We start from the raw sequence: 56,804 nt of genomic DNA on the forward strand, positions 1-56,804 counted from the left end.
CATGTGAGAGTAGGTCATCGTCAGACTCCTAATACCAAAAACCCCAGCTTCCTCGAGGCTGGGGTTTTTTATTGCCCGGAGAAAAGTTGCTGACGCGGTCAGGGCAACCAGATTTCGAAGACACCCCCACCAAGACTGCCGCCATTGTGCAACTTGATGGAACCGGTTCGCTCGCCCTCACAGTGAAGGCGAGCGATGGACGATGCGAAAAATAAGCCCAGGCTGGTACTGCCGTTGTCGAAGTCCAGCGATCTGAAATTCAGCGTCCCCGAGTGCTGCATGCTCTCCGGATAGCCTTCGCCGTCGTCCTCAACACCAATGACGAGATAGCCGTTCCGTTCCTCTGCCGTCAGTCGAATCCTGCTTCGCGTGTACCGTAGCGCGTTGTTGATGGTGTTGTTCAGCACGCCGGTCAGCAAGTCCACATCGAAGAAGCCATTAATATCCTGAGCTTCAATGTGACACTCGATGCCGAGGCCGTTAAGAAGGGGCGTGTGGCGGGCAAGATGCGCCGATAGAAAGTCCGGAACGAAATGCTCTTCGATGTGGGCCGACAGTTTTTCCTCACCGAGCCGGTAGATGCCGAGTAACTGCACCAGATCGTTATGCATACGTTCTGCTTCGTACTGCAGGGTATTGAAGCGGGATGAGTCATTCGGGGCTTTGTCGTAATCCGCTCGTAACTCGTCGAGAGAGTTCAGTAGCATCCCCAGAGAGTTTTTCATGTCGTGGACGGCCGATGCCAGGACCATTGAAAAATCGATGCTCTGGTCGCCCGGTCGGGCCGGTTTTTTTGACGCTTGTGAGTCGGTCATGCTGTAAGTCCCTCCAGTTTTCGGCACAGCGCCACATACCTTCGATGCTGCCGGTGTTGCTCGGGAAGCCCCTCAAGCCGGTTGAGGCACTCCCTGCACTGTTTCAGGAGTTCGGTGTTGTTGGAATCGGCTTCATGTTCCTTCATCAGCACCTGAACCAGATTCAGGTTCAGGGCAGCGTGGTCCGGAACCACGGCCAGTGCCCGGGAGAAAGCCTCAGCCGCGGTCCGGAGTTGGCCGGACTCAAAGGCTTTTATACCGTCCCGGTTGAGAGTACGAGCCTGAAGTTTCTGGCGAAATCCCACGGGTTCGTCAAGAAGGTTCTCAATCCGCTGCACAACGTCCGCATCGTCAGAAAAGCGCTCGGCAAGCTGTGCCAGCAGGGCCTTGGCGTCCTTGTCACGTTCGACCCGGAAAAGCGTCTTGGCAAAATCGAGACCGGTTTCGGCATCCAGCGTATCTGTGCTTTCAATAGCCTGCTCAATCCCGGCGAGAAGTTTTTCAGCGTCCTGCTGGTTCCCCTGGCCGGCGTGCACCCGGCACTGGATGAGCCTGCTCCGTAGGCCAATGTTGTCCCGGTCCGAAAATCGTTTCTCCATCCGGTTCAACACGGCAATGGCCTCGTGAGCACGATCTGCCCCTTCCGGTTCTCGATCACCCTCACTGAGCTCTGAGAGGCTCTGGCCGAGGGCCAGGTGATGTTCGGCACAGTCGTGGATGGAATGGGTGCCGAGCGACACAGTACGTCGCCAGGCCTCGGCTGCGGTTTCCATGTCCTGGTTGGCTTCGGCCAGTTCCGCCAACTGTCGCTGGCGCAAGAGTGCTTTTGGGGAATGGTCAACGGCCTGTTCGAGTACCCGTTGGGCCTCTGTTACCTTGCCTTGACGTTCGAGGCCGTCGGCCAGCAGATCGTAGGCTTCCATGTAGTCCGGGTGCTTGGTGATGAGTTGTCTGAGGCTGTCGACCGCCTGGTCGTAGCTCTGGTTGGCCAGCAGTACCTTGCTGCGCCCGAGCCGAGCCCAGGACAGCTCCCGCTGGTTGAGCACCTCGTCATAGATCTTCGCGGCATGCGCCAGGTCGCCAAGACGGAAGTAAAGGTCGCCCAACGTCTTCATCAACCAGGTTCTATAGCGCGGCTGTTTGGGTAAGGTCTGCAGGCACAGGGAGATGGCCTCGGGATAATTTTCCCGGTCGATCTCACGATTTATGGGATATAGCGCAGTACGCTGATCAATCAGGGCGCTCAGGCGCTGTTCCAGTACGGCGCGATTGATGGGTTTGGTCAGGTACCCGTCGGGCTGGTTTTCACGGGCGCCCATGACCATTTCTTTGGACGTTTCTGCCGTTACCATGAGAAAGAGCGACGAACGTTTCAGCAGTTTCTTGTGTCGGAGTTCCTCCAGTACATGCTGGCCATTTCGGCCTTCGCCAAGGTTGTAATCGCACAGAACGACGTCGATGTGATTGTACGTGCAGATCTGGATGGCCTGTGCGGCATTGGCTACCAGTTCAATGTTATCTGCACCACAACTCCTGAGCATCTGGCGCATTGAAAGGCGGAAGTTCTCGAAATCATCAATGACCAGGTAGCTCAGTTTGTTGAACGCGCCGGCTTTGTTGCTGGGATCAGTCATGACCGCTTCTGCTTGAGTAACTTGTTGACCAAGGCTCGCAGGGCTGCTGGCTTAACGGGCTTGTAAAGTATGTGATAGCCACGGTTTATCGCATCGTCACGGACTTCTGGCGCCATGTAACCGGTGATCAGTATGCCGGGAATGTCATTGCTGACTGCTTCCCGGAGGCTGTCCATCGCATCCAGCCCGTTCTTGTTATCATCCAGTTGATAGTCAGCCAGAATGATTTCAGGCGTCCGACCATCCAGTTTCTGAACCGCGTCTTCCAGACTCTCTGCCGCGGTGACATCACACTTCCAGTTGCCCAGGAGCGCCACCATACCCTGGAGGATAGCGGGGTCGTTGTCGATACACAGCGCATGGAGACCGCCAAGGCTGGAAACCCGGCGGGAACCCGACGAGGGCTTGTCACTGACCGACTCGCGCTGTTCCGGAACAGCAATCGGAACAGTGATGCCGAACAGACTGCCGCGACCCTGGATTGAATGCACGGTTACCGGGTGGTTGAGCATGCCACTGATCCGGTCGACGATGGCCAGCCCCAGGCCCAGGCCTTTCTTGTCCCGCCCGGTCTGGAAGCGCCGGAATTCCTCAAAGATATGGGCTACCTGATCTTCCGGTATGCCCGGTCCGGTGTCCCAGACATCGATCCGGATATAGCCTTTGAGTCGGCGGCAGCCGAGCAGGATCTTGCCTTTTGGGGTGTAGCGAATGGCGTTGGAAAGGAAGTTCTGTATCACCCTGCGCAACAGCTTGGCATCGGACCGGACCCAGGCGGTGCTGGGTACCACGTGCAGGTCGAGTCCCTGATCCTTGGCAATGGCGGAAAAATCCGTCGCCAGGTGGCGCAGAATCTCGTTGACAGGGAAAACGCCAATGTCCGGCTCCAGTGCCCCGGCGTCGAGTTTGGAGATGTCCAGCAGCGTGCTGATGATCTCTTCGGCAGCGCCAAGGGAACTGTCGATGTGATCAACCAGATCCTTTGTTTCGCCATCGGAGGCCTTGCCGGCCAGGGCAGAGGTAAAGAGGCGGGCAGCGTTCAGGGGTTGCAGCAGGTCGTGACTCGCAGAAGCGAGGAATCGGGTTTTACTCTGGTTTGCCTGTTCAGCAACGGACTTTGCCTTGAGCATCTGCTCGTTGATGACCTGCAGTTCCTGGGTCCGTTCCTTGACCCGTTGTTCCAGATAGATATTAGTCTCTTTCAGCGCCTGTTCGGTTCGGCGCATGGCGGTGATGTCCTGGAAGGTGGTGACATAGCCCCCACCCGGTATGGGGCTGCCATCGACTCGCAGCACCGTTCCATCCGGACGCTGGCGCTCGTAGGACATCGGTTTGCCTTCGCGCATGCTGGCGCATCGGTTGGCGACGATGTCGTCAATACGCCTTGCGGACAGGTTGGCATTCGTCAGGTTGTAGCGCATCAAATCTTCCACCGGACGGCCGACCCGAACGAAGCCTTTAGGGTATGTGAACAGCTCCAGGTAGCGATGGTTCCAGACCACCAGTTGCTGCTGGTGATTCACGACCGACACACCGAGGCTGATATTCTCAATGGCCGACTGCAACAGTTCCCGACTGAATGTCATGGCCTGGGAGGCTTCGTCAACAATGCTGACCACGTCCTCAATCTGCATGTCGCGGCCGGTGAGGGTTGACTCCAGAACCACCCGCGCCGTTGATGCCCCGATCACCGATGCCAGTTGACGCTCAATGTACTTCATCAGATGCGAGGAAGCCGGACGGTGCGGATGCAGGCGAATTGCATTACGACGTTCGTAATTGCGGAAAATGGTTTCCGAACGCTCCTCTCCCATGAACCGATCGGTCAGCGCCTGCAGATCCGATGTCAGGATTTCTCCCTGCCAGCTTTGATGTTGAGCGGTCTCTGCCTTGGGTTGGGGATCATGGAAGAACGAGGCAATCTGGATCTTTTCCCGCACCCGTTGACGCGTCAGCATCGACAGGACGGTGTAGGTAAGGGTATTGATCCCGAGACTCCAGATAATGCCATGGCTGATCTGGTCCAGTTCCGATCCGAACAGGGCGGTTGGACGGGTCCAGCTCAATCCCCAGAGGCCCTGGTTGATCAGGGTGTCGGTAACCCATCCTGTGGTCGCGAGTGCTGGCAGCAACAGCGTGTAGCACCACATCAGAAAACCGAGAGCCAGACCCCAGACGGCGCCCATGTAATTGCCCCGGCGCCAGATGATGCCTCCCACCAGAGCCGGACCAAACTGGGCAGCGGCCGCAAAGGAGAGGAGCCCGAAGGCCGTCAGGCTGTAGTCCTCGCCGGCCATTCGGTAGAAACCATAAGCGGTGAGCAGAACCACAAAGATGGCGACACGGCGAATGCTGAGCAGCAGATAGCTCAGGTCCGCTCGCCGGTTCATTCTCGGGCGGAAGAATTTCAGCAAGGCCGGCATTATGATTTCGTTGCTGACCATGGTCGCAATGGCGACAGAACAGACTATGACCATGGCGGCAGCGGCGGATCCGCCGCCCAGGAACGCCAGAATGGCGAGCCATTCTTCGCCTGCCATGATTGGGAGTTGCAGGATGAGGATGTCGGGGTTGCCGTTTGCAGCCTCAGGGGCCAGCAGCCCGGCGGCGGCAATCGGGAGCACGAAAGCGCTGGCAACAATGAGGTAGATCGGCATGGCCCAGCGGGCAATCTCAAAGTCCCGATGATCGGTGTTCTCGACAACCATGACGTGAAACTGCCGGGGCAGGCAGATGATGGCCAGCATGGCCACCAGTGTCTGAGTGATGAACGCCGGAGCCTCAAGACCTTCCGTGGTAAGGGTGCTGATCAGGTCTGCGTCCCTTGCCCTCGTCAACAGGTCGCCAAATCCGCCGTACAGTCCATACCCGACGAACAGCCCAACGGCGACGAAGGCGATCAGTTTGATCAGTGACTCGAAGGCAACGGCCTGAATCATCCCCCGGTGGTGTTCCGTGGATTCCAGGTGACGGGTACCGAACAGGACGGTAAAGACTGCCAGAGCAAGGGTGATGTACCAGGCCGAGTCGTTCCAGGCGACAGTACTGAGTTCGGTGGACCCAGTGCCGGTTTCGGAGAGGACATTAAAGCCCATGGAGATTGCCTTCAGCTGAAGCGCGATGTAGGGCACGCTTCCGATCAGTGCGAACGTGGCAATCATTGCCGCCAGGAGCTGCGATTTGCCGTATCGGGAGGCGATGAAATCGGCAATGGAGGTGCTGTTGTTGCGCTTGCTGATGTAGATGATGCGGCGGAGCAGCGGGGCACCGAACAGGAATACCAGCAACGGACCAAGATAGATGGGCAGGAAGCCCAGACCCTCCTGGGTTGCCCGCCCAACAGCGCCATAGAAAGTCCAGGACGTGAAGTAAACCGCCAGGGAAAGCGCATAGATATGGGTGCGCACGAGCCGGCGGCGATAGAGTCCCGGGTGTTTGTCACCGGCCCAGGCGATGACAAACAGAATCGAGATGTAGGTGAAAGAGATTAAAACCAGCAGCCAGGCACTAATCATGGTAAAGCGATTCCATCGGGTGCGGGCATTGTGCTACCGGCCCTTCAACCGGTGCAGACTGTTTTCAGCAGAGTGTCGGAGGTACCGAGTACCTTCATGTTATCCACCCGGGGCGAGCCGTCGGAGCCCAGTGGAACCAGTTCCCGGGATTCGCAATTGAGAATGTGGATCCGATGTGACACTGCGTCAGTCAGTTTCTGTTCGAAGCGATACAGGGTAAAACGGACAATATCCGAGTTGGAGGTATCGTGGCTAATGCTTTTGGTATCCACGGTCGAGAATGCGGTGACATAAGGGAAGGCAAAGGTCCAGGGACGCCAGAGAATGCTGTCGGATTCAGTGTTGACGATAACCGCCTCGTCCGGAAGCAGGGTTTTCTTGTGTTCATACCAGGTGTATTCGCCATGAATCAGGTATCCGAGCATCCCCATTCCGGCAAACACCGGGATAATCCACTTCGGAGCTCTATTGCGGGTGGCTTTGCGGATGCCAAGGGCAATACCGGCAGCGCCCAGGCCGCAGAATACAGTGGCGACTAAAATCCAGAACATACGATCGTTTCCTCAAAAAAGAACGGGCTCCCTCATTGAGGAAGCCCGTTCAGTACAACCTGTCAATTCAATGAATCAGGTCGGTTTGTAGCTTAGTGGTCTTGAGCCTGACCGGCACCGCGAGGGTAACGGACGCTTTCAACCAGCTCCTGAATCTCAACGGGCGGTTCTTCAGTTGCGTTGGATACAGCGAAGGCTACCGCAAAGTTGACGATTGCACCAACCGCACCTATCGACAGTGGGGAGATGCCCAGTACCCAGTTTTCCGGGGTGTCTGGCAGGTTGTTGGTGCCAGGAATGAACAGCCAGCCCTTGTACACGAAGATGTACGCGAGGGTGAAGACCAGACCGGTCAGCATACCGGCGATGGCGCCAGTGTTGTTAACGCGCTTGGAGAAGATACCCATCATCAGCGCCGGGAACAGGGATGCAGCGGCGATACCGAATGCCAGTGCAACAACCTGTGCCGCGAAGCCGGGAGGATTCGCCCCAAGCCAGGTGGCGACCACGATAGCGACGGCCATGGAGATCCGTGCCGCGAGCAATTCGCCTTTCTCCGAGATGTTCGGGTTAATGGAACCCTTGATCAGGTCGTGACTGACCGCGGAGGAGATCGCCAGCAACAGACCCGCTGCTGTGGACAGGGCCGCGGCAAGACCACCCGCTGCAATCAGACCGATAACCCAGCCTGGCAGGTTGGCGATTTCGGGGTTGGCCAGTACCAGGATATCCCGGTTAACGACCAGCTCATTGCCTTCCCAGCCGCGTGCCTGTGCTTCGGATTCGAAGGCGGGGCTGTCGTTATACAGCTGGATACGGCCGTCCGAGTTCTTGTCTTCGAACTGGATCAGACCGGTAACTTCCCACTCTTTCACCCAGTTTGGACGCTCATCGTACTGGATCGGCTCGGAAGAGGTGCCGTCCGGGTAGATGGTGGTCATCAGGTTCAGGCGCGCCATGGAGGCAACCGCAGGGGCTGTCAGGTACAGCAGGGCAATGAACACCAGGGCCCAGCCGGCAGACCAGCGAGCGTCAGCAACCTTCGGTACGGTGAAGAAGCGGATGATTACGTGCGGCAGGCCCGCAGTACCGATCATCAGTGACAGGGTGAACAGAACCATGTTCAGCTTGTTGTCCACGTCTGCGGTGTACTCGTTGAAACCGAGATCAGTGATGATCTGATTCAGCTTGGTGAGCAGCGGCATGCCGGAATCCACGTGTGTGGAGAACAGACCGAGACCGGGAATCGGATTGCCGGTCAGTTGCACGGAGATGAACACGGCAGGGATGGTGTAGGCGATGATCAGAACGCAGTACTGGGCTACCTGGGTGTAGGTGATGCCCTTCATGCCGCCGAGTACGGCGTAGATGAAGACCACGATTGCTGCGATCATCAGACCCAGGGTGGCGTCAACTTCGAGGAACCGTGAGAAGGCAACGCCCGCGCCGGCCATCTGACCGATTACGTAGGTTACCGAGGCCACAATCAGGCAGAGAACCGCCACCAGACGCGCATTCTTGCTGTAGAAACGGTCACCGATGAACTCGGGGACGGTGAACTTGCCAAACTTCCTCAGGTACGGAGCAAGCAGCATCGCGAGCAGCACATAACCGCCGGTCCAGCCCATGAGGAAGGTGGAGTTGGCATAACCACCGGCGGCAATCAGGCCGGCCATGGATATGAAGGACGCCGCTGACATCCAGTCCGCACCGATCGCCATACCATTGGTGATCGGATGAACGCCGCCGCCGGCGACATAGAAGTCCTTGGTGCTACCGGCTTTCGCCCAGATAGCGATCAGGATGTAGAGGAGGAAGGAGCCCCCTACGAAGATGATGTTGATGGCAAATTGGCTCATTCGTTCTTACTCCTCGTGCACGCCGAATTTTTCGTCGATCTTGTTCATGCGCCATGCGTAGTGAAAGATCAGCGCGATGAACGTGAGAATGGAACCTTGCTGGGCAAACCAGAAGCCCAGGTCTGTTCCACCGACGGGAATACCGGCCAGCATTGGGCGGAGCAGAATGGCAAACCCGTAGGAAACGAGGGCCCAAACGACGAGGCTCCCGATTATCAGGCGCAGGTTTGCCTTCCAGTAGTTTTCAGCGTCGTAGCTATGACCAGACATAAGATCACTCCTGTGTTGTTGTTGTGGAGGTTGGGTGCGTTTTGTATGTGGTTTTCCGGATAGAGAATTTATTATTCATATAGTAACTCTCCGACTTGTTGTCATACCTGACTTTACCCGTCAAGGGATAGATAGATATTGGCAAAAGGTCTAATTCTCAGTGATTTGCCGCCGATTTCGACCATTCAGGGAGTCCCCCGATCGGTATTTGTTCAGAATCGATGCATGTTTTGCAGGCGACGGTGGTAATGCAGTTTGTCGTGAAGTTCCTTTAACGTCCTCAGGCCTTCCTTGCGCGCCAGATTCAGGGCGATCAGAGTGAGTTCGGCGGTGGCGAGGGCATCGGCCGCAGCATTGTGTCGGGCGCTGACCTCCAGACCGAAGTAGTCGGCCCAGTGATCCAGGCCTTTTCCACCGGTTTTGGCCTCCGGGAAGAACGCGGGCAGCAGGTCAGCCACGTCCATCCAGGTGTGGCTTGTGGTGTAGCCCAACTGGCTGCGGAGTGTTTTTTCCAGGAATTTCTGATCAAACGCCGAATGGTAGGCCAGCACGGGATCGCCGTTCATCCAGTCCAGCAGATAGAGCAGGGCGTCTTCGGTTTCGTGCCCCTGCGTCAGAGCCTCGTGGCCGATGCCGTGAATCAGGACAGTTTCGGTGATGTCCAGTTCCGGTCGCCGGAGAATCAGGTCGAATTGGTCATTCAGGTGAATGACGCCGCCGCGAATGGCGACAGCCCCAATGGCAATTACCTCGTCCTTGGCGGCATTCAGCCCAGTCGTCTCCAGGTCGAGGACAATCAGGCGGCTGTCCGAAAGCAACTGGTCGCCCGGGGTTTTGGGATTCGGCAGGTTCTCCGAGTCCAGGCCGGCGCTGCGGCCGCCGCGGCGCCGTTCTATCCACTGTTTGATCTGCTCAAGCATGGTTCAGGCCGGCCTTCAGAGTTGGTAGGTTACTTCCAGTTTCTGCTGCAATCGCTGCGCCTGCCGGAAGGACTCGCGCAGAATACGCCGGTCCAGCGGGTTCAGGTCGTCCGGATTGATATAGTTTGTCAGTTCCTCGCCCCGGTTCAGCATTTCCTGGTGGGATCGCATGCGAATGGCCTGGATCAGGCTGTAACCCTCTTTCCACGCGTTGGCATCTTTAGGATCGAATATTCCTTTCTTGGCGAGTTCGTCCATCCGCTCCAGTGTGTTCGCGGATTCCACTCCATTGGCGAGCGCAAACACCCGCACCGACTCAACAAACGGGGCAAGGCCCTGACGCTTGAGATCGAGGGCGTGCTTGTTGCCATCGGAGACGTAGCGGAAGTTGCGGAACATGGTCAGCGGCGGTTTGCGCTGGAACGCATTCCCGGCAAGCATTTTCTGGAACAGGGCATTCTTGCGGATGCGGGAAAGCACTTTATCCAGAAGACGGTGCAGAGGCTCGGTGGGGCCGAACACGGCCCGCATGTCCAGGAAAATAGAGGAGTAGACCAGGTTCTGCGGTGTCGAGGCATCGATAAACCGGATGAACCAGTCGTCCCATTCGCGATCGCTGAGGCAGAGCTTGGGATTGCTCGCCATGATGTTGCCCTTGCACAGCGTGAAACCGCACTCAGCGAGCTCCTGGTTCACCGTTTGCGCGAAGGGGAGCAGTTTCTCGCGAACCTGGTCCTCGGTCATGCCTTCTGGCGTCTGGAACAGGATGCCGTTGTCCTGGTCGGTTAACAGGGTTTGTTCCTGTCGGCCCTCACTTCCGAAGGTCAGCCAGGTGAACGGGACTCCGGGGTCGTTCTTCTTGATGTTGAGTTCCAGTACCCGGCGTACAGTGACGTCGTTCAGGGTGGTGATGATTTTTACCACCTGGCCCGAATCCGCGCCGTGGGCCAGCATGGCATCGACCAGTCGCGACACATCGGTTCTCAGGCTGATCAGGGTGCGCAGGTGGGTTGCGGTGCCGATGGTACGGGCGAGGTTGACGAGATCGACCCGTTGCAGGGCGAACAGGTCGCGCTCGGATACCACGCCGATCAGACGATTTTCATCATCGACCACACACAGGTGGGCAAAATGATGCTCCGCCATCAGCATGGCGGCTTCGAAGGCGTCAGCATGAGAGGGCAGGCAGCAAGGATCCTTGGTCATCACCTGCCGTATCGGGGTGTCCAGCGGACCTTTCTCCTCGGCAATCATGGTTCGCAGGTCCCGGAGAGTGAAAATGCCGGCGGGATGCCGGTTGTCGTCGGTCACGATGATGCTGCCGACACTGTTGTCGTGCATGCGGGCGACGGCTTTTCGCACTGGAAGGTCCGGAGAGCAGACGATGGGATTCCTGAGGGCGTAGCGCTCAAGCGGGGTGTCAAGGGTGTTGCTGGAGCCGATCGAGGCCATTGCGCTGGACTGGATTCGCTGATTGACCTGATCGAGCAGGCTGCTCACGCCGCGAAGACAGAAATCTCGAAAGGGGTCGCTTTCAGAGAACAGAGTGATAAAAGCGTCCTGTTCGATACTCAGGCAGAAGGTGTCGCCTGACGCCCTGTGGAGGGTGCGGGTCGGCCTCTCGCCGATGAGCGCGGCCAGCGGAAAGCACTCCCCCTGGCTGATTTCGAAGGTGGTATCGGTGCGATCTTCCTTTTCGTTGTGGCGTTCGCCGCGAATCCGTCCCTGCTTTACGATGTAGAATCGTTTTACCACCCCGTCGTCCGGAGATATGACTTCATCTCCGTCTGCGTAAAATCGAAGAGTGGCATGCTCTGCGAAATGAGCGAGATGGTTGTCATCCATGCTGGAAAACGGAGCATGCTCCCGAAGGAATGTCATGATCGCGCGGGTGTTGTGTGGGCGGGAGCTGTCCTGATTCGCTGCGGCCATGTCGGGGGTCCTTGCCTGCGTTATTATTGTCCGGTTCCAGTGTAGTTCACCTGGCCGATGAGGAGCCTTACGATTTTCGTCGAACGGGTGAGGCCGGATCGCAATTCTTTAAGGCAAAGAGAGCGAGTGGTAAAGTTTGCCAATTCACTGAACACTGACAGCACCGCCATGACCACGAAAGAAGAACGCCAGAGCTTTCTCGAAGAGATGAAGGATGTCAGGCGTATAAAAAAGCCCAATCGCGCCCAGGTCCAGACGCCAAGGGAACTGACGCCGGGCCATCTGGAACGTCAGCGTGCGGCGGTTGAAAAGGTTATCAAGGACAGGAATCCGCTGACCTCGGACATGGTTGAGCCATTGACGGCTCATGACATCCTGGCCTGGCAGCGTCCGGGTATCCAGCACGGTGTGTTTCGCAAGCTGCGTTTGGGGCAGTATCCGATCGAAGCCCGACTGGATCTGCACCGGATGACTGTTGATCAGGCGCGCCGGGAAGTGTTTGCGTTTGTCGGGGATTGCGTCCGGTACGGGTTGCGATCCGTAATCATTCTGCACGGCAAAGGTGAGCGCAATCCCGATGGTATTGCACAGTTAAAGAGTTATCTGGCGAAGTGGCTGCCCGAGCTTGAAGATGTGCTGGCTTTTCATTCGGCCCAGAAACACCATGGCGGCACCGGTGCCGTCTATGTCATGGTTCGAAAGAGTGAACGGGACAAGCAGCACAATCGTGAGCTTCACGGGAGCCGTTAATCCGCCCCGCATCCCAGTTTTTCCTAATCAAGCCGCATAAGCGGTCCCAGAGAGGTAGTAGCGTGAAAAAAATGTTGTTGATTGTATTCGCCGTAGCCGCACTTGCCGGTTGCAAGGATCGAGTCATCTGGAATGACAACGGCAAGCTGGAAGGCGCCACCGAAAATCGAGAGGTATGGAACACCAACGGCCAGATGGACTCCGGAGAGCGCAAAATCTGGGTCGATAAGGAAGGCAAGGAAATCATCAAGTGATGGTCTGGCCCGGACACGATCCGGGTCGGCAAGAATAAAAACATAGCGTTTCGGATCGCCGGAAGCACCACAGGGAGAGCAGGGGTATGGCGTTGAGCCTGACAGTCAATGGCGAGCAGCGTTCACTGGAAGTCGAGGGGGATACTCCTCTGTTGTGGGTCATCCGGGACGAACTCGGGCTCAAGGGCACCAAATTCGGGTGTGGTGCAGGCCTCTGCGGCGCCTGCACGGTCCATCTCGACGGACAGCCGGTGCGCTCCTGTTCTACGCCCGTGGAACTGGCGGCCGGTGGCGAGGTTACGACCATCGAAGGTTTGGGCGACCGGGAACGCCTGCACGCCTTGCAGGAGGCCTGGATCGAACACGGCGTGCCGCAGTGCGGTTACTGCCAGTCGGGCCAGATCATGAGCGCAGCCCACCTGCTGGCCACCAACGCCAGCCCATCCCGCGAGGACATCGTCGCAGCCATGACGGGCAACCTCTGCCGCTGCGGCACCTACTCGCGAATAGTTGCCGCCGTTGAGTCGGTTGCCAATGCCATGCCTTCCGAGCCAAAGGAGGGCGCGTAAAATGAGCATGAACCGACGCGACTTTCTGAAAGTCAGTGCCGGCACGTCCGGCAGTCTGATGCTTTCGCTCTCATTGCCCGGCTGTTCCGGCGTCCAGACCGGATTCCAACCTGACACCGGTGAATGGAAACCGGATGCCTGGCTCGAGCTGACCCGGGACGATGAAATCTTCTTTACCCTTGCGCGAGTCGAGATGGGGCAAGGCACTTATACGGGTCTGACGACTCTGATTGCCGAGGAACTCGAAGTGGCGCCCGAGGCGATAACGCCAAAGTTTGCGCCGGCGGCACCGGAATACCGCAACCCTCTGTACAAACTTCAGCTTACGGGTGGTAGTACCAGCGTGGCCACCAGCTGGGAACCGTTGAGAGTCGCTGGGGCGTCGGCCCGGCAGATGCTGGTAATGGCCGCAGCCCGGGTCTGGAGGGTTGAGGCTGCCGACTGTTCCGTCCATGACGGGCACGTAGTGCACCCCAACGGAATCGACTCCATGCGCTTTGGCGAGCTGGTCGAGCTGGCGTCCAACGAGGTTATTCGCGGCGATGTCCGGCTCAAACCCCGCAGCGAGTGGAAGTACATCGGTATGCGGGGTGGCCGGCTGGACGCCGAAGCGAAATCCACGGGCACTGCCGAATATGGTATCGATATTGAGCTGCCCGGCATGCTCTACGCGGTGGTGACCCGCGCGCCTCGCTTTGGTGGTCGTGCCCGTTCCTTCAACGCGGAAGAAGTTCGGGTCATGCCCGGTGTCGTGGACGTGATCGAGATCGAACGTGGCGTAGCCGTGGTCGCAGACAAATACTGGCGTGCCCGGAAGGCCCAGGCGAAATTGAGCGTTGAATGGGATTTCTCGGAGGCACTGGCCTTATCCACCACCGAGGTGTTCGAGACCTATCGCAAAGCCGCAGACGAGGACCCGGGGGAATCCGAACGCAGCGAGGGCGATTTTGACGAGGCTGTAAAGTCAGCACCGACGGTGCTGGAAGCGGAATACGCCCAGCCCTACCTGGCTCACGCGACCCTGGAACCGATGAACGCGACGGCCTGGTACCGGGAAGACAGCCTGGAAATCTGGGCTCCGACCCAGGCGCCGGATCTCGGGCAGATTGCAGCCGCCCGGGCGACAGACCTTTCGCCGGATGACGTCACGATCAATACAACCTTCCTCGGGGGCGGATTTGGGCGCCGTCTGACCCAGGATTTCATCGAGGAAGCCGCTGCGGTCTCGTACCGGACAGGAAAACCGGTGAAAGTCATCTGGTCCCGTGAGGAAGACACTCGCCATGATCTCTATCGTCCGGCCATGTTGCATCGGATGAGGGCGTCGCTCTCGGGCGGGGAGCTGACTGGCTGGCACCACCAGGTTGTTGGCCCCCAGATTCTCGACTGGTATGTGCGCAATGCGGCTCCGGCCCAATACCCATGGGCCCCCAAATTCATGTATGACAGTCTCGGATCGATGGGTCTGATGCTGGAGGGCGTTGCCACGCCCAAGGATATGTCGGCCATTGAAGGCGCAGTCGACTACCCCTACGCGGTCAGCAATATCGAGATCCGCCACACCCATACCGACCCCGGCGTGCCGATTACCTGGTGGCGTTCGGTGGGCTTTTCCCACAATGGCTTCGCGGTTGAGACCTTCATGGACGAACTTGCCCATGAGGCCGGAGAGGATCCGTACCAGTTTCGCCGCCGGCTGCTGGCGTCCGAGCCCCGTCACCTTGAAGTGCTTGATCGTGCCGCCCGGCTGGCGGACTGGGATCAGCCGGTGCCCAAGGGGCGTGGTCGTGGAATCGCCCTGTTCCGGAGTTTCGGAACCTTTGTTGCGCAGGTCGTCGAGGCCGGGATTGAGGATGGCGCCATCCGCGTGCACCGGGTGTCTGCGGCCGTGGATTGCGGCCAGGTGGTCAATCCCAGAATTGTTGAGGACCAGATCGAAGGGGGAATTCTCTTTGGTCTGACCGCGGCGCTCTATGGCGAGATCACCCTGCAAGACGGTGAGGTCCAGCAAAGCAATTTCCATGACTACCGGTTGATGCGGCATTTCGAGCGGCCGGATGTAACGGTAGACATCGTCGACAGCGAGGCTGCGCCAACCGGTGTCGGTGAGCCCGGCGTTCCCCCGGTCATCCCGGCGCTTGGAAACGCACTATTTGCCCTGACTGGCGAACGCCAGCGCAGCCTGCCGTTGAAGGCCAGGGGCTGAGATGTCCGGCGAAGGCGCACCGGTCGCAACTCGGTCATTCGTGATGTCGCAACCTGGCTGAACAAGGGCGAGCGGAGCCGGCTCTGTACGATTGTTGGACCCTGGTGGGGCTCTTCGCCCAGGTCTGTTGACTCCTGGCGGCACGACATCATTTGCGGGCTGCTTCACCATCCCTATAATGTCGGCAAATGAACGCTTCCAAGGCGATTCGATTCCTGGGGGATTAGCCGTGTTTGATGTAACCCGATACGCCGCTGCGGCGGATGCCATTGTTGAAGCAGGGCGCTTCCTGTATCAGCGGGGCTGGTCGCCGGCCACGAGCAGCAACTATTCCGCGCGCATCGATGACCAGCACATCGCCATTACTGTATCCGGTCGGCACAAAGGTAAACTGGGCGCCGGCGACGTCATGGTGGTGGATCTGGACGGCCATCCGGTTCAGAGTGATTGCCGGTCTTCGGCGGAAACCCTCTTGCACACGGTGCTCTATGACGTGTTTCCCGACGTGGGCGCGGTGCTCCACACCCACTCTGTCAAAGCCACGGTGCTGAGCCGGCTGCTGCCTGCCGGTCAGCCTTTGGTGCTGGAAGGCTATGAGCTGCAAAAAGCGTTCAGTGGCGTGCAGACCCACGAATCCGTTTTGTCCGTGCCGGTCTTCGACAACACCCAGGATATTGAGGCGCTTGCCAGGGATACCAAAGCCTGGTTCGCCGACCATCCGGACCAGCCCGGTTATCTGATACGCGGCCACGGCCTCTATACCTGGGGCAAAACCATGGCGGACTGCCTCCGCCATGTGGAAGCCTTTGAATTCCTGTTTGAATGTGAGCTTGAAACCATGAGGGTTCGCCCATGACTACCTTGAGTATTTTTAACCAGAGCCAACCAGAGACAGCGCACACAGTGACTGAACAGCCGTCGGAGATTCGTGACCTGCTGGCAAAGCAGGGCATTCGCTTCGAGCAGTGGCCGACCCGAGATTTGCCGGCGGACGCCTCCCAGGACGACATTCTGGAGGCTTATCAGGACGAGGTTGCCGCGCTGAAGGGCGAGAGCGGTTTTCAGACCGCCGATGTGATCAGTCTGAATCCGGACAATCCGCAAAAGGACGCGTTTCGCCAGAAGTTTCTGGACGAGCATACCCACAGCGAGGACGAAGTCCGTTTCTTCGTCCGCGGGCAGGGGCTCTTTTACCTGCACCTCGGAGATCAGGTTTATGCAGTACTGTGCCAGAAAAATGACCTGATCAGTGTGCCGAACGGTACCCGGCACTGGTTCGACATGGGCCCGGAGCCCCGGTTCACCTGTATCCGTCTGTTCACCAATCCCGAAGGCTGGGTGGCGGACTTTACCGGTGAGGACATTGCAGGGCGCCTGCCGCGGTACGAAGCATTGGCGGGAGTTGCCGGATGATCCGGGTGGTCCTGACCGACATCGAGGGGACGACGAGCTCGATCTCCTTTGTGCACGACGTGCTGTTTCCCTACGCCAGTGAGCATCTCCCGGAATTCATACGGGCGCATCACGGAGACAGTCCGGCGGTGGTCGAACAGCTGGATGCGGTGGCGCAGAAGGCCGGCATTGATCGAGACGATATTGAGGCCCTGATCCAGACCCTGCAGGCCTGGATCAGAGAGGACCGCAAGGAAACCCCGTTGAAAACGCTCCAGGGCATGGTGTGGGAGCAGGGGTATCAGCAAGGCGAGATCAAGGGGCACATCTACGCTGATGCGGCCGACTACCTTCAGCGCTGGCATGATCGGGGTTTGCGTCTGTTCGTATATTCCTCTGGCTCGGTCAAAGCCCAGCAGCTGATTTTCGGGTTTACTGAGGCCGGTGACTTCACTCCGTATTTCTCCGGCTATTTCGATACCCGCATAGGTGGCAAGAAAGAGGCCGATTCCTATCGGGCGATCCTGGGCGAACTGGGTGTGGAGGCCAAGACGGTTTTGTTCCTGTCTGATGTCGAGGCGGAGCTTGAAGCGGCCGAGGCCGCCGGTATGAAAACAGCCTGGCTGGTTCGCGAGGGCGAACTGCCGGAAGCCGGTCGGTTCGTGGCCCGTGATTTCTCGGAGGTAGATACCCTTCTGCGCAAGCGGTAACTTTTCCCTTGGCAAGACTCAGGAGGCGTTCATGCCCGGTGCCAGATGGATCAGGATTTTTGTTCCCGGCCTGTTCCTGGTCCTCCTGAGTGGATGCAACCCCTTCTCTGAGGCCCGCCCGATGATGGATGAGTACGTCGAGCGGGTCGCCCGGGTTCTGGAAACGGAGCCCGTATTCTCTGCCATTGAGACTCCCTCGCAAATGCCCAGACGCCGCCACCGGGTTCTTCCCATGCCGGAACTGGATATGGGCATGCTGGATTTCCTGTCGTTGTATGGCTGCGAATTGCAGTTCGTGGTCGGCGAAAAGAATTCAGTCATGGGCAAGGTCATGCAGCCTTTGAACCGGCTGCGCTATGAACTGCGGTTTATCGAGGCGGCGCAAGACTGCTTGCCCGAAACCGACGATGAAGAACTGGTGGAAGCGCTGGAAAAGGCCATAGAAAGCAAACGCGAATCCCTGCCTATTGCAATCTGGAATGCCACCTGGGGGGTTGAGGAAGTCGAGACCCTGTTTACCCTCGCCAAAGGCTATTATCCCGTCTCCCCTGAGAACAATCCGGTGTCGGATCTGGCGCTTGATGCCAACGAACTGAAAAATGCGGTGGCGGCCCTGCGGTCGGGAACGCTTGATATGTCGCTCGAATTCGCCGGGTCTGTGCAGCAGCGGTGGCAGGCAGAGTACCGGGCCGGTCAGCTGATCAACAGCGCAGCCTTGCTGAAGACCCGACTTGATGATGCCACGGCTTTGATTCGGGGTCGGGTCAAGGGGCGTCCCCTGTGCCTGAACGGCCAACCGAATAATCAGTCCGAGATCGTTGAGGGCATGTTCTTCAGCGTCTACATCGAGAAAATTCAGCCGTATATGAGCGATGTGCGTCGTGCCAGGGTTGCCCTGATCGAGCCACTTGCCGCGTTGGCCCAAGAACAGCGGAGTGTCATGCCGTCAGCCTTTGAGACCTGGTATCAAAGGCATCTGTCCCAGGCTGCAGAGAGCAGCCTCTGGCGGGAACTTGATGGGGCCATGTCACGCCATACCCGGGCCTGGCAGAACCTTCTCGATCAGTGCGGGTTGCGGCCGGGTGCCTGAGGTCAGCTGATCATCACCGCTGGCTTTCCGGGGTGACCCGAAGAATCTCTTCAACGGTGGTCAGTCCTGCCGCAATTTTCTGGGCGCCGCTTAGCCTCAAGGATTTCATGCCCTCCTTGTAGGCATCAAGTCGCAACTGTTCGAGTTCGCAGCGGTCGGTGATTTGTCGGGTCAGGCCATCCGACAGGCTCATGATCTCGTAGACGCCGGCCCGACCAAGATACCCGGTGTTACGGCACTCCAGGCAGCCGACGGGCTGGTAGAACTGCTTGGGCATCGGAGCTTTCCAGGGCCGGGTCAGGGTCTGCCAGGCCTGCTCGTCGGCAGGGCCGGGCGTCTTGCAGTGCGGGCACAGGTTTCGGGTAAGGCGTTGGGCCATGACACCGAGAACGGTTGCGCGGATCAGGTAGGGAGGAATGCCAAGTTCCATCAGGCGGGTGATGGCGCTGGGCGCATCGTTGGTGTGCAAGGTGGAAAGAACAAGGTGGCCAGTGAGTGCCGCCTGTACGGCCATCTCAGCGGTTTCCAGGTCGCGGATCTCCCCGATCATGATGATGTCTGGATCCTGACGCAACAGCGCCCGAACCCCTGCGGCAAAGGTAAGTTCAATGTTGTTCTGAACCTGCATCTGATTGAACGCCGGTTCCACCATCTCGATCGGGTCTTCAATGGTGCAGACATTCAGCTCCGGTGAGGCGACCTGCTTGAGTGTGGAGTAGAGCGTCGTGGTCTTGCCGGAGCCGGTGGGGCCGGTCACCAGGACAATGCCATGGGGATGGGAGGTAATCCTCTGCCAGCGCTCCCGGTCTTCCTTGCCGAACCCCAACTGCTCGTATGACTTCAGCAGCACGTCCGGGTCGAAGATCCGCATCACCATTTTCTCGCCAAAGGCGGTCGGCATGGTGGCAAGCCGCAGCTCCACTTCCCGGTTGTCGGGCTTTCGGGTCTTGATCCGGCCGTCCTGTGGGCGCCGTTTCTCGGCAACATTCAGGCGGCCCAGAATCTTCAGGCGGCTGGTAACCGCCACGCCAACGTGCTCCGGAAATTCATAGACGTTGTGCAGCACACCGTCGATCCGGAACCGTACCTGGGTAACGGCTCGGCGAGGTTCGATATGGATATCGGAAGCCCGTTGGTCAAAGGCATATTGGAGCAGCCAGTCGACGATTTTCACCACATGCTGATCGTTGGCATCGGGGTTTTCGCTGGTGCCAAGGTCCAGTAACTGTTCGAAATTCTGGTTGCCGCCGGTGCCGGAGGACTGGCTGCCCCCGGCCTTACTCACCGAGTTGGCCAGTTGATAGAATTCAACGGTGTAGCGCCGGATATCCTCGGGGTTGGCAACGACCCGTCGGATGTCTTTGCGCAGGGCCTGACGCAGATTGCCTTGCCAGTCACTTTTGAACGGTTCCGGGCTGGCCACCAACACCTCGTCCGGATGGATTTCCACCGCAAGAATCCCGTGGCGTTGGGCAAACGCGTAAGACATCACTTTGGCGATGGCGGGGGCGTCAATCCTGAGCGGATCGATGTGATAGTAGGGTTGTCCGGCCCAGTCGGCGAGCCATTGGGTGAGGCGGTCGAGGTCCAGCGCCCGGTCGGTTCTCCGGCTGGTCAGGGCTGCGATGGCAACCAGTTCCAGCGGATGGCGTTTTGCCGCCTGGCCTGTGCCCGTGGCCGCGCCAAGATTGGCTGTCAGAACCCGTTCGGCGTCGTCCTGGCTGATTTCCCCGCTGGTAACCAGCGCCGTGCACACGTCCCTCAGGGTCAGTGTGCTGTGCGCGGGTACCGTTGGTGTTCGTGCGCTTTCAGGCGTACTGGTGTCAGACATGGGGTCTCGTTGTCGGGCTCATTGTCAGGGTGGATCAGCTTGCGACCGGCCGGTTCACTTTCAGGTGTACCATGGCCGTCGTAAACAGCAGAAAAGTAAGCACGGTCAGCAGCATCGGCCCGGCCGCCCCCTCGCTCAACCAGGCGGAAACCACCGCCTGGGTGAAGTAGAAAATGACCACGAACGCCAACCAGATGTAACCCCGGTTGTGGCCACGGAACACCGGTACCGCGAAAGCCAGTAATGGCAACAGTTTAACCGTCAGCATGAGCGGAACTGAGACACCCTCCACAGGGGCGGGATAAAAGGTGGTGACCAGCAGCGTTGCCAGCACTCCCAAGTACAGCAGGATAGTCAGCCGGGCTGTGTTCCGGGCTTTCGGATTGTGAAGCATAGCGTGATTCCAGAAAGAGTATACAAGTGCATTACGTCAGGCGGGGCCTGGTGTATCAGGCTGCCAGCTTGAGTGCAAAACTCGCCAGGCGCTCGCCCAGCGCCTGGCATAACGCCTTTTCATGGGGGCTTACGGGTAATTGCTCCCCGGTGCCCGCCCAGTGGCTGGGACCGTATGGTGTGCCCCCCGTCTCTGTTTCGCCCAGCGCCTTTTCGGTATAGGGCAGGCCGCACAGCACCATACCGTGGTGCAACAGCGGAATCATCATGGTCAGCAGGGTGCTTTCCTGGCCGCCGTGAAGGCTTCCCGTCGAGGTGAAGGCACCGGCGGGTTTGCCGGACAGCGCACCGCTGAGCCAGAGATCACCGGTGGTGTCCAGGAAATGCTTCAGAGGTGCTGCCATGTTGCCGAAACGGGTCGGGCTGCCGAGGGCCAGTCCGGCACAGTTGGCGAGGTCCGATTTACTGGCGTATGGTGCGCCACTGTCCGGAACCGGTGGAAGCGACGCCTCCGTCTCCGGTGAAACCGGTGGGACGGTGCGTACGCGGGCGTCGACCCCAGAGACCCGGGCCACACCCCGACCGATCTGGTTTGCCAGTTCGGCAGTCTGGCCGTTTCGGCTGTAATACAGGATCAGGATATAGGGTGCCTGTTCGGCCATTGCGTGTTCCTTCGATCAACGGTGGGTTCTGGAGCGTGTTACAGGATTGACAGCACGTTTTCCGGCGGTCGACCTACCGCAACCTTGCCATTCGCGATTACAATGGGCCGCTCAATCAGTTTTGGGTGGGCCACCATGGCCGCAATCAGCTGGTCACGGCTGAGATCGGGGTTGTCCAGTCCGAGTTCCTTGTATTCCTTTTCCTTGGTGCGCATCAGTGCCCGGGGCTCGGCATCAAGCGCTGCCAGAATGTCGGCCAGCTCGTGCTCTGTCGGCGGCGTCTCCAAGTAGCGTATAATTTCCGGTTCAATTCCCCGATCTGTAAGCAGTTCAAGGGCTTGTCGGGATTTTGAACACCGAGGGTTGTGGAAAATCCGGGTTGGTTCTGTCATCTTCGAGCCTGATTGTCTGTCTGGATGGATACCGCAGTTTGAGTGGTCCGTAGTCTAACAGGAGGTTTTCTCGTGCAGTACCCTGCAAACCGGAGGTTTCTCCACTGGATGGCCCGCTTCGGGTTATTCGTTCTGATTCTGGTGTCCGCCGGTTGTGAGAAAATCGAGCTGGAGCGCGCTGGCGGCCCCAAACTGAACTGGGACCAGCTCCGTGGTCAGTGGGTTCTGGTCAATTACTGGGCGGAATGGTGCAAGCCCTGCCTGGAAGAAATTCCTGAACTCAATGAGCTGGACAAGGCACCCGATATTGCCGTGCTGGGTGTGAATTTTGATGGTATCTCGGGCGTAGAGCTGGAAGAGTTGGGCGAACGCATGGGCATCGAGTTCACCATGCTGGCGGAAGACCCGGGCCATAAATTTGGTTGGCAGACGCCCGTTGCCTTGCCGGCGACGTTTGTTGTCAATCCCGATGGGGATTTGCTCGAGGCCCGTTTTGGGCCCCAGACAGAAGCAGACATCAGAGCCCTGATAGGCGGTTAAGAGCCGGGGCCGAACAGAAATTACCAGCAGGAATTGCCTGACATTATGGCGCAGACTTTTGTACACCTTCGCGTACATTCCGAATATTCAATGGTTGACGGACTGGTGCGGGTCAAACCCCTTATCGGCCGGGTCGCCGAGCTTGGCATGCCCGCCGTCGGACTCACCGAGCAGTCCAACATGTGTTCGCTGGTTCGCTTCTACAAGGCGGCGACCGGTGCCGGAGTGAAGCCAATCATCGGTGCCGATCTGTGGCTGGAGAATCCGGATGAGCCGGACAACCCGTTCCGGCTGACCCTGCTGGCCCGGAATAACGATGGCTACCTGAATCTGACCGAAATCATCTCCCTGGGCTATACCGAGGGGCAGCGATTCGGCAAGCCAATTATCCAGCGCAAATGGCTGGAAGAGCGACCTGACGGCCTGATCATGCTGTCCGGGGCGAAGCTTGGTGATATCGGTAAGGCCCTGCTGGCGGACAAGCCAGAGCTCGCTCGCGAGCGCGCGGCCTACTGGATGAGCCTGTATCCGGATGCCTGTTACCTGGAGCTCCAGCGAACCGGGCGGGCCGGGGACGAAGACTGCCTGCATCTGAGTGTCGGGCTGGCCCAGGAACTGGGGTTGCCGGTGGTGGCCACCAACGACGTGCATTTCCTCGATGCCGAAGACTTTGAAGCGCACGAGGCCAGGGTCTGCATCGGTGAAAGCCGGACCCTTGACGATCCGCGCCGTGATCGTCGGTTCAGCGACCAGCAGTACCTGCGCAGTGCCGAGGAGATGATTGAGCTGTTTTCCGATATTCCGGAGGCGGTGGAAAACACGGTGGAGATTGCCCGCCGGTGTTCCGTGAAGGTTCGGATGGGTGAGTATTTCCTGCCGAACTATCCGATCCCCGATGGCATGACCATGGACGACTATTTCCGCAAGGTGTCCGAGGAAGGGCTCGAGGAGCGGCTGGCCAAGACCCTGAGCAAGGATGACCCGGAGTATGATGCCAAGCGGGCTGCCTATTACAAACGCCTGAACTTTGAGCTGGACATCATCATCCAGATGGGTTTCCCGGGCTACTTCCTGATCGTGATGGACTTCATCAAGTGGGCCAAGAACAACGGCGTGCCGGTGGGGCCGGGGCGGGGGTCCGGTGCCGGCTCCCTGGTCGCCTACGCCCAGCTGATTACCGATCTCGATCCGCTAGAATACGATCTGCTGTTCGAGCGTTTCCTGAATCCGGAGCGGGTCTCCATGCCCGACTTCGACGTCGATTTCTGCATGGAAGGCCGTGACCGGGTCATCGAGTACACCGCACAGAAATACGGCCGGGAGGCGGTCTCCCAGATCATCACCTTCGGTACCATGGCGGCCAAGGCGGTGGTGCGGGATGTGGCCCGGGTTCAGGGCAAGTCATACGGTCTGGCGGACAAGCTCTCGAAGCTGATCCCGTTCGAAGTGGGTATGACGCTTGAAAAGGCGATTGAGCAGGAACCCCAGCTCAAGGACTTCCTCGAGCAGGACGAGGAAGCCCAGGAAATCTGGGAGATGGCGCTCAAACTCGAGGGTGTGTGCCGGAATGCCGGTAAGCACGCCGGGGGCGTGGTGATCGCGCCCACCAAGATCACCGACTTTTCACCGCTTTATTGCGATGACGAGGGCGGCAGCCTCGTGACCCAGTTCGATAAGGGTGACGTGGAAGACGCGGGTCTGGTCAAATTCGACTTTCTGGGGCTGCGGACGCTCACCATCATCAAGTGGGCCCTGAACATGATCAACCCGCGCCGGCAACAGCGTGGTGAGTCGGAGCTGGATATCAACGAGATTCCGCTCGATGATGTGCCCTCGTTCGACATGCTCAAGAAGGCCGAAACCACTGCGGTGTTCCAGCTCGAATCCAGGGGCATGAAGGATCTGATCCGACGGCTTCAGCCCGATTCCCTGGAAGACATGATCGCCCTGGTGGCCTTGTTCCGCCCGGGTCCACTGCAATCCGGTATGGTTGATGACTTCATTGACCGTAAGCATGGCCGTCAGCCCATGTCTTTCCCGCACCCCGACTATCAGTATGAAGGCCTGAGACCGGTTCTGGAGCCCACGTACGGGGTCATCCTGTACCAGGAGCAGGTTATGCAGATCGCCCAGGTCATGGCCGGGTACACTCTCGGTAACGCCGACATGCTACGCCGGGCCATGGGTAAGAAAAAGCCCGAGGAGATGGCCAAGCAGAAGCAGTTCTTCCTGGACGGCTGTGAGCAGAACGGCATTGACAAGACCCTGGCAGAAAACATCTTCGACCTGGTGGAGAAGTTTGCCGGTTACGGCTTCAACAAGTCCCACTCTGCCGCCTACGCACTGGTGTCCTACCAGACCCTGTGGCTGAAAGCCCATTACCCGGCCGAATTCATGGCTGCGGTACTCACTGCCGATATGCAGAACACCGACAAGGTGGTCACGCTGGTGGAAGAGTGCCGGAACATGAAACTGGACCTGTTGGTGCCCGACGTCAGCCGTTCGGAATACACCTTCACGGTCAACGAAGAAGGTCAGATTGTGTACGGCCTCGGGGCAATCAAGGGGCTGGGTGAGGGCCCGATCCAGAGCATCGTCGAAGGGCGCGGCGACGGGGAACCGTACGAGGATATTTTCGATTTCTGCCGTCGGGTCGACCTGAGAAAGGTCAACAAGCGCGCCATGGAAGCGCTGATCCGGTCCGGTGCGATGGACAAGTTCGGTGCCGGTCGGGCCCAACTGATGGCGAGTATCGACAAGGCCGTCCAACAGGCTGATCAACAATCCCGGAACGAATCTGTGGGCATGATGGATATGTTCGGGGAAATGCTTGAAGGCGGTGAGGGCGGTGATCCCTACGCCGATGTCGCAGATGTCCGAGAGTGGCCGGAGAAGCAGCGTTTGAAAGGGGAGAAGGATACTCTCGGTCTGTACCTGACGGGCCATCCTTTTGATGAGTACGAGAAGGAAGTACGCCGTTTCGTGCGCTCGTCCATTGCCGATCTGAAGCCGAGCAAGGCACCGCAGCGGGTGGCCGGTCTGGTGGTCGCCCAGCGAACCATGAAAACACGGACCGGTTCTACCATGTGCTTCATAACCCTTGATGATCGCAGCGCCCGTATCGAGGCCACGCTGTTCTCGGAAGCCTTTTTCGAGAACCGGGAACTGTTGCAGTCGGATCAGGTGATTGTGGTCGAGGGGCAGGTCAGCCATGACGACTATTCCGGCCAGATGAAAATGCGGGTGAGTTCCGTGATGGACGTTGGAACCGCGCGCCAGCAGTTCAGTCGGGGGCTGAAACTGGCTCTGCGATCGGACCAGCTGCAGAACGGACTGCTCGAAAAGCTGGACAACACCCTCCGTCCCTTCCGGTGCGAGGGGAGTCCGGTCTGGATCGAGTACTCCAGCGCTGAGGCCCAAACTCGCATTGAACTGGGCGAATCCTGGCGGGTACAGCCTGACGACAACCTTCTGCTGGAGCTTCGGTACCTCGTGGGCGACCAGTCCGTAGAACTGGTCTATGATTAGATCAGTCCGGCAAGGTTCTGGGCGCAAATACGGCTGACATATTGAAAAATTAAGCTTTTGTCAGAAAGTGGACTCATACCAAGGTCCGCTTTAGCCGTGTTGCTGGCGCTGCTATCTTTGTCCCAAATTCTGGTTTGGCGGAGTGTTTCTCCACCTGGCAATCAAATGATGGAACATCATGAACCCTAATTATCTGGATTTCGAGCAACCCATTGCTGACCTGGAAGCCAAGATTGAAGAGCTTCGCATGGTCGGTAACGACACCGATATCAATATCACCGACGAGATTTCCCGGCTCAAGAAGAAGAGCGTCAGCCTGACTGAAAGCATCTTCTCGAATCTCAAACCCTGGGACGTTGCCCGTCTGGCCCGTCATCCTCGCAGACCCTACACTCTCGATTACATTGAATCGATTTTTGAGGATTTCGACGAACTGCACGGCGACCGCCGGTACGCGGACGACCAGGCCATTGTGGGCGGGACTGCGCGTCTGAATAACAAGCCGGTGATGATCATCGGTCATCAGAAAGGCCGCGAAGTAAGGGACAAGGTCAAGCGCAACTTCGGCATGCCCCGCCCGGAAGGCTATCGCAAAGCCTTGCGTCTGATGGAAATGGCGGAACGTTTCAAAATGCCGATCCTCACGTTTATCGACACTCCGGGTGCCTATCCGGGGATCGGTGCCGAGGAGCGTGGCCAGAGTGAAGCCATCGCGTTCAACCTCGCCGTGATGTCCAGACTGAAAACCCCGATCATTTCCACGGTGATCGGCGAGGGCGGTTCCGGTGGTGCCCTGGCGATTGGCGTTTGCGACCAGTTGAACATGCTTCAATACTCCACCTACGCGGTTATCTCCCCGGAAGGCTGCGCCTCCATCCTCTGGAAGAGCGCTGAGTTTGCGGCCCAGGCCGCAGAGGCCATGGGGGTCACGGCGGACCGCCTCAAGGACCTCGGGCTCGCGGACAATGTCATCCAGGAGCCTCTGGGCGGCGCCCACCGCAATCCGGAGGAGATGTCGGAATCCCTGAAAGAGATCCTGGCCAATGGTGTGGCGGAACTCAGCCGCTTGCCGACGGATGAGCTGGTAGCCCGTCGCTATGAGCGACTGACCCGCTATGACAACGGGCGCTGAGCCCGATCACGGCTTTGCCTGGCCGGATGTGCTGTGCGCGCCGGTCAGGTCGCTCCCCGAGCATTCCCGCTTATGGGTCGCCCTGAGTGGCGGCCTGGACTCCGTCCTGCTCCTGCATTTGGCGGCTTTCTGTCATCGCTCCCGCGTTGATGTCCACGCTATCCATGTAAACCACCAGCTTCAGCCCAACGCCAACGAAACCGAGGCCTTTTGTCGTACCCAGTGCGCTGCCCTGGGTATCCCTCTGGTCGTCCGTCGGGTTTCGGTCAACATCGGACAGGCTGGCGGTAATCTGGGTGGGGTGGAAGAGGCTGCCAGGGAGGCCCGCTACGCGGTGTTTGAGGAAATTCTCGGGCCCGGCGACCTTCTGCTTTTGGCCCATCATGCGGACGATCAGGTGGAAACGGTTCTGTTCCGCCTGATCCGGGGTAGTGGAGTGGCGGGTCTGGCCGGCATGCCCCGCGCTCGTCCGCTGGCGGCGGGGCAGCTTGTGCGGCCACTGCTGGAACTGGAGCGGGCGGAGCTTGAGCACTGGGCGCGGGAAGGCGGGCTTGAGTGGGTAGAGGATCCAAGTAATGCCGATCAGGGATATGACCGCAATTACCTGCGGCATACCATTATCCCGGGTCTGAAAGCGCGCTGGCCCGGTCTCGCGCGGCGTGTTAGGCACAGTGCCGGTGCCTGTGCCGACAGTGAATTTCTGAACGAACGCCTGGCAGAGCGGCAATGGACTGAATGCTCGAAAGGGTCGAGGGCGTTGTCTGTGCCTGCCTTGCAGGCGCTTACGGTAGTGGAGCAGAAAAACCTTGTGCGTTGGTGGGCCCGGAAGCGGGGATTCCGTCCGCCGGTGGTTTCGGACTGGAGCCAGGTCATGCACGACTTGCTTGAGGCCGCCGAGGACCGGGAGCCGGAGCTGCGTGGAGAAGGGTTTCGTCTGCGCCGGTTTCAGGGATGGATTCATCTGGTCCCGGAGCAACCCGAGGTGCCCGTGTCGCCGGTCACGCTGTTGCCGGGTGAGCCGTTGCACTGGGCTTACTGGACGCTCACGCTTGAGTCGGTGGCTAACCCGGAAAGTCCGTCCAGGCCAATAAGGGTATCTACGAGGCAGGGAGGGGAGCGCGTGCGGTTCCGTCCTGAAGGGTCGTCGAAATCACTGAAAAACTGGTTTCAGGAACAGGCGGTGCCGCCCTGGGAAAGAGCCTGTCTCCCGTTGGTTTTTGCGGGCTCCGGAGACGCCGGCGAGCTGATTGCCATTGGCGATTTGTGGTGTTCTGAACAATACTCGGGAGGCGCTCCTGCCGCCGGTTGGCGGCTTGTTGTGAGGCGGGAATTTGATTGAGTCAGATGGGGGTTTCTGGTAGTCTGGCGTCCCATCTTGAGATGACAATCTCCCTCCTTCACCGAACCAGACAAGCATGGAATCTGCATGACGCGTTATATTTTCGTCACCGGCGGTGTCGTGTCCTCCTTGGGGAAAGGTATCGCATCCGCCTCTCTGGCAGCGATCCTCGAGGCACGCGGCCTGAAGGTCACTATTCTCAAGCTGGACCCGTACATCAACGTGGACCCCGGCACCATGAGCCCGTTCCAGCACGGTGAGGTTTTTGTCACCGAAGACGGCGCGGAAACCGATCTCGACCTGGGCCACTACGAGCGGTTCATCCGCACGCCAATGAGCCGTCGGAACAACTTCACCACCGGCCGTGTATACGAAGAAGTCATTCGTAAGGAGCGCCGTGGTGATTACCTGGGCGGCACGGTTCAGGTTATTCCGCACATCACTGACGAAATCAAGCGTCGCGTCGTTGAAGGTGCAGCCGGTGCTGATGTGGCAATGATCGAAATTGGCGGCACGGTGGGTGATATTGAGTCACTGCCATTCCTCGAGGCCTGCCGGCAACTGAAGGTTGAGGTTGGTCCGCAGCGTGCGCTGTTCATGCATCTGACCCTGGTTCCGTACATCGCCACTGCGGGCGAGATCAAGACCAAGCCGACCCAGCATTCTGTGAAGGAAATGCGCTCCATCGGCCTCCAGCCGGACATTCTGCTGTGCCGTTCCGAGCACGAAGTGGACGCTAGCTCCCGCCGCAAGATTGCACTCTTCACCAACGTTGAAGAACGCGCAGTCATTCCGCTCCAGGATGCCAAGTCAATCTATGCCATTCCGCGCACCCTCCACGAGCATGGTCTGGATCAGCTGGTGATTGAGCGCTTCGGTCTGGATGCGCGTCCGGCCGACCTGCGTGAATGGGACGAGGTGGTCGAGTCTCTGATGAATCCCGAGGCCGAAATCACCGTGGCCATGGTTGGCAAGTACATGGAACTGCTGGACGCTTACAAGTCGCTGATCGAGTCCCTGCTTCACGCGGGAATCAAGACCCGCACCAAGGTCAATATCAATTACATCGACTCGGAAGATATTGAACGTGACGGCACCGGCGCCCTGGAGAAAGCTGACGCGATCCTGGTACCCGGCGGCTTCGGAGAGCGCGGTGTTGAAGGCAAGATTCGCACAGTACAGTACGCCCGTGAGAACAAGGTTCCCTACCTGGGTATCTGTCTGGGCATGCAGGTGGCGGTTATCGAGTACGCCCGGAACGTGGCCGGTCTGAAAGATGCCCACAGCACCGAGTTCCGTGAACACACGCCGGAACCGGTGGTTGGCCTGATTACCGAATGGCTCGATGCCAGCGGTGAGAAAGAAGAGCGTACCGAAGAATCCGATCTTGGCGGCACCATGCGTCTGGGCGCCCAGGACTGTGTGTTGACCGAAGGCACCACCATTGCCAACTGCTATGGCCGGAAAACGATCCGCGAACGCCATCGTCACCGCTATGAGGTGAACAACCACTTCCTGCCGAAACTGGAAGAGGCCGGTCTCAAGATCTCCGGTCGCTCCTCGGATGGCAAGCTTGTGGAAGTGGTTGAAGCTGGTGATCACCCGTGGTTCGTCGCTTGCCAGTTCCATCCGGAATTCACCTCGACACCGCGTGACGGGCATCCGTTGTTCAAGGGCTTTGTTGAAGCCGCCCTGGCGCGCAAGAAGGGGGCCTGATCATGGCGCGGAGCACCGTTAGCGTTTCGGGCATCGAGGTGGCCAACGACAAGCCGTTTGTACTGTTCGGTGGCATGAATGTCCTGGAATCCCGAGAGCTGGCGTTCGAGGTTGCCGAGGCCTACGTCGAGGTGTGCCGGAAACTGGGCATTCCCTACGTTTTCAAGGCGTCCTTCGACAAGGCCAACCGCTCATCCGTGCATTCCTTCCGGGGCCCGGGTCTGGAGCAAGGGCTTCAGATCCTGGCCGATATCAAAAGCAAGTTCGGTGTGCCCATCATTTCTGACGTGCACGAACCCGAGCAGGCCGCGCCAGCCGCGGAAGTCTGTGATGTCATCCAGCTCCCGGCCTTTCTGAGCCGCCAGACCGACCTGGTAGTCGCCATGGCCGAAACCGGCGCGGTGATCAACATCAAGAAGGCCCAGTTCCTGGCACCCCAGGAAATGAAACACATCATCAGTAAGTGCGAGGAAGCCGGTAACGACAAGGTGATCCTTTGTGAGCGTGGCACCAGCTTCGGGTACAACAACCTGGTAGTGGATATGCTCGGCTTCGGGATCATGAAAGCAATGGACGTGCCGGTGATGTTCGACGTGACCCACTCCCTGCAGATGCCTGGCGGTCGCGCCGATTCTGCCGGCGGACGTCGTGCCCAGGTTACCGATCTGGCGCTTGCGGGCATGTCCCAGGGGCTCGCTGGCCTGTTTCTGGAGGCTCATCCGGACCCGGATAAGGCCAGGTGCGATGGCCCGTGTGCCCTGCGCCTGAGCCAGCTGGAACCCTTCCTGGCGCGCGTGAAAGCCGTCGATGATCTTGTAAAAAGCTTTAAACCTATCGACACCGCCTGATTGGCGGTGTTCTTCGTTTCGTTACCCTTTGACTACTTGAATACTTTGGAGATCCATCACAATGACCAAGATTGCCAACATCAAGGCTCGCGAGGTTCTCGACTCCCGCGGTAACCCGACTGTTGAAGCCGATGTCCTCCTTGAAGACGGCACCCTGGGCCGGGCCTGCGCGCCTTCCGGCGCGTCTACCGGTTCCCGCGAGGCTCTGGAGCTGCGTGATCAGGATGCGTCCCGCTATCTGGGCAAGGGGGTGCGCAAGGCCGTCGAGGCTGTGAACGGGAAGATCCGTGAGGCACTGTTGGGCAAGGATGCGGCCGATCAGCGCGCTCTGGACAGCCTGATGCTGCAACTGGACGGCACCGACAACAAGGCCAATCTGGGCGCCAATGCCATTCTGGCGGTGTCCCTGGCGGCCGCCAAGGCTGCCGCCGAGTCCCTGGGCAAGCCATTGTATGCCCACATTGCAGACCTGAACGGCACCTCTGGCCAGTTCAGCATGCCGGTGCCGATGATGAATATCCTCAATGGTGGTGAGCACGCCGACAACAACGTTGATATCCAGGAGTTCATGGTTCAGCCGGTCGCCGCCAAGAGCTTCGCCGAAGCCCTGCGTATTGGCGCGGAGATCTTCCACAGCCTGAAGAAAGTACTGAAGGCCCAGGGCCTGAACACGGCCGTTGGTGACGAGGGCGGCTTTGCGCCGAACCTGCCGTCCAACGAAGCGGCGCTGGCCGTTATCAAGGAAGCGGTTGAAAAGGCCGGCTACACCCTTGGGACTGACGTCACCCTGGCGCTGGATTGTGCCTCCTCGGAATTCTACAAGGACGGCCAGTATCAGCTGTCTGGTGAGGGCAAGAGCTTTGATTCCGAAGGTTTTGCCGACTATCTGGCAGGCCTGTGCGAGCGTTACCCCATTGTCTCCATCGAAGATGGCATGGACGAGAGTGACTGGGACGGCTGGAAAGTGCTGACCGAGAAGCTGGGGAGCAAGGTCCAACTGGTGGGTGATGATCTGTTCGTGACCAACACCCGGATCCTGAAGCAGGGTATCGATAAGGGTGTTGGCAACTCCATCCTGATCAAGTTCAACCAGATCGGAAGCCTGAGTGAGACCCTCGACGCCATCAAGATGGCCCAGGACGCCGGCTATACTGCCGTCATCTCCCATCGCTCCGGCGAAACCGAGGACACCACCATTGCCGATCTGGCGGTGGCAACCTGCGCCGGCCAGATCAAAACCGGTTCCCTCTGTCGTTCGGATCGCGTTGCCAAGTACAACCAACTGCTGCGCATTGAAGAAGCCCTGGATGGCAAGGCACCCTACCGAGGTTTGAGCGAAATCAAAGGTCAGGGCTGACTCCAATCCTTCCATTTTGATCCACGATCCTTATGATTGTGGTCCCAGAAGTGTTAAGGCCATCGTATTCTGAGCATTAGTTCAGTTACGATGGCCTTTTTACACAAGCGCTTAGAAGAATTTGTTGCTAATCTACTCTAAGGTCTATACTCGACGAACGGTGTCGAAATTTTGATCGGATAATTCTGGACGGAACCGGCAATGAAGTTGCTCTGGACCACAATGGTTGTTCTGATACTCCTGCTGCAGGTTCGCCTGTGGGTCGGGGAGGGCAGCTTTGCGCAGGTCTGGGCGCTTGAGCAGTCGATCGCGGAACAGCGGGCGGAAAATGCTGAGCTGGCCACCCGCAACGAGCGCCTTTATGCCGAGGTCCGGAATCTTCGCGGAGAGCGCGGCGCCGTGGAAGAGCGAGCCAGAATGAACCTGGGGTTGATTCGCGAGGATGAAACGTTTTTTCTCGTTGTAGAGAATTAAGGTTCAGGTTTCGAGTCTCCGAACGTTCCACGGATAACCCATGACTACTCCCAAACTCTGGCTTGTGGTACCTGCGGCAGGAGTCGGCCAGCGAATGCAGGCCGAATGTCCGAAGCAGTACCTCCGCATTAACTCCCGCTTCATTCTTGATATCACCCTGTCACGGCTGCTGGACTCGGTCCCGTTTTCCGGCTGTATGGTTGCCTTGAATTCTGCCGATCATTGGTGGCCCGATACCGGGGCCAGCGCGGACCACCGCATTCAGACCTGTACGGGGGGCACGGAGCGCTCCGATTCCGTGCGGGCTGCGCTGCTGGCGCTGGCGGAGCAGGTCGCTGAAGATGATTGGGTCCTGGTACACGATGCGGCTCGCCCCTGCGTTCATCCGGGGGATCTTCACAAATTGGTTGAAACCCTGTCGGACCACCCGGTTGGCGGACTCCTGGCGGCGCCGGTGGCAGACACCCTGAAAAAGGTGGGCAAGGGGACTAACCCCGAAGTGCTGGAAACGGTGGATCGGGGTCACCTCTGGCGAGCGCTGACGCCACAGATGTTCCGCTATCGGATGCTTGTGAATGCACTGGAGCGGGCTCACGAATCCGGACACAGGGTAACTGACGAGTCCTCTGCCATGGAGTTTTCCGGTAATATGCCGTTACTGGTAGAAGGTCGTCCGGACAACATCAAGGTAACTGTTCCGGCCGACCTCGACCTTGCAGGCTTTATTCTCAGCCGGTTCTGAACTTTCTGTCTTCCCGGAGTGTGTTATGCGTATCGGTCAGGGCTTTGATGTCCACGCCTTTGGTCAGGGCGATGCGGTTGTTCTCGGGGGCGTGTCCATCCCCCATCATCAGGGACTGAACGCCCATTCTGACGGTGATGTCCTGCTGCATGCGCTTGCGGATGCGCTCCTGGGCGCGGTTGCCCTTGGGGATATTGGGCATCTGTTTCCGGATACCAGTGATGAGTGGGCCGGTGCCGACAGCCGTGACCTATTACGTCGGGTCATGTTGCGGGTGAGGGAAGAAGGCTATGGTGTGGTCAATATCGACAGCACGATCATTGCCCAGGCACCAAAGATGGCGCCGCACATCGAAGCTATGCGCCTCAATATTGCCGAAGACCTGGGGATCCCGGCCAGCCGGGTCAGCGTGAAAGCGACCACCACTGAAAAACTCGGGTTCACCGGTCGCGGCGAAGGTATCGCCTGTCAGGCCGTGTGTCTGCTGGAGCCGGTCTCCTCATGACCGAAATCATGGAGGCCGGTCGGTGGCGCCTGGATTGGCCGACCTCGGCGGGTGCCCGTGTGGCTCGGGCGGGTCTGAAAACATCGCCCGAGGATTTTCAGGTCGATGAAGAGTTTTCTGGCTTTCCCGCGCAATCTGGCCCCGAAGTAATTGCCGGGGAGGGCGAGCACCTCTGTCTGCGACTGCAGAAGATCGGTGACAACACCGAATTTGTCGCGCGCGAGTTGGCTGCGCTTTGCGGATGCCGGACGTTCGATGTCGGCTTCTTCGGCCTCAAGGATCGCCACGCGGTGACCAGTCAGTGGTTCAGTCTCTACCGCCCGGGCATGGCCAATTCCGACGCAGACTTCGTCGCGCGCGTGGCGGAGCGATGGCCAGTATTGTCTGTTTGGCGCCATAATCGCAAACTCCGTCGTGGTGAACACGAGGGTAACCGGTTTATCCTTACCCTGCGCGACGTTGACGGCGTCCGCGGCGAAATTGACGAGGCTCTTGCGCGCCTGAAGAGCCATGGCGCACCCAATTATTTTGGTCCCCAGCGATTTGGTTTTGGCGGCGCCAATCTGGATCGGGCGGCCGCCATGGACGCCTCTGCGATGAATTCCCGTGGCCGCACTGCAGGCCGGGGCCGCCGAGGAAAAAACCGCGCTGGCAGAGATGCCTCGAAAAACGTATTGTACTTTTCGGCGGCGCGTTCGTGGTTGTTCAATGAAGTTCTTGCCCGCCGGGTGGCCGATGGCACCTGGTTTATGCCGATTGACGGCGAACCCGGCCTGTCCTGCGGCGATTTGGTACCGACCGGGCCGCTCTGGGGCGATGGCGGCACCACCGCTACCGGGCATCAGGAAACCCTGGAACGGGGCGTCGTCGAGCAGTCACCGGATCTGGTCCGGCTGTTCTCGACAACCCGAATGAAGCCTGAGCGTCGATTGCTCAGGACCAGGCCGGCTGAACTCGCGTGGCAGTGGCACGACGAGGGTTGCCTTAAACTGGAATTCTCGTTGTCGCCGGGCCAGTACGCTACCACTATTCTGAGTGATATTTTCGAGCTAGAGGACATGAGCCTCGGCCGCCATAACAAGCAACAAGGCTAGCGGAGAACACAGTGCGTATTCTGTTGTCGAACGATGACGGCGTCCATTCGCCCGGGCTGATAGCTCTTTTCGACGGGCTTCAAGGGGTCGGCGACCTGGAGGTAGTAGCCCCGGATCGGGACCACAGCGGGGCCAGTAACGCCCTGACGCTGAACCGTCCATTAACCGTGGAACAACATCCCAACGGCTTCCGCTCCGTTGACGGGACTCCCACGGATTGCGTTCACCTGGCGGTCAACGGCCTGTTCCAGACGCCTTTCGACCGGGTTGTATCCGGGATCAACACCCACGCCAATCTCGGCGACGACATCATCTATTCCGGAACCGTTGCCGCAGCAACGGAAGGCCGCCACCTTGGGTTGCCTGCCATTGCCGTCTCTCTGGTTAACGATGGCCATTTTCATTACGAAACTGCGGCTCGGGTGGTTCGCCTGCTGCTTGAGACCGAGCGACCACTGGTGCTTGGTCCCCGCTCCATCCTCAACGTCAATGTACCGGATGTGCCCTGGGACCAGCTTAACGGCTTTCGGGTCACCAGGCTCGGACATCGTGAGCGGGCCGAGGGCGCGGTTCCCATGACCTGTCCCCGGGGAAAGGAGCGCTACTGGATCGGCGCTGCCGGTGCGGGTGGAGATGCCGGACCGGGCACCGATTTCCATGCCGTGCGCGACGGCTATGTTTCCATCACACCGGTTCACATTGACATGACCCGTCATGACGCCCTGGTTCCCCTCCGGGATTGGGTCGAAGGTCTCGGTGATGTCGGGGAGGCGCGGGGATGAGTGCGCAACTCCAGGGTATCGGTATGACCTCCCGGCGCACCCGTATGCGACTGGTCCAGCGCCTGCGTGAGGCCGGTATCGAGTCCGATCGGGTGCTGGACATTATTGGCGAGGTTCCGCGCCATATTTTTCTGGACGAGGCGCTTTCTCATCGGGCCTATGAAGATACCTCGCTGCCGATCGGCTACGGTCAGACCCTTTCCCAGCCCTACATTGTTGCCCGCATGTCAGAGCTGATGTTGGCCCATTCGCCGGCTCGCGTGCTTGAGTTGGGTACCGGGTCCGGCTACCAGACCGCTGTTCTCGCCCGCCTTTTTGACGAGATATACAGTGTCGAGCGGATCAAGCCGCTGCAGGACCGGGCCCGGGACCGTCTGCGCCAGCTTAATGCGCGAAACGTCCTTCTGAAGCATGCCGATGGTGGCATGGGCTGGCCTGACCGGGGCCCCTTCGACGGCATTATCGTGACCGCCGCACCAGTGGAAGTGCCGCAGGAACTGTTGGCGCAGCTGTGTGATGGCGGTGTCCTGATTGCGCCGGTTGGCGAGCAGAACCAGACCCTGGTAGAAGTGACAAGGAGGGGCGATCGGTTTGACCACAAGGAGCTTGAGCCGGTGCATTTCGTCCCGCTTCTGGGTGGGGTGGTCCGTTGAACGATGACATACCGGATACCTCTGGCCTGAATCGATCGCATCACCCGGCCGCGGTCTTCATACGGGGCATGGCGATGGGGGCAGCGGACATTGTGCCCGGCGTGTCGGGCGGCACGATTGCCTTTATCACCGGTATCTATTTCCGATTGTTGGAAGCCATCAATGCGGTGCCCGGTGCTGTCGTGGGTGATCTGTTCCGGGGGCGGGTAAAGGTTTTCTGGCAAGCCTGCGACGGCACCTTCCTGGTTTGTCTGCTCGGCGGAGTGTTGACCAGTATCCTGACTCTGGCTTCCGCCATCAGTTATGCGCTCGTCGAGTATCCCATCCTGATCTGGAGCTTCTTTTTTGGGCTGATTATCGCGTCAGTCTGGCATGTCGGGCGTCAGGTCCGGCACTACCGATTCTCCCTGGGCGTTCCACTTGTTATCGGCATTGGCGTGGCCTGGTGGATAACTACCTTATCGGCGGGACGGGTTGACCCTTCTGCGCTGGCTTTCTTCGGTGCGGGCGCACTGGCGATCTGTGCCATGATTCTTCCGGGTATTTCGGGAAGTTTCATTCTGGTCATCATCGGCATGTATTCCCCGGTGCTTGCGGCCATAAAAACCGCCGACCTGGGGATTCTGCTGCTGTTCATGGCGGGATGCTTGCTGGGGCTTCTTTCAATCGCGCGTGTTATTACCTGGGCGTTCCACCACTTTCACGACCTGGTGCTGGCGCTTCTCACCGGCTTTATGGTGGGAGCCCTGAACAAGGTTTGGCCCTGGAAGCAGACGCTCAGCTGGCGCACCAACAGTTCCGGTGAACAGGTGCCGCTTAATGAGCTCAGCATCGGTCCCTTCACGTTTGCGGATCTGACCGGACAGGATCCGAAACTCGGGCTTGCAGTGTTGATTGCACTCGGTGGATTTTTCCTGGTGCTGTTGGTCGAATGGGTTGGAACGCGAAACCATCGTGGCAGGGTTTCCTGAGAATGTGCGGTCAAGCATGAACGAAGTGTTACCTAACGCACAAAAAGGATGTTTCTCCCGGTAACAGATGTGTCTGTGGGGTAACTTGGATTGAAAGGGAAATTGTGCAATATATTAGCAAGTTACTTTTAGAACCTGAGAAAGTTGTGTGACACATCGGACGCGTTATACGGATTTTTTATAACTAGGTCGTTTTTATTCTTGTGAGATTCTTGCGTGGGCTGTTCAGTGCCGCTTCGCCGGCTTTCCCGCGGTTCCCTTCCGGTGCCTGTGCTTCCCCTCGTGCCCTGAAATGCCCAAGCGGCCAATCCCCGATAGCTGCGATTCTGCTCCTGACCGCCTTGCTGAGCGGCTGCAACACCTCTGCGCTGTACCGGGACGACCTCTACAACCCGCCGGTATACTGGGGCCGCCATGTGGTCCAGCCGGGCGAAACCCTGTACAGCATAGCCTGGCGTTACGGCCGTGATTACCGCGAACTGGGCAGTGCCAATGGAATTGACCCACCCTGGAACTTAAGGGCAGGCCAGGTCCTGCGCCTCGACCTTCGCGGAACTGTCACATCCGGCCGTCAGAATCAGGTAGCAACGAGAAAATCTGCGCCTGCATCAAGCAAACCCCGGGGCGCGCCACCCGCGCCCACACCGAAAGCCGCGCCCGAGCCAACGGTGACCCGGTCTCCTGAAAAGGGTGCTCCGCTGGCATCGCAGACTCAGACGGTTGCCCGGGTGAATTGGCGTTGGCCGCACATTGGCACCGTAATTGCTGGTTATTCAACATCCGGAAAAGTCAATAAAGGTATTGATATTGCCGGAAAAGCCGGTGATGCTGTAAAGGCAGCCGCAAGTGGTAATGTCGTATACGCCGGCAATGGGTTGCTTGGTTACGGTAACCTGATTATTGTTAACCATAACGAGCACTATTTGAGTGCTTATGCACATAACCGGAAGATTCTGGTGCGGGAAGGGGAGGATGTGAAAGCCGGTCAGGTGATCGCAGAGCTCGGTAGCAGTGGCGCTGAACGACCCATGTTGCATTTTGAAATCCGAAAAAATGGCAATCCGGTTGATCCCGCCCACTACCTTCCAAGACGCTAGCGCAGAAGCAGACAGGATTCTGTTTCCCGCCACCAACCGGCACTGACAGAAAGACCGCGTTCAAAAAATAAAAAAGAACGGTTGCAGTTGTAACCGGCCAACCAACAGATGTCCTGAAGAAGAAAAGCAGTTGCACGAAGAGCGTCCGCAATAACAAGAAGTACCGGACGAACACCCAGGATTATTGAGAGGCGGGGCAAGAAAATGTCAGCAGAGCAGGAAGATATCATCATTGATCGCGTGGCGGACGTGGATGAGTCCGAGGATCAATTGCTAGCAGAAGAGAAAGTCGACAAAGCTTCGGCGGACGAAGATACCGCAGATGCAGATGAAGAAATTCCCACCCAGGGGCGTTATTTCACCAGCCAGAAACAGCTGGATGCCACTCAGCTGTACCTCAACGAAATCGGATTTTCACCCCTCCTGACCCCTGAGGAAGAAGTCTATTTCGCTCGCCTGGCACGGAAGGGCGAGGATTCAGGCCGCAAGCGGATGATCGAGAGCAACCTTCGTCTCGTGGTCAAGATTGCGCGGCGTTACGTAAACCGGGGGCTGACGCTGCTGGATCTGATCGAGGAAGGTAACCTCGGCCTGATCCGGGCGGTCGAGAAATTTGATCCGGAACGCGGTTTCCGCTTCTCAACCTACGCCACATGGTGGATTCGCCAGACCATTGAACGCGCGATCATGAACCAGACCCGGACCATCCGTCTGCCGATTCACGTGGTCAAGGAGCTCAACCTATACCTGCGTGCCGCGCGGGAGCTGACGCAGAAGCTGGATCACGAACCTTCCGCCGAAGAAATTGCGCGAATGGTCGACAAGCCAGTTGCCGATGTTAAGCGCATGCTGGGTCTCAATGAGCGGGTTGCCTCCATGGACACCCCTATTGGCACCGGGGGCGAGAAGTCTCTACTGGACACTGTGGCGGATGAGGGTGCTACCGACCCTGCGGATCTGCTTCAGGACAACAACATGTGCTCGTGCCTGGAAAAATGGATCGACCAGCTCAGCGAAAAGCAGCAGGAAGTCCTGTCCCGTCGCTTTGGTTTGAGGGGGTATCCGGTCAGTACGCTGGAAGAGGTCGGGCAGGAGATCGGGCTTACCCGTGAACGGGTCCGCCAGATTCAGGTGGAAGCGCTGAGACGCCTGCGTGAAATCCTCGAGAAAGAAGGCCTCTCCGGAAACCTTCTGTTCAAGTAACGCCTTCCAGACCTTGATCATGCCAAAACCGGCCGGGGAAACCCCGCCGGTTTTTCTGTTTCATTATCGCTGCAAATGAGAACCAGGTTCCGCCTGATGGTCCCCTGTCGTTGTTAGAATGCCCGGACCGGGCGGGGATAAGGGGGTCGAAACCCGGTGCACGAATGAAACACGTCAATAATAACGATCGAAAAGGAAAGGACTATGAAGAAGGCTCTCTTTACCGGTTTTATGTCTCTGGCCATGGCAGCTGCTCTGTCAACGCCGGTGTCGGCACTGACCGTGGAAGGTGTGGATGTTCCAGATACCTACTCGGCCATGGATACCGAACTGAAACTTAATGGCGCGGGCACGCGGTCAAAGTGGTTTATGGACCTCTACGTTGGTGGCCTGTACGTGCCGGAAACCATTGATGATGGCGAGGCTGTTATCAACGCGGATGAGCCACAGGCCATCACGCTGCACATCATTTCCGGCATGATCACCAGTGAACGCATGACCGAAGCGACTCTGGAAGGTTTTGAAGCGTCTACCGGTGGTGACATGGCCGCGATTCAGGGTGACGTTGACCAGTTCATGGCCGTGTTCGAGGAAGAGATCAGGGAAGGTGATGTTTTTGATCTGGTGTACCTGCCGGGCGAAGGCGTCAAGGTCCTCAAGAACGGCCAGCACAAGGACACCATGGGTGATCTGGCGTTCAAGAAGGCCCTGTTCGGGATCTGGCTGTCTGACAAGCCAGCCCAGGAAGACCTGAAAGAGAAGATGCTGGGACAGCGGTAACCGCCGCTTCCTGACAGAAAAAGCCGGCATTCAATGCCGGCTTTTTTGTGCGTGCCCCTGTGTTAAAACGCGGCGGGGCGCCTACAGGTAATCCCGCTTTTCCTTGAACTCGCAGAGGTCTTCAATAATGCAGGCGCCGCACTTGGGTTTACGGGCGGTGCAGGTGTAGCGACCATGGAGAATCAGCCAGTGGTGCGCATCCAGCAGGAACTCCTTGGGCACGAGACGCATCAGCTTTTGCTCCACCTCCAGGACGTTCTTTCCGGGGGCAATCCCGGTGCGGTTCGAGACCCGGAAAATGTGGGTGTCCACGGCCATCGCCATATGTCCGAACGCCGTGTTGAGAACCACGTTGGCGGTCTTCCGGCCGACACCCGGTAAGGCCTCGAGATCTTCCCGTTTTTCCGGGACCTGGCTGCCATGTTTGTCAATAAGGATCCGGCAGGTCTTGATGACATTTTCGGCCTTGCTGTTAAACAGGCCGATGGTCTTGATGTATTCCTTCAGCCCGTCGACGCCCAATGCCAGAATCGCCTCCGGGGTGTTGGCCACCGGAAACAGTTTGTCAGTTGCCTTGTTGACGCCGACATCGGTTGCCTGGGCAGACAGAATGACAGCAATCAACAACTCGAACGGCGTGGAGTAGTTCAACTCCGTGGTGGGGTTCGGGTTTGCGTCCCGCAGCCGGGTAAAGATTTCAATGCGTTTCTGTTTGTTCATGGGAGCTTACATTCACCTTGCCTGCTGGTCAGGAAACGTTGCCGGTGACGCGAACGCGTTTGCTGCCACTGGCCGCAGGGGCCGGTTCGGTGGCCTTGCGACGCTTCTCCAGATGGTTGTCGATGCCATTCTTCAGGGCAATCAGGAGGCCAAGACCCACGAATGCGCCCGGAGGCAGGACCATGAACAGGACGTCGGGGTAGCTCTCGAACGGACGAATCACCCAGTCGGCGGCCATCGGGCCGAGCAGCAGGTTCATATCGACAAACAGCGTGCCCTGGCCGATCAGTTCGCGCATGCCACCCAGCACCACCAGCACTGCCAGGAAGCCGAGCCCCATCATGGCGCCATCCAGCAGAGCCGGCCCGGGCGTGGTCTTGGAGGCGAAGGCATCAGCCCGGCCAAGAATGGCGCAGTTGGTCACGATCAGGGGAATGAAGATGCCCAGGATCTGGTAAAGCTCGTAAGTGAATGCCTGCATCAGTAGTTCGGCGCAGGTGACGAACGATGCAATGATCATAACGAATGCCGGCAGTCGGACCGATTCGCCGACGAAGTTCCGGATCAGCGACACTGCGAGGTTGGAGCCCATCAGCACCATCAGGGTCGCCAGGCCCAGACCAATGGCGTTGACGACAGTGCTGGTCACCGCCAGAAGCGGGCACAGACCCAATACCTGAACGAGGGCGGGGTTGTTGTTCCAGAGCCCGTCGCGAATGATTTCACTGGACGTCTTGGTGGTCATAGTCAGGAATGCTCCGAACGGGTTGCTTCTCCGGCAATGGTCTCCGGAGTAATGGCTTTCGGTCTGGGCGACGGCGCTTCGTTGAGCCGCTCCCGAATTACCTGCCGATTCTTGCGAAAATAGATCAGGGATTTCTGGACCGCTTTGACCACTGCCCGGGGTGTGATGGTGGCACCCGTAAACTGATCGAATTCCCCGCCGTTTTTCCTTACGTTCCATTCCCGGTGGGGCGGCTGGCCAAGCGAGCGGCCTTCAAAGCTTCGAATCCAGTCCGACTTCTTGGTTTCGATACGGTCCCCGAGCCCGGGCGTTTCCTTGTGACTGATGACGCGGACACCAAGGACTGTGCCGTTCAGGTCCACACCGACCAGCAAGTGGATTTTGCCGGAATAGCCGTCCGGGGCAACAATCGGCAGGATCATGCCAGTGGGCCGACCGTCCTGACGCGCTACCCAGGCGGTCAGTGGACCATCGGTGGCAAGACGGTCACTGGCGGGTAACTGGACCGTGTCCCGGAGCAGATTATTGTCGTGAGCGCTTTCGGGAATGATTTCGAGCAGAGCCTTGGCTTCGGCGCGCGCGGCCTGCTCCTGTATTCGCTTTTCGGTGAGGGCCTGGGTGACCGCGATAGTGCCACCGGTGATCATGGCGAACAGGCCCAGGCCAACGGCGCTGCGACGAATCGATTGTGCAAGTGCGGCCATACGTTATCCCTGCTTCCTGCTCGGCACACCGCGGCGAGCCTTGTGATGGCCGTAGGTCCGCGGTGGCGTGTAGTGATCGATGAACGGCACGGCGAAGTTCATCAGCAGGACGCTGAAGGCCACGGCATCGGGATAGCTCCCCCAGGTTCGTATCAGGTAAATGAGCACGCCGATTCCGGCCCCGTAGATCAGTTTGCCCTGGTGGCTGGTCGCTGCCGACACCGGGTCGGTGGCAATGAAGAAGGCCCCGAGCATGGTGCCGCCGGCCAGCAGATGCATGGACAGTGGCGCATACTGATCGGCGTTGCTGCCGAACGCGAGGCTCATTGCCGCAAGCCCGGCGAGAAACCCCACGGGAATGTGCCAGGTGATGATCCGGAGCAGAACCAGAAGGAGGCCGCCAGCCAGGAAACCGGCATTTACCCATTCCCAGCCCCGGGCAATGCCGTTGCCGAAGGTGGGGTGCTGCAGAACCTCGGCGGCCGTCCGGTTCGCGATCTTGTGTTTGTACTCATCCAGCGGAGTTGCCATGGTCCAGCCGTCTACCGCGGTTTGCTTTGCCGAGGCGATCGTGCTGAGGGTTTCGGAGAAACCGGGCGCCCCTTTCCAGAGCAATGCCGGTTCGGCCCAGTTGGTGGTCATGGCAACCGGGAAGGAGATCAGCACCAGGGCATAGCCCACCATGGCCGGATTGAACGGGTTGGAGCCAAGGCCCCCGTATAGTTGTTTGGCGACGACGATGGCGGAGACGACAGCAATGCCGGATACCCACCAGGGGGCGAACTGGGGGAGCGACAAGCCGAGCAGCAGGCCGGTTACTGCAGCTGTGTTGTCTTTCAGGAAAAAGCCGATGGGCTTGTTCCGGAGCTTGAGGATGGCAGCCTCGCAGGCCATCGCCAGTGCAACGCACCAAACCACATTGATCAGGTTGCCCCAGCCAAAGAACACCGTCTGCGCGAACAGGCCAGGCAACGCAGCGATGATCACCCAGAGCATAACCCTTGATGTGGGACGGGCATGATGGGCATGGGGTGAAGACTGTTGAGCAAATGCCATGAATGTCGGGCCTGAATTCGGTTATTCGGTTGACTGGGATTCGGGCTGGGACGCCAGCTGCTGGCGGGCGTCGGCCAGAGCTTCTTCCGCGCGCGTTACCCGGTCGTGGTTCTTGGCGACCGCTCGTTCCAGTTTCTCTACATTGTCGGCCTGCTGGGCTTTGGCGTCTTCCAGCATGCCCTGCATGGTTTCGAGCTTGGATTGTGCCTGGGCCAGCTGCTTTTCGAGTGCCTCCAGGTCGGGCTTCTCCTGAGCGGGTTCGGCGGCAGGCGCTTGCGGTTTGGCGACCTCGGTCTTGGCTTTCTTGCGCGCGAGGGCCTGTTGAACCAGTGCCGCCTTGGCCGAACGCTCATCCACCGCATCGCCTTCGGTGGCAGCTTTTTCAGCTTCCGCCTTTTTCTTCGCCTGGGCTTCCGCTGCGGCTTTTGCCCGTTCCTTCCGGCGCTGCTCCTTCTCCTGCTGTTCCCGCTCCAGGCGCTCCTGGCGAGCTTCAAAACGCTCCCGAGCCCGGTCCGCCTTCAGCTGTTCGGCTCGCTGCACCCGAATCTCTCCCTTGGCGTAGCGATAGTACTGCACAAGGGGAATGGAACTCGGGCAGACGTACGAACAGGCGCCGCACTCAATGCAATCAAACAGGTTCAGGTGCTCGGCTTTCTCAAACTCTGCAGCCTTGGAGTACCAGAATAGCTGCTGTGGCAGGAGCTCCATCGGGCAGACCTCGGCGCATTCACCACATCGGATACAGGGTTGCTCTGGCGGCGGTGTGGGCAACTCAGCGGCGGTGGCGGCAATAACGCAGTTGCTGGTCTTGATCACCGGCACGGCCGTGGTGGTGAGGGTGTAGCCCATCATCGGGCCACCCAGCACCAGACGGTTGACCTTCTCAGGCTGCAGGCCTGCCTGGTCCAGCAGATATTGCACCGGCGTACCGATCAGGGCTTCGAAATTCCCCGGTTCCTGTACAGCCTCTCCGGTGATGGTCACGATTCTGGAAATCAGAGGGCGACCTTCAAATATCAACCGGGATACAGCAACCGCGGTGCCGATGTTCTGGCACATCACGCCGATATCGGCCGGGATGCCACCACTGGGCACTTCCATACCCGTCAGTATCTGGATCAGCTGCTTTTCCCCGCCGGAGGGGTATTTGGTCGGAATGGCGGCAAGCTCAATCTGGGTGCCTTTGGTGGCCGCTCGCATGGCCTCAACGGCTTCCGGCTTGTTGTCCTCGATCGCAATCACGCATCGTTCCGGACGCAGGATCCAGGCCATGACCTTGAGACCCGCGACGATCTCATCGGCCTGCTCACGCATGGTCATGTCATCGGCGGTAATGTAAGGCTCACACTCGGCGCCATTGAGAATCAGGGTATCAACCTTGCGGTCTCTTGGCGGGCGCAGCTTGATGTTGGTCGGAAAGCCCGCTCCGCCCATGCCGGAGATGCCGCCGTCCCGAATGAGTTCCAGTACCTGGTTCCGCTCCAGACTGCGGTAATCGGAGACTGGCTGGCGTGCGGTCCACTGGTCTTCGCCATCGGGCTTGAGGGTGATGCACCAGTCGTTCATGCCGGAGGGGTGCGGCACCGGCAGCTCGGCAATACTCTCGATGACACCGGAGGTCGGGGCATGCACCGGCACGCCCATTCCATTGGTCACATCGGCGATTTTCTCGCCCTTCAATACCCGGTCACCCACGCTGACTATGGCGGCCGCCGGCTCACCAATGTGCTGTTGCAGCGGCAACACCAGGCGGTCGGGGATGCCGGCGGCGCGAATTGGGAGAGCCGTGGACTGATGCTTGTTCTCGGCCGGGTGAATACCGCCGGCGAAATCCCACAACTGAGTCATCAGGCGCTGACTCCCTGGCGATCGGTAGCAATGACGCCGGAAGCCGGCGGTGTCCAGGTCCAGGTTCGGATATCCGGTTCGACAGTAACCATGTCGATACAGTCCACCGGGCAGGGTTCAACGCACAGGTCGCAGCCGGTGCACTCGCTCTCGATGACCGTGTGCATGTGCTTGGCTGCGCCGAGGATGGCGTCCACCGGACAGGCCTGGATGCACTTGGTGCAGCCAATGCATTCGTCCTCGCGGATGATTGCCACGCGTTTGGCTTGTTCGACCCCGTGCTCGGCATCTAGCGGCTGGGGCTCCACATCAAGCAGATCGGCCAAGGCCTTGATGGTGGCTTCACCGCCCGGTGGGCATTTGTTGATGGCGCCGCCATTGGCAATGGATTCGGCGTAGGGGCGGCAGCCGGGAAACCCGCACTGGCCGCACTGGGTCTGTGGTAGCAGCGAATCAATCTGGTCCACCAGCGGATTACCTTCAACCCGGAAACGCTCGGCCGCAAAGCCCAGCAGGCCACCGAAAATCACGGCAAGGGCCAGAAGAACCAGAACGGCGATGACAATGCCTGTCCACATACCACGTGTCTCCGTTAAACGCTGACCAGGCCTGTGAAGCCCAGAAACGCCAGTGACATCAACCCTGCGGTTACCATACCAATGGCGGCACCCTGGAAGGCAACCGGCACATCGGCCACGGCGATGCGTTCACGCATGGCCGCGAACAGCACCAGAACCATCGAGAAACCGGCGGCGGCACCGAAACCGTAGAGGACGGATTCAACGAAGTTGTTGTTTTTGTTCAGGTTCAACAGAGCGACACCAAGAACTGCGCAGTTGGTGGTGATCAGGGGCAGGAAAATGCCGAGCACCCGATACAGAAGCGGGCTGGTCTTGCGAACCACCATCTCGGTGAATTGGACCACCACTGCAATCACCAGGATAAAGGTGATGGTCTTCAGGAACGCCAGATCCAGCGGCGCCAGCAGGTAGGTATAGGCCAGGTAACTGCATACCGATGACAGGGTCAGCACAAAGGTGGTTGCCAGAGACATGCCCATGGCTGTCTCCAGCTTCCCGGACACACCCATGAACGGGCACAGGCCCAGGAACTGAACCAGTACAAAATTGTTCACCAGAATGGTGCTGACCAGAATCAGCAGATATTCGGTCATTTACCTTGCTCCATTGGCCCCTGCCAGCTCTGCCCGGCCGCCCTTACATAACCCGCATGCCGGGGGTGGCGCCGGAATCCGGGGACAGAATGAAAATATCCTCGCCACCGGGGCCCGCTGCCAGAACCATGCCCTCGGACATCCCGAACTTCATCTTCCGCGGTTTGAGGTTGGCAACCATGACGGTCAGGCGTCCCTCGAGACCTTCCGGCTTGTAGGCTGACTTGATACCAGCAAACACGTTGCGCTCGCCATGCCCTACGTCAAGCGTGAGGCGAAGAAGTTTGTCGGCACCTTCAACATGCTCTGCTTTGACAATTTTAACGACCCGAAGGTCCACTTTCGCGAAATCACCGAATTCTATCTCATCGGCGATCGGCTCCAGATTGGCAGCTGGTGCCGGCTTGCCGGTCGCTGCGGGCAGTTCCTCTTTGGAGGCATCAAGCATCTTTTCGATCTGGTCCATATCCACCCGGTTCATCAGCGGCTTGAACTTGTTGATGCCATGGTTTTCCAGGCGTTGAGCGCGGTTGTTCCAATCCAGTCTGGCGTTGAGGAAGGCTTCGGAGGCCTTGGCGGTCTCCGGCAGGACTGGCGCCAGATAGGTGATCAGCAGATGGAACATGTTGATGGCGTTAGTGCAGATGGCCTGCAGGTTCTCTTCCTGGCCTTCCTGCTTGGCGATCACCCACGGTTGTTCGTCATTGACGTACTGGTTGGCAATGTCGGCCAGTTCCATGATCCGGCGCATGGCACGGCCGAATTCACGGGATTCGTAGAATTCCTCGATGTCCTTGCCGGCATCAATGAACTCCCGGAGTTTGTCATGCTCGGTGACCCTGCCCAGCTGTCCGTCGAAACGCTTGGTAATGAACCCGGCGCTACGGCTGGCAATGTTAACCACTTTGCCCACGAGGTCCGAGTTCACCCGGGCGGCGAAGTCTTCGAGGTTGAGGTCCATGTCATCCACACCACCGGTGAGTTTGGCGGCGAAGTAGTAGCGCAGGTACTCCGGGTTCAGGTGGTCCAGGTAGGTGCGAGCCATGATAAAGGTGCCGCGGGACTTGGACATCTTCTTGCCATTTACGGTCACGAAGCCGTGAGCCCAGACCGCAGTCGGTGTCCGGAAGCCGGCATCGTGCAGCATGGATGGCCAGAACAGGGCGTGGAAATTAATGATGTCCTTGCCGATGAAGTGGTACACCTCGGCGGTGGAGTCAGCCTTCCAGAAATGCTCGAAGTCGATGCCTTCGCGGTTACACAGGTTCTTGAAGCTGGCGAGGTAGCCTATGGGGGCGTCCAGCCAGACATAGAAGTACTTGCCCGGCGCATCTGGGATCTCGAAGCCGAAGTAAGGCGCATCGCGGCTGATGTCCCACTCCTGCAGACCAGCATCCAGCCATTCGGCCAGCTTGTTGGCGACCTGGGGCTGCAGAGTGCCGCTGCGGGTCCAGTTGGCCAGGAAGTCGTGGAAATCGGGGAGCTTGAAGAAATAGTGCTCAGACTCTTTCTCGATCGGGGTTGCGCCGGAGACCGCGGAGCGCGGGTTGATCAGTTCGGCCGGGGTGTAGGTCGCCCCGCAGGCCTCGCAGTTATCACCGTACTGGTCCTCGGTCTTGCATTTCGGGCAGGTGCCCTTGATGAAGCGGTCCGCCAGGAACATGTTCTTTTCCGGGTCGTAGGACTGGGTAATCTTGCGCGTGGCAATGTGCCCGTTTTCCTGAAGCTGCCGGTAGATGTACTCGGAGAACTGACGGTTTTCCTCCGAGTGGGTGGTGTAGTAGTTATCAAAACGGATATGGAATCCGGCGAAATCCTCCTGGTGCTCCTCGCGGATTCGATCAATGAGCTGCTCGGAAGTAATGCCCTCGCGCTCGGCTCGCAGCATAATGGCAGTGCCGTGGGCATCATCGGCGCAAACGTAGTAGCAGTTCTGGCCACGCATGTTCTGGTAGCGCACCCAGATGTCGGTCTGAATGTATTCCAGCAGGTGGCCCAGATGGATGGGGCCATTGGCATAGGGCAGGGCGCTGGTGACCAGGATATCGCGCTGTTGCTTTGAACTCGCTTGCGTCATGGTGTGTCCGAACCTTTCTTCAAAGTAGGGTTGTATGGTCAGAAACGGGCACAGATGATACCTTCCGAGCAGAAATTTTTCACCCGAATCACCTGTTTCCGTGCTTAAAATCAAGTATGAGCTTATTCCGGAGAGTCCGATGACACAGATTTCAGAGCAGGCCCTGCAGACAGCAATTCGTGAGTACCGCGATCCGTACCTGCAAAAGGACCTCTACGAGCTGGATGCGGTAAAAACACTGAACGCCGACGACGCCGGCAACGTAACCCTGATGGTCGAGCTGCCTTACCCGTCCAAGGGCATTGCCGGCGCCCTGAAGCAGCTGGTCTCCGTGGCGCTGGAAAACGTGGATGGGGTCGAGCATGCCGAAGTACACGTGGGGCAGAAGATTCACTCCTACAAGGTCCAGAAAGACCTGCCGTCCGTTCCCGGGGTGAAAAACATCATTGCCGTGGCGTCTGGCAAGGGCGGTGTGGGCAAATCGACTACCGCCGTCAACCTGGCTTTGGCCCTGCAGGCGGAAGGCGCCCGCGTTGGCATTCTGGACGCGGATATTTACGGCCCAAGCATCGGCATGATGCTGGGCGTGCCGGAAGGTAAGCGACCGGACACCCGTGAGAACAAGTATTTCGTGCCCATGGAAGCTCACGGCCTGCAGGCCAACTCCATGGCTTTCGTGGTCACTGATAAAACGCCCATGGTGTGGCGCGGACCGATGGTCAGCGGCGCGGTTATGCAGCTGCTCCAGCAGACCCTCTGGAATGAACTCGATTACCTGATCGTGGACATGCCGCCGGGCACCGGCGACATCCAGCTCACGCTGGCCCAGAAAGTCCCGGTCACCGGCGCGGTTATCGTCACCACGCCTCAGGACATCGCGCTGCTGGATGGCAAGAAAGGCATCGAAATGTTCCGCAAGGTGGATATTCCGGTGCTGGGCGTGGTGGAGAACATGAGCGTCCACATCTGCAGCAACTGCGGCCATGAAGAGCCGCTGTTCGGCCAGGGCGGGGGCGAGCGCATTGCCGAGGAATACGACACCACCTTGCTCGGCCAACTGCCGCTGCACATGACCATCCGCGAGCAGACCGACGGCGGCACGCCCTCGGTCGTGGCCGAGCCGGATTCGGAAGTGGCCCGCCGGTACCGGGACATCGCCCGCCGGGTCGGGGCTGAACTGTCTACTCGCGAGCGCAATTTGAGTGGATCTATTTCCAGTGTGTCCGTTACTGAGCACTAGGTAACCTGTGACCGCAGCCCCACAACTGAGCGGGATTGGGCCTTCGACAGGCCCCCGCCGAACAGGTAAACTACGCCTCAATTTTTCCAGTGGAAACGAGACTTCACCCATGAGCATCAAATCCGATAAGTGGATTCGCCGGATGTCCGAGCAGCACGGCATGATCGAACCGTTCGAGAGCGGTCAGGTCCGTGAAACCGAAAAGGGTCGTGTCATCTCCTACGGCACCTCAAGCTATGGCTACGACGTGCGTTGCAGCAACGAGTTCAAGATTTTCACCAACGTGCATTCCGCCACCGTGGATCCCAAGAACTTCGACGAAAACAGCTTCGTCAACTACACCGGTGATGTCTGCATTATTCCACCGAACTCCTTTGCGCTCGCCCGTACCGTCGAGTACTTCCGGATTCCCCGCAGTACGCTCACCATTTGTCTCGGCAAATCGACCTACGCTCGTTGCGGCATTATCGTCAACGTCACGCCGCTGGAGCCGGAATGGGAAGGTCAGGTCACCCTGGAGTTTTCCAACACCACCAACCTGCCTGCCAAGATCTACGCTAACGAAGGCGTGGCGCAGATGCTGTTCTTCGAGTCCGACGAAGTCTGTGAAACCAGCTACAAGGATCGCGGCGGCAAGTATCTTGGTCAGACCGGCGTGACCCTGCCCAGGACATGAACGCCAATCAGTTTCTGAAAGCTGTTTCGCAACTGCAGGGATGGCGCGAATGCGCCTTCCTGCTGGCGCTTGCCGAGCGCTCGTTTCCCAACTACGCCCTGTTCGCTGATGCCGTTGGCCTGAAAACCGGTGCCAAGATGCGCCAGATGCTGGACCTCGGCTGGGACATGCTGCAAAAAGAGACGTCTGAATCCGCCATTCCCCAGCTGTTGGCCAAGCTTGAGGCGCTGTCTCCGGATGTCGACGCCTACGATGCCTATGGTGTGTATCCAGCCTTCGATTTCTGCCAGTTGCTGGAGCAGGCGCTGCTGAACCGACTGAATCCCACCAAGCACCGGGCCACCGATGCATCCCAGCTGGCCACCGGCACGGTCATGAATTTCCTGGAAGTGTCCGAGGGTGATGAGCTGGACGAGGATGAGCTGGTGCGACTGCTGGATCATCATCCGTTGATGAAAGAGGACAAGGCTTTCCAGCGCGACATAGTGCTGGCGCTCAAGCGCCAACGCACCCCCACGCAACAGTTTGTCGACAAGCTGCGGGACGATGCGGCCAATGACGGCGTCAGCAATCTGGGGATATCCCTGACCGAATAAGTCCCTGCCGCAGGGACCGGCTACACTGTCCCTGTTGCTGACTGTTTTATTCACCCGGTGTGCACGACGGATTTAACGCCATGAAACTCTCTGCATTTGGTCGCAAATTTACAGCCGATGCCGGCATAACCTCGCTGATGGACGATCTGGGCAATGCCATGGCGTCCGGCGACGACATGATCATGATGGGCGGCGGAAACCCTGGTCATATCCCTGAGATCCAGAAGCGGGTCCAGGAAATTCTGGCGGATATGAGTCGGAGCGAGGCCGACGTGCGGCGTCTGGTTGGCATTTATGATCCGCCCCAGGGCGAAAAGCAGTTCATTGGCGCACTCGTAGAGTTATTGAACCGCGAGTACGACTGGGGTCTTGAGCCCGAGAACATCGCGCTCACCAACGGCAGCCAGGCCGCATTTTTCATGCTGTTCAATATGTTTGGCGGCGATTACGGTAACGGTCAGCACAAACATATTCTCTTGCCCCTGGCCCCCGAGTATATCGGCTATGCGGACGCTGGCATCGAACCCGGCCTGTTTCACGCGGTTCAGCCTGACATCTCATTCACCGATGCCCACGAGTTCAAGTACCGGGTCGACTTTGATGCCGTTGAGGTCACCGGGGAAACTGGCGCGATCTGTGTTTCCCGCCCCACCAATCCCACCGGGAATGTGGTGACCGACGACGAGCTGGCCAGGCTCGAAGCCCTCGCTCGGGAGCACGATGTGCCGCTGATCGTGGATGGGGCCTACGGGACTCCCTTCCCAAGCCTGCTGTTTGTCGATGCCGAACCAACCTGGAACGACCGGATCATCCTGTGTCTGAGTCTCTCCAAGCTCGGGTTGCCGGCGGCCCGGACCGGCATCGTGATCGCCGCAAAGCCAGTGATCAAGGCCTTGTCCGGCATCAACGCCATCATGAATCTGGCGACCGGCAGTTTCGGTGCCATGCTGGCGGATCCATTGGTCCGGTCTGGAGAGATTCTGTCGCTGAGTCGGGACGTGGTCTGCCCGTTCTACAAGGCGAAAATGGAAAAGGCCGTAGCCACGTTCCGGGAGGCGATGGGGGAGGACACCTGCCGTTGGTATATTCACAAGCCCGAAGGTGCCATGTTCCTCTGGCTGTGGTTCCCGGATTTGCCGATCACGAGTCTGGAGCTATATCAGAGGCTGAAAGCGCGTGGTGTGCTGGTGGTGTCCGGTCATTATTTCTTCCCGGGCCTGCCGGAGGATGGCTGGAAACATCGGCATGAATGTCTGCGGGTGACCTATTCCCAGGACGACGCCCGGGTCGCCGAGGGGTTGCGGATCATCGCAGGCGAGGTCAAGGCGGTGTGGGCCGAGGCCGGCGGCGCGGCCTAGCCGCCCAGATCGGCCCGGTTCAGCCTGAGCTCGTAGCTGCTGCCGTCGGGTTCGACCTGGCGAAGCCGAACCAGCAGGAAATCTTCGTCTGGCGCAAACCACATCAGCGTTTCACGCTTTGAGGACTTATCCCGTACCTTTTCCGCTTTCAGGGTCGAGATGGAGCCGCGTGAGGTTTTCAGCGGTTCCTTGTCGAGAACCGCAAAGCGGTCGTGGTCGTAGTCACCGCCATCAATCACCTGGTAGGTCAGGTCTCGCTTGCCGGACTTGATGTCCTGGCTCAGTTGCAGTTGGAAGCCCAGCGGGTCCAGCACCCCTTCCGTGAGTTCCAGTTCAAAAGGCTTGCCCCGATACTCGCCGGTGGCGACTCCGGCGTCCCAGTCAAAATCAATTGACTGTTCCCGGTCCTTGATCAGAAAACCTGACAGGCGATACCGGTAACGCAGCGGCACAACATGGTTATTTTCCCATTTGAGGACCAGAGACTCGTCAATATCCGCAATGAAGGAGTCGACGTCCGTGCGGTACAGCCAAACCCCGTTGCCCTGATCGCTGAGCGTGCGCTTTGCGGTGCCATTCAGGGATACGCCTTTATTCATGGAGGCGGTGTAAGTGGCCTGATAGGGGACGAGGGTGGAGCCAGGCTCTTCCGCATGGGCAGCGGTGATCAGTGATACCGGGAGCAGCAGCGTTGCCACTCCCTTGGGCAGTATCGTTGCGATCAGTCGAATCAAATGCATAGAAGGTAACCCAAAAGCCGTCTCTGTTGGCGACAGTTTAGCGGGTTACCAGCGGAGGGGAGATGACAATCCGTTCAGGGTGGGACTCAGTTATCAGGTAGCCGCATCGGGCTGTTCAGCAGTTCGCCGTCAAACAGCACGTAATCCGTCCCGAGCTGGATGCGCCCCTCGCAGAACCAGCGCACAACGATTGGGTAGAGGATGTGTTCCTTTTCCTGCACCCGCTCTGCCAGTGTCTCCGCGGTATCATCCGGTGCAATGCTCACCTCCGCCTGAGCAATGACAGGGCCGCCATCCAGCTCTTCGGTGACAAAGTGAACAGACACGCCGTGTTGCGTGTCACCGGCATCCAGCGCCCGCTGATGGGTATTAAGGCCGGTATACTTCGGAAGCAGTGACGGATGAATGTTGAGCAACCTGCCGCGGAAGGCCCGGACAAAATCGGTGGTCAGAATTCGCATGAACCCAGCCAGAACAAGCAGGTCCGGATTGTGGCGGCGGATTTCCGCCATCAGCGCACCGTCGAATTCTTCCCGTGAGTCGTATTTCTGGTGATCGACCACGAACGTTTCGATGTGGGCCTGGGCGGCACGCTCCAGGGCAAAGGCATTCGGGCGGTTACTGCCAACGGCGCAGATCTGGCCCGGGAAGTCTCGTTCCCGGCTTGCATCAATCAGTGCCTGGAGGTTGGTGCCGCTGCCGGAAGCCAGTACCAGGATCCGGGGCAGGGGGGGCTGGTCTGCCTTCATGCCGAGAGCAGCCCTGGTGCGTAGCGAACCGCCGGATCGCTGTCTGCGGAGTCTGCCGCTTCGATCACGCCCACCTGCCAGGCGTTTTCACCCAGCGCTTTCAGAGTGTCCAGGGCCAGGTCTTTCTGATCGGCCGGAACGCAGACAATCATGCCAATGCCGCAGTTGAAAGTGCGGTACATTTCCTCGCTGGCAACGCCACCGGCGTCCTTCAGCCATTGGAAGACCGGGGGCAGGGTCCAGCTGGTAGTGTCGATGGCGGCAATGCTGCCGTCGGGGAGTACCCGGGGAATGTTCTCGGGCAGGCCGCCACCTGTGATGTGAGACAGTGCCCGGACATCCACTTCCCGAATCAATTGCAGAAGGTTCTTGACGTAGATTCGAGTCGGTGCCATCAGGGCGTCGCCGAGGGTGGTGCCGTCCAGTGTCTGGTCCAGCTTGGCATCGCTGATTTCCAGGATTTTGCGAATCAGTGAGTAGCCGTTGGAGTGGGGACCGGAGGAGCCCAGAGCCAGCAACACGTCGCCAGCCTGCACGCGGCTGCCGTCAATGATTTCGCTGCGTTCGGCCACGCCGACACAGAAGCCGGCGAGATCGTAGTCATCACCTTCATACATGCCAGGCATTTCGGCGGTTTCACCACCAACCAGGGCACAGCCGGCCTGAGCGCAGCCCTCACCAATGCCGGATACCACCTGTGCCGCAACGTCAACGTTAAGCTTGCCGGTGGCGTAGTAATCCAGGAAGAACAGCGGTTCGGCGCCGCCGACCACGAGATCGTTGACGCACATGGCCACCAGATCGATACCAATGCTGTCGTGCTTTTGCAGTTGCATCGCCAAGCGCAGCTTGGTGCCCACGCCATCCGTTCCGGAAACCAGTACCGGCTCCTTGTATCCGGCCGGGATAGAAACCATGGCGCCAAACCCGCCCAGTCCGCCCAGTACTTCCGGACGCTTGGTGCGCGCGGCCGTCTGTTTGATGCGGTTTACGAGTTCATTGCCTGCGTCGATATCAACGCCGGCATCGCGGTAGGTCAGGGAGGGCTTCTGTTCGCTCATGGGGTACTTTAACCGTTGGCCAGTGGGTCAGGCGGCGGATTTTAACAGGTGCTGTGTGGCGCTCCAAATGTAATTCCCCCTACGGCGCACGGTCAGGAGCGGGAAGCTGGCAAGGTATTGCCAATATTGCTTTTCCGAAACCCTGGCCTGCTACTCACACCCTGGGCCATGGTGTATCCTATGCGCCATTCATGCGAACTGCAGGGTGTTTCATGTCAGTATCAGGACCTAAGTCGGCATTCCAGTCTGGACCGGCAGCGTGGGCGTTCATGTTTGGGCTTATTCTCGCGGCCTTTTGTGTTCCCGCCTCCGCGGTCACCGTGTCCGGACTTTATTCTGTTGAGGTTCCCGTGACCGGGTCTTCTCCAGACGAACTCGCGGTCGGCTATGCCGATGGCCTCGCAAGAGTCTTTGTCCGAGTTTCCGGTACCCGGGACGTGCTGGACCAGGAAGGCGTGGAAGCCTTGTTGGCTGATGCCGAGTCCCTGCTTCTTTCCTATCAGTACCTGCGTGGTGAGAACGGTGACAACCGGCTTCGCATGGCGTTTGGTGCTGTTGGCGTAAACCGTGCCTTGGCCTCCATTAATGCGCCGGTATGGGGTGCAAACCGCCCCCTGACCCTGGCCTGGGTGGCGGTGGAAGATCGCGGTGCCCGGACACTGATTACCGAAAGCCCGGATTCGGGTGCCTCTGGCGGCCAGCAGACGTCTTCGACGTGGCAGCGCGCGTTCGATCAGGCCGCTCTCGATCGGGGGCTGCCCGTGGCGTTACCCCCTGCGAAGTACAGCGGCGATCGTGAACTGCTGTCTGATCTCTGGGGGCAGTTCGTCAACCGCCTTCGTGGCGTTTCCGGTGATATTGAACACGATGTCATGGCGCTGGTCCGGGTTAACCGTACCGGTGGCCAATGGCGTGCCGGCTGGGTGTTCGATGGCATGTCCATGGACGGTGGAGAAGAGTCCGTGACGGCACCCACGCCGGAAGCCCTGGCGCAGACGGTTGTTAATCGCTGGGCAGAGCGCTACGCGAATCGGTACGCAGTTGCCGCCGGCGAAGTTGGAGAATCTCCTCAGGTGGATATTGTCCTGCGCGGTGTCTCATCCATTGAGGATTATGGAAAAATCAACAAGGTACTCGAAGGGCTGACACCCGTGGTGAGCGTTGGCGCCACCCGGGTCAAAGGCGATCAGCTGACCCTTCGCGTTGCGTTTTCCGGGGAACTGGATCAGCTCAAGGAATATATCGCTCTGGATCCCCGTTTCGTGGCTATGGAAGGGGAGCCGAGTGGCCCCGAAGTGACGTCGCCAGAGCCTGCGGGGGCGGAAGTGGTTCCGGGACCCGCCGCCACCGAGGTCGAAGAGGCGACAGCGTCCGAGGCCCAGGGGGCGCCGGCGGCAGATGCCAACTCTGAATCTGAATCAATTGCCGCAGGGGCTGACGGCAATCGGTCCATGTTTTCCTATCAGCCAATGCCGGTTGATGAGCAGGAGGCCGAACAGGCGTTCGAATCCCTGTACCAGGTGCTGTATTATCGTTGGGAAACAACGCCCGTCA

General features: G+C 58.9%; 53 protein-coding genes (1 of these 53 running past the window's edge). 30 read left to right on the forward strand and 23 right to left on the reverse strand.

Annotated features, from left to right (window positions below; genetic code table 11):
• Positions 1-98 precede the first annotated feature (98 nt).
• The 8 genes from K0B93_RS00005 to K0B93_RS00040 form a co-directional block, all read right to left on the reverse strand.
• Positions 99-815, reverse strand: coding sequence for a sensor histidine kinase (locus K0B93_RS00005; protein ID WP_219865229.1), 717 nt, complete (start codon positions 813-815; stop codon positions 99-101).
• On the reverse strand, positions 812-2,449 hold the full coding sequence (locus K0B93_RS00010) for a tetratricopeptide repeat-containing response regulator (protein WP_219865230.1): 1,638 nt from the start codon (positions 2,447-2,449) through the stop codon (positions 812-814). The genes K0B93_RS00005 and K0B93_RS00010 overlap by 4 nt, the downstream gene beginning before the upstream one ends.
• Positions 2,446-5,964, reverse strand: coding sequence for a PAS domain-containing hybrid sensor histidine kinase/response regulator (locus tag K0B93_RS00015; RefSeq protein ID WP_219865231.1), 3,519 nt, complete (start codon positions 5,962-5,964; stop codon positions 2,446-2,448). Before K0B93_RS00015 ends, K0B93_RS00010 begins: the two co-directional genes overlap by 4 nt.
• A gap of 44 nt (positions 5,965-6,008) precedes the next feature.
• The gene (locus tag K0B93_RS00020; RefSeq protein ID WP_219865232.1) at positions 6,009-6,515 is read right to left on the reverse strand and encodes a hypothetical protein; all 507 of its coding nucleotides are present in this window, start codon (positions 6,513-6,515) and stop codon (positions 6,009-6,011) included.
• A 92-nt stretch (positions 6,516-6,607) separates the two neighbouring features.
• The gene (locus tag K0B93_RS00025) at positions 6,608-8,374 is read right to left on the reverse strand and encodes a sodium:solute symporter family protein (protein WP_219865233.1); all 1,767 of its coding nucleotides are present in this window, start codon (positions 8,372-8,374) and stop codon (positions 6,608-6,610) included.
• A 6-nt stretch (positions 8,375-8,380) separates the two neighbouring features.
• Complete coding sequence (locus K0B93_RS00030) at positions 8,381-8,644, reverse strand: DUF4212 domain-containing protein (protein WP_219865234.1); 264 nt, start codon at positions 8,642-8,644, stop codon at positions 8,381-8,383.
• Positions 8,645-8,856: 212 nt separating this feature from the next.
• Positions 8,857-9,564, reverse strand: coding sequence for a PolC-type DNA polymerase III (locus K0B93_RS00035; protein WP_219865235.1), 708 nt, complete (start codon positions 9,562-9,564; stop codon positions 8,857-8,859).
• Between the two features lie 15 nt (positions 9,565-9,579).
• Positions 9,580-11,496 carry a putative nucleotidyltransferase substrate binding domain-containing protein gene (locus K0B93_RS00040; RefSeq protein WP_219865236.1) on the reverse strand — a complete coding sequence of 639 codons (1,917 nt, stop codon included), beginning with the start codon at positions 11,494-11,496 and terminating at the stop codon, positions 9,580-9,582.
• A gap of 126 nt (positions 11,497-11,622) precedes the next feature.
• Between K0B93_RS00040 and smrA the strand changes: the two genes are divergently transcribed.
• The 8 genes from smrA to K0B93_RS00080 all read left to right on the forward strand — a co-directional run bounded on the left by smrA (position 11,623) and on the right by K0B93_RS00080 (position 18,467).
• The gene (gene smrA / locus K0B93_RS00045) at positions 11,623-12,246 is read left to right on the forward strand and encodes a DNA endonuclease SmrA (protein ID WP_285369082.1); all 624 of its coding nucleotides are present in this window, start codon (positions 11,623-11,625) and stop codon (positions 12,244-12,246) included.
• Positions 12,247-12,317: 71 nt separating this feature from the next.
• Positions 12,318-12,500 (forward strand): hypothetical protein, encoded by a 183-nt coding sequence (locus tag K0B93_RS00050; protein WP_228743114.1) that lies wholly within the window; start codon positions 12,318-12,320, stop codon positions 12,498-12,500.
• Positions 12,501-12,586: 86 nt separating this feature from the next.
• The gene (locus tag K0B93_RS00055; protein ID WP_219865238.1) at positions 12,587-13,069 is read left to right on the forward strand and encodes a (2Fe-2S)-binding protein; all 483 of its coding nucleotides are present in this window, start codon (positions 12,587-12,589) and stop codon (positions 13,067-13,069) included.
• 1 nt (position 13,070) lies between these two features.
• On the forward strand, positions 13,071-15,275 hold the full coding sequence (locus tag K0B93_RS00060; RefSeq protein WP_219865239.1) for a xanthine dehydrogenase family protein molybdopterin-binding subunit: 2,205 nt from the start codon (positions 13,071-13,073) through the stop codon (positions 15,273-15,275).
• A gap of 229 nt (positions 15,276-15,504) precedes the next feature.
• A complete protein-coding gene (locus K0B93_RS00065) occupies positions 15,505-16,131 on the forward strand; it encodes a methylthioribulose 1-phosphate dehydratase (RefSeq protein ID WP_219865240.1) in 627 nt (208 codons plus the stop codon).
• Entirely contained in the window at positions 16,128-16,688 is a 561-nt protein-coding gene (locus tag K0B93_RS00070) for a 1,2-dihydroxy-3-keto-5-methylthiopentene dioxygenase (RefSeq protein WP_219865241.1), read from the forward strand. Before K0B93_RS00065 ends, K0B93_RS00070 begins: the two co-directional genes overlap by 4 nt.
• Positions 16,685-17,377, forward strand: a complete 693-nt coding sequence (gene mtnC, locus K0B93_RS00075) for an acireductone synthase (protein ID WP_219865242.1) — start codon at positions 16,685-16,687, stop codon at positions 17,375-17,377. Before K0B93_RS00070 ends, mtnC begins: the two co-directional genes overlap by 4 nt.
• Before the next feature lie 31 nt (positions 17,378-17,408).
• Positions 17,409-18,467: a DUF3080 domain-containing protein gene (locus tag K0B93_RS00080; RefSeq protein ID WP_219865243.1), complete on the forward strand. Its 1,059-nt coding sequence runs from the start codon at positions 17,409-17,411 to the stop codon at positions 18,465-18,467.
• Between the two features lie 13 nt (positions 18,468-18,480).
• On the opposite strand, the gene K0B93_RS00085 is transcribed toward K0B93_RS00080, so the two are convergent.
• Genes K0B93_RS00085 through arsC form a run of 4 tightly spaced genes read right to left on the reverse strand, consistent with a single transcriptional unit; the run spans position 18,481 to position 21,745 of the window.
• Positions 18,481-20,298 carry a GspE/PulE family protein gene (locus K0B93_RS00085; RefSeq protein ID WP_219865244.1) on the reverse strand — a complete coding sequence of 606 codons (1,818 nt, stop codon included), beginning with the start codon at positions 20,296-20,298 and terminating at the stop codon, positions 18,481-18,483.
• A gap of 34 nt (positions 20,299-20,332) precedes the next feature.
• Entirely contained in the window at positions 20,333-20,692 is a 360-nt protein-coding gene (locus tag K0B93_RS00090; RefSeq protein WP_219865245.1) for a DUF2069 domain-containing protein, read from the reverse strand.
• A gap of 55 nt (positions 20,693-20,747) precedes the next feature.
• Positions 20,748-21,353, reverse strand: a complete 606-nt coding sequence (gene wrbA, locus K0B93_RS00095; protein WP_219865246.1) for an NAD(P)H:quinone oxidoreductase — start codon at positions 21,351-21,353, stop codon at positions 20,748-20,750.
• A 38-nt stretch (positions 21,354-21,391) separates the two neighbouring features.
• Positions 21,392-21,745 carry an arsenate reductase (glutaredoxin) gene (arsC, locus tag K0B93_RS00100; protein WP_219865247.1) on the reverse strand — a complete coding sequence of 118 codons (354 nt, stop codon included), beginning with the start codon at positions 21,743-21,745 and terminating at the stop codon, positions 21,392-21,394.
• 72 nt (positions 21,746-21,817) lie between these two features.
• On the opposite strand from arsC, the gene K0B93_RS00105 reads away from it, so the two are divergent.
• The 17 genes from K0B93_RS00105 to K0B93_RS00185 all read left to right on the forward strand — a co-directional run bounded on the left by K0B93_RS00105 (position 21,818) and on the right by K0B93_RS00185 (position 40,506).
• Complete coding sequence (locus K0B93_RS00105) at positions 21,818-22,285, forward strand: TlpA family protein disulfide reductase (protein ID WP_416383185.1); 468 nt, start codon at positions 21,818-21,820, stop codon at positions 22,283-22,285.
• A gap of 45 nt (positions 22,286-22,330) precedes the next feature.
• Positions 22,331-25,813 carry a DNA polymerase III subunit alpha gene (gene dnaE, locus K0B93_RS00110; protein ID WP_219865248.1) on the forward strand — a complete coding sequence of 1,161 codons (3,483 nt, stop codon included), beginning with the start codon at positions 22,331-22,333 and terminating at the stop codon, positions 25,811-25,813.
• A gap of 178 nt (positions 25,814-25,991) precedes the next feature.
• Positions 25,992-26,945 carry an acetyl-CoA carboxylase carboxyl transferase subunit alpha gene (gene accA / locus K0B93_RS00115; RefSeq protein WP_219865249.1) on the forward strand — a complete coding sequence of 318 codons (954 nt, stop codon included), beginning with the start codon at positions 25,992-25,994 and terminating at the stop codon, positions 26,943-26,945.
• A complete protein-coding gene (tilS, locus tag K0B93_RS00120; RefSeq protein WP_219865250.1) occupies positions 26,929-28,284 on the forward strand; it encodes a tRNA lysidine(34) synthetase TilS in 1,356 nt (451 codons plus the stop codon). Before accA ends, tilS begins: the two co-directional genes overlap by 17 nt.
• 87 nt (positions 28,285-28,371) lie before the next feature.
• A complete protein-coding gene (locus tag K0B93_RS00125; RefSeq protein WP_219865251.1) occupies positions 28,372-30,000 on the forward strand; it encodes a CTP synthase in 1,629 nt (542 codons plus the stop codon).
• A 2-nt stretch (positions 30,001-30,002) separates the two neighbouring features.
• Positions 30,003-30,848, forward strand: coding sequence for a 3-deoxy-8-phosphooctulonate synthase (kdsA, locus tag K0B93_RS00130; RefSeq protein WP_219865252.1), 846 nt, complete (start codon positions 30,003-30,005; stop codon positions 30,846-30,848).
• Between the two features lie 61 nt (positions 30,849-30,909).
• Positions 30,910-32,205: a phosphopyruvate hydratase gene (gene eno / locus K0B93_RS00135; protein ID WP_219865253.1), complete on the forward strand. Its 1,296-nt coding sequence runs from the start codon at positions 30,910-30,912 to the stop codon at positions 32,203-32,205.
• A gap of 201 nt (positions 32,206-32,406) precedes the next feature.
• Positions 32,407-32,679 (forward strand): septum formation initiator family protein, encoded by a 273-nt coding sequence (locus K0B93_RS00140; RefSeq protein ID WP_218637625.1) that lies wholly within the window; start codon positions 32,407-32,409, stop codon positions 32,677-32,679.
• Between the two features lie 40 nt (positions 32,680-32,719).
• Positions 32,720-33,421 (forward strand): 2-C-methyl-D-erythritol 4-phosphate cytidylyltransferase, encoded by a 702-nt coding sequence (gene ispD, locus K0B93_RS00145; RefSeq protein ID WP_219865254.1) that lies wholly within the window; start codon positions 32,720-32,722, stop codon positions 33,419-33,421.
• A gap of 25 nt (positions 33,422-33,446) precedes the next feature.
• The gene (ispF, locus tag K0B93_RS00150; RefSeq protein WP_219865255.1) at positions 33,447-33,926 is read left to right on the forward strand and encodes a 2-C-methyl-D-erythritol 2,4-cyclodiphosphate synthase; all 480 of its coding nucleotides are present in this window, start codon (positions 33,447-33,449) and stop codon (positions 33,924-33,926) included.
• Positions 33,923-35,020 carry a tRNA pseudouridine(13) synthase TruD gene (gene truD, locus K0B93_RS00155; RefSeq protein WP_219865256.1) on the forward strand — a complete coding sequence of 366 codons (1,098 nt, stop codon included), beginning with the start codon at positions 33,923-33,925 and terminating at the stop codon, positions 35,018-35,020. Before ispF ends, truD begins: the two co-directional genes overlap by 4 nt.
• An 11-nt stretch (positions 35,021-35,031) precedes the next feature.
• Complete coding sequence (gene surE, locus K0B93_RS00160; protein WP_219865257.1) at positions 35,032-35,802, forward strand: 5'/3'-nucleotidase SurE; 771 nt, start codon at positions 35,032-35,034, stop codon at positions 35,800-35,802.
• On the forward strand, positions 35,799-36,455 hold the full coding sequence (locus tag K0B93_RS00165; protein ID WP_219865258.1) for a protein-L-isoaspartate(D-aspartate) O-methyltransferase: 657 nt from the start codon (positions 35,799-35,801) through the stop codon (positions 36,453-36,455). The genes surE and K0B93_RS00165 overlap by 4 nt, the downstream gene beginning before the upstream one ends.
• 68 nt (positions 36,456-36,523) lie before the next feature.
• Positions 36,524-37,426: a DUF368 domain-containing protein gene (locus K0B93_RS00170; RefSeq protein ID WP_228743120.1), complete on the forward strand. Its 903-nt coding sequence runs from the start codon at positions 36,524-36,526 to the stop codon at positions 37,424-37,426.
• 212 nt (positions 37,427-37,638) lie between these two features.
• Complete coding sequence (locus K0B93_RS00175; RefSeq protein ID WP_219865299.1) at positions 37,639-38,523, forward strand: peptidoglycan DD-metalloendopeptidase family protein; 885 nt, start codon at positions 37,639-37,641, stop codon at positions 38,521-38,523.
• Between the two features lie 204 nt (positions 38,524-38,727).
• Positions 38,728-39,726: an RNA polymerase sigma factor RpoS gene (gene rpoS / locus K0B93_RS00180; protein ID WP_219865259.1), complete on the forward strand. Its 999-nt coding sequence runs from the start codon at positions 38,728-38,730 to the stop codon at positions 39,724-39,726.
• A 204-nt stretch (positions 39,727-39,930) separates the two neighbouring features.
• Complete coding sequence (locus tag K0B93_RS00185) at positions 39,931-40,506, forward strand: chalcone isomerase family protein (RefSeq protein ID WP_219865260.1); 576 nt, start codon at positions 39,931-39,933, stop codon at positions 40,504-40,506.
• A gap of 81 nt (positions 40,507-40,587) precedes the next feature.
• Here K0B93_RS00185 and nth read toward each other — a convergent pair whose 3' ends face one another.
• The 8 genes from nth to metG are packed head-to-tail and all read right to left on the reverse strand — an operon-like array spanning position 40,588 to position 48,830.
• On the reverse strand, positions 40,588-41,226 hold the full coding sequence (nth, locus tag K0B93_RS00190; RefSeq protein ID WP_219865261.1) for an endonuclease III: 639 nt from the start codon (positions 41,224-41,226) through the stop codon (positions 40,588-40,590).
• A 28-nt stretch (positions 41,227-41,254) separates the two neighbouring features.
• Positions 41,255-41,971: an electron transport complex subunit E gene (locus K0B93_RS00195; RefSeq protein ID WP_219865262.1), complete on the reverse strand. Its 717-nt coding sequence runs from the start codon at positions 41,969-41,971 to the stop codon at positions 41,255-41,257.
• A gap of 2 nt (positions 41,972-41,973) precedes the next feature.
• Positions 41,974-42,675: an electron transport complex subunit RsxG gene (gene rsxG / locus K0B93_RS00200; protein ID WP_219865263.1), complete on the reverse strand. Its 702-nt coding sequence runs from the start codon at positions 42,673-42,675 to the stop codon at positions 41,974-41,976.
• Positions 42,676-42,678: 3 nt separating this feature from the next.
• A complete protein-coding gene (rsxD, locus tag K0B93_RS00205) occupies positions 42,679-43,731 on the reverse strand; it encodes an electron transport complex subunit RsxD (protein ID WP_219865264.1) in 1,053 nt (350 codons plus the stop codon).
• Positions 43,732-43,752: 21 nt separating this feature from the next.
• Complete coding sequence (gene rsxC, locus K0B93_RS00210; protein WP_219865265.1) at positions 43,753-45,579, reverse strand: electron transport complex subunit RsxC; 1,827 nt, start codon at positions 45,577-45,579, stop codon at positions 43,753-43,755.
• On the reverse strand, positions 45,579-46,157 hold the full coding sequence (gene rsxB, locus K0B93_RS00215) for an electron transport complex subunit RsxB (protein ID WP_219865266.1): 579 nt from the start codon (positions 46,155-46,157) through the stop codon (positions 45,579-45,581). Before rsxB ends, rsxC begins: the two co-directional genes overlap by 1 nt.
• Positions 46,158-46,171: 14 nt before the next feature.
• The gene (gene rsxA, locus K0B93_RS00220; RefSeq protein ID WP_219865267.1) at positions 46,172-46,753 is read right to left on the reverse strand and encodes an electron transport complex subunit RsxA; all 582 of its coding nucleotides are present in this window, start codon (positions 46,751-46,753) and stop codon (positions 46,172-46,174) included.
• Positions 46,754-46,796: 43 nt separating this feature from the next.
• On the reverse strand, positions 46,797-48,830 hold the full coding sequence (gene metG / locus K0B93_RS00225; protein ID WP_219865268.1) for a methionine--tRNA ligase: 2,034 nt from the start codon (positions 48,828-48,830) through the stop codon (positions 46,797-46,799).
• Positions 48,831-48,969: 139 nt separating this feature from the next.
• Here metG and apbC point away from each other — a divergent pair, with 139 nt between their 5' ends.
• The 4 genes from apbC to K0B93_RS00245 all read left to right on the forward strand — a co-directional run bounded on the left by apbC (position 48,970) and on the right by K0B93_RS00245 (position 52,700).
• Positions 48,970-50,070, forward strand: coding sequence for an iron-sulfur cluster carrier protein ApbC (gene apbC / locus K0B93_RS00230; protein WP_219865269.1), 1,101 nt, complete (start codon positions 48,970-48,972; stop codon positions 50,068-50,070).
• 109 nt (positions 50,071-50,179) lie between these two features.
• Complete coding sequence (dcd, locus tag K0B93_RS00235; protein ID WP_219865270.1) at positions 50,180-50,746, forward strand: dCTP deaminase; 567 nt, start codon at positions 50,180-50,182, stop codon at positions 50,744-50,746.
• Positions 50,743-51,342 (forward strand): YjaG family protein, encoded by a 600-nt coding sequence (locus K0B93_RS00240; RefSeq protein WP_219865271.1) that lies wholly within the window; start codon positions 50,743-50,745, stop codon positions 51,340-51,342. Before dcd ends, K0B93_RS00240 begins: the two co-directional genes overlap by 4 nt.
• 80 nt (positions 51,343-51,422) lie before the next feature.
• Positions 51,423-52,700, forward strand: a complete 1,278-nt coding sequence (locus tag K0B93_RS00245; protein ID WP_219865272.1) for a valine--pyruvate transaminase — start codon at positions 51,423-51,425, stop codon at positions 52,698-52,700.
• Here the strand turns inward: K0B93_RS00245 and K0B93_RS00250 are convergent.
• The 3 genes from K0B93_RS00250 to purM form a co-directional block, all read right to left on the reverse strand.
• Positions 52,697-53,440, reverse strand: a complete 744-nt coding sequence (locus K0B93_RS00250; RefSeq protein ID WP_219865273.1) for a DUF3108 domain-containing protein — start codon at positions 53,438-53,440, stop codon at positions 52,697-52,699. The two genes, K0B93_RS00245 and K0B93_RS00250, sit on opposite strands and share 4 nt — an antisense overlap.
• Before the next feature lie 86 nt (positions 53,441-53,526).
• Positions 53,527-54,189, reverse strand: a complete 663-nt coding sequence (gene purN, locus K0B93_RS00255; RefSeq protein WP_219865274.1) for a phosphoribosylglycinamide formyltransferase — start codon at positions 54,187-54,189, stop codon at positions 53,527-53,529.
• On the reverse strand, positions 54,186-55,250 hold the full coding sequence (gene purM, locus K0B93_RS00260) for a phosphoribosylformylglycinamidine cyclo-ligase (RefSeq protein ID WP_219865275.1): 1,065 nt from the start codon (positions 55,248-55,250) through the stop codon (positions 54,186-54,188). Before purM ends, purN begins: the two co-directional genes overlap by 4 nt.
• 269 nt (positions 55,251-55,519) lie before the next feature.
• On the opposite strand from purM, the gene K0B93_RS00265 reads away from it, so the two are divergent.
• Positions 55,520-56,804, forward strand: the 5' portion of a protein-coding gene (locus tag K0B93_RS00265; RefSeq protein WP_219865276.1) for a DUF2066 domain-containing protein. The gene runs 23 nt beyond the window's last position; only the first 1,285 of its 1,308 coding nucleotides appear in the window; it begins with the start codon at positions 55,520-55,522; the stop codon falls past the right edge of the window.

It is taken from the genome of Marinobacter sp. F4218 (assembly GCF_019443085.1).
Classification (GTDB): domain Bacteria; phylum Pseudomonadota; class Gammaproteobacteria; order Pseudomonadales; family Oleiphilaceae; genus Marinobacter; species Marinobacter albus.

Excerpts from the sequence above, each read along its gene's own strand:
- K0B93_RS00005 (WP_219865229.1), bottom strand. The coding sequence starts at position 815 with ATGACCGACTCACAAGCGTCAAAAAAACCGGCCCGACCGGGCGACCAG.
- K0B93_RS00010 (WP_219865230.1), bottom strand. The coding sequence starts at position 2,449 with ATGACTGATCCCAGCAACAAAGCCGGCGCGTTCAACAAACTGAGCTAC.
- K0B93_RS00015 (WP_219865231.1), bottom strand. The coding sequence starts at position 5,964 with ATGATTAGTGCCTGGCTGCTGGTTTTAATCTCTTTCACCTACATCTCG.
- K0B93_RS00020 (WP_219865232.1), bottom strand. The coding sequence starts at position 6,515 with ATGTTCTGGATTTTAGTCGCCACTGTATTCTGCGGCCTGGGCGCTGCC.
- K0B93_RS00025 (WP_219865233.1), bottom strand. The coding sequence starts at position 8,374 with ATGAGCCAATTTGCCATCAACATCATCTTCGTAGGGGGCTCCTTCCTC.
- K0B93_RS00030 (WP_219865234.1), bottom strand. The coding sequence starts at position 8,644 with ATGTCTGGTCATAGCTACGACGCTGAAAACTACTGGAAGGCAAACCTG.
- K0B93_RS00035 (WP_219865235.1), bottom strand. The coding sequence starts at position 9,564 with ATGCTTGAGCAGATCAAACAGTGGATAGAACGGCGCCGCGGCGGCCGC.
- K0B93_RS00040 (WP_219865236.1), bottom strand. The coding sequence starts at position 11,496 with ATGGCCGCAGCGAATCAGGACAGCTCCCGCCCACACAACACCCGCGCG.
- K0B93_RS00050 (WP_228743114.1), top strand. The coding sequence starts at position 12,318 with ATGTTGTTGATTGTATTCGCCGTAGCCGCACTTGCCGGTTGCAAGGAT.
- K0B93_RS00055 (WP_219865238.1), top strand. The coding sequence starts at position 12,587 with ATGGCGTTGAGCCTGACAGTCAATGGCGAGCAGCGTTCACTGGAAGTC.
- K0B93_RS00060 (WP_219865239.1), top strand. The coding sequence starts at position 13,071 with ATGAGCATGAACCGACGCGACTTTCTGAAAGTCAGTGCCGGCACGTCC.
- K0B93_RS00070 (WP_219865241.1), top strand. The coding sequence starts at position 16,128 with ATGACTACCTTGAGTATTTTTAACCAGAGCCAACCAGAGACAGCGCAC.
- mtnC (WP_219865242.1), top strand. The coding sequence starts at position 16,685 with ATGATCCGGGTGGTCCTGACCGACATCGAGGGGACGACGAGCTCGATC.
- K0B93_RS00080 (WP_219865243.1), top strand. The coding sequence starts at position 17,409 with ATGCCCGGTGCCAGATGGATCAGGATTTTTGTTCCCGGCCTGTTCCTG.
- K0B93_RS00085 (WP_219865244.1), bottom strand. The coding sequence starts at position 20,298 with ATGTCTGACACCAGTACGCCTGAAAGCGCACGAACACCAACGGTACCC.
- K0B93_RS00090 (WP_219865245.1), bottom strand. The coding sequence starts at position 20,692 with ATGCTTCACAATCCGAAAGCCCGGAACACAGCCCGGCTGACTATCCTG.
- wrbA (WP_219865246.1), bottom strand. The coding sequence starts at position 21,353 with ATGGCCGAACAGGCACCCTATATCCTGATCCTGTATTACAGCCGAAAC.
- arsC (WP_219865247.1), bottom strand. The coding sequence starts at position 21,745 with ATGACAGAACCAACCCGGATTTTCCACAACCCTCGGTGTTCAAAATCC.
- dnaE (WP_219865248.1), top strand. The coding sequence starts at position 22,331 with ATGGCGCAGACTTTTGTACACCTTCGCGTACATTCCGAATATTCAATG.
- accA (WP_219865249.1), top strand. The coding sequence starts at position 25,992 with ATGAACCCTAATTATCTGGATTTCGAGCAACCCATTGCTGACCTGGAA.
- tilS (WP_219865250.1), top strand. The coding sequence starts at position 26,929 with ATGACAACGGGCGCTGAGCCCGATCACGGCTTTGCCTGGCCGGATGTG.
- K0B93_RS00125 (WP_219865251.1), top strand. The coding sequence starts at position 28,372 with ATGACGCGTTATATTTTCGTCACCGGCGGTGTCGTGTCCTCCTTGGGG.
- kdsA (WP_219865252.1), top strand. The coding sequence starts at position 30,003 with ATGGCGCGGAGCACCGTTAGCGTTTCGGGCATCGAGGTGGCCAACGAC.
- eno (WP_219865253.1), top strand. The coding sequence starts at position 30,910 with ATGACCAAGATTGCCAACATCAAGGCTCGCGAGGTTCTCGACTCCCGC.
- K0B93_RS00140 (WP_218637625.1), top strand. The coding sequence starts at position 32,407 with ATGAAGTTGCTCTGGACCACAATGGTTGTTCTGATACTCCTGCTGCAG.
- ispD (WP_219865254.1), top strand. The coding sequence starts at position 32,720 with ATGACTACTCCCAAACTCTGGCTTGTGGTACCTGCGGCAGGAGTCGGC.
- ispF (WP_219865255.1), top strand. The coding sequence starts at position 33,447 with ATGCGTATCGGTCAGGGCTTTGATGTCCACGCCTTTGGTCAGGGCGAT.
- truD (WP_219865256.1), top strand. The coding sequence starts at position 33,923 with ATGACCGAAATCATGGAGGCCGGTCGGTGGCGCCTGGATTGGCCGACC.
- K0B93_RS00165 (WP_219865258.1), top strand. The coding sequence starts at position 35,799 with ATGAGTGCGCAACTCCAGGGTATCGGTATGACCTCCCGGCGCACCCGT.
- K0B93_RS00170 (WP_228743120.1), top strand. The coding sequence starts at position 36,524 with ATGGCGATGGGGGCAGCGGACATTGTGCCCGGCGTGTCGGGCGGCACG.
- rpoS (WP_219865259.1), top strand. The coding sequence starts at position 38,728 with ATGTCAGCAGAGCAGGAAGATATCATCATTGATCGCGTGGCGGACGTG.
- K0B93_RS00185 (WP_219865260.1), top strand. The coding sequence starts at position 39,931 with ATGAAGAAGGCTCTCTTTACCGGTTTTATGTCTCTGGCCATGGCAGCT.
- nth (WP_219865261.1), bottom strand. The coding sequence starts at position 41,226 with ATGAACAAACAGAAACGCATTGAAATCTTTACCCGGCTGCGGGACGCA.
- K0B93_RS00195 (WP_219865262.1), bottom strand. The coding sequence starts at position 41,971 with ATGACCACCAAGACGTCCAGTGAAATCATTCGCGACGGGCTCTGGAAC.
- rsxG (WP_219865263.1), bottom strand. The coding sequence starts at position 42,675 with ATGGCCGCACTTGCACAATCGATTCGTCGCAGCGCCGTTGGCCTGGGC.
- rsxD (WP_219865264.1), bottom strand. The coding sequence starts at position 43,731 with ATGGCATTTGCTCAACAGTCTTCACCCCATGCCCATCATGCCCGTCCC.
- rsxC (WP_219865265.1), bottom strand. The coding sequence starts at position 45,579 with ATGACTCAGTTGTGGGATTTCGCCGGCGGTATTCACCCGGCCGAGAAC.
- rsxB (WP_219865266.1), bottom strand. The coding sequence starts at position 46,157 with ATGTGGACAGGCATTGTCATCGCCGTTCTGGTTCTTCTGGCCCTTGCC.
- rsxA (WP_219865267.1), bottom strand. The coding sequence starts at position 46,753 with ATGACCGAATATCTGCTGATTCTGGTCAGCACCATTCTGGTGAACAAT.
- metG (WP_219865268.1), bottom strand. The coding sequence starts at position 48,830 with ATGACGCAAGCGAGTTCAAAGCAACAGCGCGATATCCTGGTCACCAGC.
- apbC (WP_219865269.1), top strand. The coding sequence starts at position 48,970 with ATGACACAGATTTCAGAGCAGGCCCTGCAGACAGCAATTCGTGAGTAC.
- dcd (WP_219865270.1), top strand. The coding sequence starts at position 50,180 with ATGAGCATCAAATCCGATAAGTGGATTCGCCGGATGTCCGAGCAGCAC.
- K0B93_RS00240 (WP_219865271.1), top strand. The coding sequence starts at position 50,743 with ATGAACGCCAATCAGTTTCTGAAAGCTGTTTCGCAACTGCAGGGATGG.
- K0B93_RS00245 (WP_219865272.1), top strand. The coding sequence starts at position 51,423 with ATGAAACTCTCTGCATTTGGTCGCAAATTTACAGCCGATGCCGGCATA.
- K0B93_RS00250 (WP_219865273.1), bottom strand. The coding sequence starts at position 53,440 with ATGCATTTGATTCGACTGATCGCAACGATACTGCCCAAGGGAGTGGCA.
- purN (WP_219865274.1), bottom strand. The coding sequence starts at position 54,189 with ATGAAGGCAGACCAGCCCCCCCTGCCCCGGATCCTGGTACTGGCTTCC.
- purM (WP_219865275.1), bottom strand. The coding sequence starts at position 55,250 with ATGAGCGAACAGAAGCCCTCCCTGACCTACCGCGATGCCGGCGTTGAT.